This is a genomic window from Burkholderia sp. IT-111MI5, from assembly GCF_949752865.1.
GTDB lineage: Bacteria > Pseudomonadota > Gammaproteobacteria > Burkholderiales > Burkholderiaceae > Burkholderia > Burkholderia pyrrocinia_C.
This window is the reverse complement of record NZ_CATKIF010000066.1, coordinates 1-54973: the sequence shown is the minus strand read 5'-3', so window position 1 is coordinate 54973 and position 54973 is coordinate 1. Positions and strand designations below refer to the sequence as shown.

Below are 54973 nucleotides of genomic sequence, written 5' to 3'. Positions count from 1 at the left end.
TCGATCCGGCGCTCGCCGATCCGAAACGCAAGAACATCAGCCTCGCGCCGAACGGCGGCGCGCTCGCCGGCGTGCTCGGCGACAGCGTCACGCAGTCGGCCGTGCGCGCGCTCGTCGCGCGCTTCCAGCAGCAGGCCGGCACGCTCGTCGACGGCCTGTTCCCCGAATACCGCGGCAAGCTGCGCGTCGCGCCGACGAGCCTGCGGCTGATGCGGGTCGAGACGCGCCAGACGTCATGGCGCAAGGATGACAGCCGGTTGCACGTCGACGCGTTCCCGTCGCGGCCGAACTACGGCGAGCGCATCCTGCGCGTGTTCACGAACGTGAACCCGGCCGGCGCACCGCGCGTGTGGCGCGTGGGCGAGCCGTTCGAGGACGTCGCGAAGCGTTTCCTGCCGCGCATCAGGCCGCAGCTCCCCGGTTCCGCGTGGCTGCTGAACCTGCTGCACGTGACGAAGTCGCCGCGCAGCGCGTACGACCACCTGATGCTGAACCTGCACGACGGCATGAAGGCCGATCTCGACTACCAGAAGACGAGCCCGCAGCAGACGATGCCGTTCCCGCCGGGCAGCGTGTGGATATGTTTCTCGGACCAGACTTCGCACGCTGTGATGTCCGGCCAGTTCATGCTCGAGCAGACCTTCTTCCTGCCGGTCGATGCGATGGTCCGCCGCGAATGCGCGCCGCTCGGCATTCTCGAGCGCCTGACGGGCAGGGCGCTGGTTTGAGCGCGCACCTGCTTCGAAGCAATACGAGGGCCGCCGCATGCTGAGGGCGATCTATCGCGCGCTGTGGTGGATAGTCGCACCCGCCGCGGTCATCCGGCTCTATGTGCGCTCGCGCAAGGAGCGCGGCTATCGCGAGCACATCGGCGAACGCTTCGGCCGCGTGGCGGGCCGCTCGCGCGACGACCGTGCGCCGCTGATCTGGGTGCATGCGGTATCGGTCGGCGAGACGCGCGCCGCGCAGCCGCTGATCGACGCGCTGATGCACGCGCGCCCCGATGCGCGCATCCTGCTCACGCACATGACGCCGAGCGGCCGCGCGACCGGCGAACAGATCTTCGGCGATCGCGTGCTGCGCTGCTACCTGCCGTACGACATGCCGGGCCTGGTGCGGCGCTTCCTGCACGCATGGCGGCCGACGCTCGGCCTCGTGATGGAAACCGAGGTGTGGCCGACGCTGATCGACGAGTGCCGCCGCGCGGACGTGCCGCTCGTGCTGACCAATGCGCGGATGTCCGCGCGTTCGTTCCGGCGCGCGGCGAAGTTCGGCGCGGCGACGCGCGACGTGTTCGGCGGCTTCTCGCGCGTGCTCGCGCAGAGCCCGGCCGATGCGGAGCGGCTGACGTCGCTCGGCGCACGCAACGTGACCGTGCTCGGCAACCTGAAGTTCGACATGGCGACGCCGCCGGAACTCGCGGCGCGCGGCCATGCGTGGCGCGACGCGATCGGCGCGCGGCCCGTGTGGGTCGCCGCCAGCACGCGCGAGAACGAGGAGGCGCTGGTGCTGCAGGCGTTCGCCGCGATGCGCACGCCCGGCGCGCTGCTGGTGCTCGTGCCGCGCCACCCGCAGCGTTTCGCCGAGGTCGAGGCGCTCGTCGAGCGCAGCGGGCTCAAGTGCGTGCGACGCTCGGCATGGGCGGCCGACACGGCCGCGCTCGCGGCCGGCCACCCGGCTGCCGAACCGCTGCCGGGCGACGTGACGGTGCTGCTCGGCGATTCGATGGGCGAACTCGGCGCGTACTACGCGGCCGCCGACGTCGCGTTCATCGGCGGCAGCCTGCTGCCGCTCGGCGGACAGAACCTGATCGAAGCGTGCGCGGTCGGCGTGCCGGTGCTGATCGGCCCGCACGTGTTCAACTTCACGCAGGCAACCGCCGACGCGGTCGCGGCCGGCGCGGCGATGCAGGTCGAGGATCCGCTCGATCTCGCGCACGTGCTCGACGCGCTGTTCGCCGACAAGGCGCGGCGCATCGCGATGGGCGCGGCTGGCGCGGCCTTCGCGGCGCGTCACCGCGGCGCGACCGCGCGCACGGTCGACGTGCTCGCGGCGCTGCTGCCGCCCGCCGAACGCGGCGAGCGTGAGCAGCAGGACACTTCCGACAAATAGACGAAGGCGGCGCAATGCCGCCCCGGGCATGCGTGGCGGCGTCGTGTGCCGCCGCCGCGCCGCTCAGGCCGTCAGCAAGCCCTTCTTCTCGATGAACGCGATTACGTCCGCGACGCCGTCGAGCGCCTTCAGGTTCGTCATCACGTAAGGCCGCTCGCCGCGCATCTTCTTCGTGTCGGAGGCCATCACGTCGAGGTTCGCGCCGACCAGCGGCGCGAGATCAGTCTTGTTGATCACGAGCAGGTCGGACTTCGTGATGCCGGGGCCGCCCTTGCGCGGAATCTTCTCGCCGCCCGCGACGTCGATCACGTAGATCGTCAGGTCCGACAGCTCGGGGCTGAACGTCGCCGCGAGATTGTCGCCGCCCGATTCGATGAACACGATGTCGGCGTCGGGAAAGCGCGACAGCATCCGGTCGACGGCCTCTAGGTTGATCGATGCATCCTCGCGGATCGCCGTATGCGGGCAGCCGCCCGTCTCGACGCCCATGATGCGTTCCTCGGGCAGCGCGCCCGCAACCGTCAGCAGCCGCTGGTCTTCCTTCGTATAGATGTCGTTGGTGATCGCGACGAGGTCGTAGCGGTCGCGCATCGCCTTGCACAGCATTTCGAGCAGCGTGGTCTTGCCGGAGCCGACGGGGCCGCCGATGCCGACGCGCAGCGGCGGCAGTTTCTTCGTGCGGCGGGCGGAGGAGGGAGCAGGTGCGTTCATGGCGAATAGCGTCGTGTTCAGGAGCGGAACAACCGCGAGTACTGGGTTTCGTGCCGCGCGGACAGGATGCCGAGCTGCGGCGCGAACGTGTTGACGGCGTCGGGCGGCGTCGCGAGCGCGCGGCGCACGGCCGCGTCGATCGCGCCGCGCAGCGCGACGATGATGCGTTGCCCGGCGAGCTGGCCGAGCGGCACGGCCTTCAGCGCGGCGGACGTCTGGTTCTCGACCCAGCCGAATGCGTACGCGGCGAGCGTCGCGTCGGCGCCGGCATCGTGCGCGGCGGCCGCGTATGCGAATGCGGTCGGCAGTGCGATCGGCGACATCGATGCGAGCGTCGCGCGGTGCGCGGCATCGCCCCATTCGAGCGATGCGCAGAGCTGCGCGAGCGACCAGCCCATCTGCTCGGTCTCGCGGCGCAGTTCCGCCGATTCGCGGCTCGCGATGAACCACGCGTTTTCGGCGGCGAGCGCGTGCGCGTCATGCGCGTGCCAACGCGCGAGCTGGTGCGCGAGGAACGGCAGCTCGCCGTGCGCGAGCACGTCGGTCAGGCCGCTCGCGATCCAGTCGCGTGCCGAATCGGCGTCGTGGATCAGGTTCGCGTCGAGCGCGGCTTCGAGGCCCTGCGAATAGCTGTATGCGCCGATCGGCAGCGCCGGCGACGCGAGGTGCAGCAGTGCGACGAGTTCAGTGGTGGTCATGGCCGTGGCCGTGCGTGCATCCGGGACCATGCTGATGATCGTGATCGTGATCGTGATCGTGATCGTGATCGTGATCGTGCGAATGCGAATGCGAATGCCCGTGGTGCTCGCCGAACACCTGCTGCGCGAGCGCGTAGTCCTCGGCGAACGTCGCGTCGTGCCCGTGCTTGTGGCCGCCGCCGTACGCGCCGGCTTCCGGCTGGAACGGCGCGTTCGCTGCTTCGACCTGCGTGCCGAGCCGGCGCAGCATGTCCGCGAGCACCGGATCGGCTTCGAGCTTCAGGTAGCCGTCGCCGATCTCGACCGGCGTGTGACGGTTGCCGAGGTGGTACGCGGCGCGCATCAGCGTGAGCGGATCGGCCGCGCGCACGAGCAGCACGGCTTCGGGCGCCGCGGCGACGCGCACGAGCGCGCCGTCGTCGGCGACGAGCACGTCGCCGTCGCGCAGCACGGTGCCGCGCGGCAGCAGCACCGCGACGTCCTCGCCGGTGTCGAGCGTCGCCGCGAGGCGGCTCTTGCAGCGGGCGTCATACGCGAGCGTGAGCGTCGGTGCGCGCGCGACGAGCGACGCGGCGAGTTTCACGTTCGGGGCAATGCGTTTGTCGAGGGTGCGCATAAAACGAAAACCGGAAATCAGAACAGGAAATAGCGCTGCGCCATCGGCAGCACCGTCGCCGGCTCGCAGGTGAGCAACTGGCCGTCGGCGATCACGTCGTAGGTTTCGGGATCGACGCTGATCGACGGGCGCCACGCGTTGTGAATCATGTCGGCCTTCGTCACGTTGCGGCAGTTGCGTACCGGCACGATCCGCTTCGCGAGGCCGTAGCGTTCCGCGATGCCCGCATCGGCCGCCATCTGCGACACGAAGGTCAGCGACGTGCGCGCGAGTGCGCCGCCGCGCGTCGCGAACATCTCGCGATAGTGGACGGGCTGCGGCGTCGGGATCGACGCGTTCGGGTCGCCCATCTGCGCGACCGCGATCATCCCGCCCTTCAGGATCATCGACGGCTTGATCCCGAAGAACGCGGGCTCCCACAGCACGAGGTCGGCCCACTTGCCGGGCTCGATCGAACCGACTTCGTGCGCGATGCCGTGCGTAATCGCCGGGTTGATCGTGTACTTCGCGACGTAGCGCTTCGCGCGGAAGTTGTCGTTGCGCGCGCCGTCCCCGGGCAGTGCGCCGCGCTGCACCTTCATCTTGTGCGCGGTCTGCCACGTGCGGATGATCACTTCGCCGACGCGGCCCATCGCCTGCGAATCGGACGACAGCATCGACAGCGCGCCGAGATCGTGCAGGATGTCCTCGGCCGCGATCGTCTCGCGGCGAATCCGCGATTCGGCGAACGCGAGATCCTCGGCGATCGACGGATCGAGGTGATGGCACACCATCAGCATGTCGAGATGCTCGTCGAGCGTGTTGATCGTGTACGGGCGCGTCGGGTTGGTCGACGACGGCAGCACGTTCGCCTCGCCGCACACCTTCAGGATGTCGGGTGCGTGGCCGCCGCCCGCGCCTTCGGTGTGGTACGTGTGGATCGTGCGGCCCTTGAATGCGGCGACCGTCGATTCGACGAAGCCGGCTTCGTTCAGCGTGTCGGTGTGGATCGCGACCTGCGTGTCGGTGTCGTCCGCAACCGACAGGCAGTTGTCGATCGCGGCGGGCGTCGTGCCCCAGTCCTCGTGCAGCTTCAGCCCGATCGCGCCGGCCGCGATCTGCTCGACGAGCGGCTCGGGCAGGCTCGCATTGCCCTTGCCGAGAAAGCCGAGGTTGATCGGCCAGCCGTCGGCGGCCTGCAGCATCCGCTCCATGTGCCACGGGCCCGGCGTGCAGGTCGTCGCGTTGGTGCCGGTGGCCGGCCCCGTGCCGCCGCCGAGCATCGTCGTGACGCCCGATGCGAGCGCCTCGTCGATCTGCTGCGGGCTGATGAAGTGGATGTGCGTGTCGATGCCGCCGGCCGTCACGATCAGTCCTTCGCCGGCGATCACTTCGGTCGCGGCGCCGATCGCGATCGTCACGCCCGGCTGGATGTCCGGGTTGCCGGCCTTGCCGATCGCGGCGATGCGGCCGTGCTTGATCGCGATGTCGGCCTTCACGATGCCCCAGTGATCGAGGATCACCGCGTTCGTGATGACCGTGTCGGGCACATCGGCGGATACGCGCTGCGACTGGCCCATCCCGTCGCGGATCACTTTCCCGCCGCCGAATTTCACTTCCTCGCCGTAGGTCGTGAAGTCGCGTTCGATCTCGATCAGCAGTTCGGTATCGGCGAGCCGGACGCGGTCGCCCGTCGTCGGCCCGAACATTTCCGCGTACGCGCGGCGGCTCAAGCGTAGTGTCATCTCGTGATGTTCCTGAAGACCTGAAGAATGGGGCGCGCGCTCAGAGCGGCCCCATCACCTTGCCCTGAAAACCGTAGACGGCCCGATCGCCCGCGAGCGCGACGAGCTCGACGGTGCGCGTCTGGCCCGGCTCGAAGCGCACGGCCGTGCCGGCCGCGATGTTGAGCCGGAAGCCGCGCGCGGCCGCGCGGTCGAACGACAGTGCGTCGTTGACTTCGAAGAAGTGATAGTGCGAGCCGACCTGCACCGGGCGGTCGCCGGTGTTCGCGACGACGAGCGTCAGCGTTTCGCGGCCCGCGTTCAGTTCGTGCTCGCCGTCGTCGGTGAGGATTTCGCCGGGGATCATGCGTTGCCTCACGGAATCGGATGGTGGACGGTCACGAGCTTCGTACCGTCGGGGAAGGTCGCCTCGACCTGGATGTCGGGAATCATTTCCGGCACGCCATCCATCACGTCGTCGCGCGTGAGCAGCGTCGTGCCGTAGTGCATCACTTCGGCAACCGTCTTGCCGTCGCGCGCGGCTTCCATCAGCGCGGCGGTGATGAAGGCGACCGCCTCCGGATAGTTGAGCTTCAGGCCGCGCGCGCGACGGCGTTCGGCCAGCAGCGCCGCCGTGAAGATCAGCAGCTTGTCCTTTTCTCGGGGAGTCAGTTTCATGAAGGCAAACGTTCAGGAAAACGTAATTTTTATCGGTGCGCGCCCAACCGGGCGGACGTGCAGATCATCGTAGCACCGCGCCGTTTTGCGCGCGCCGTGTATCGGTTATGTAAGCAGCAAGGCGCGTGCCATGTGCATGGAACGCAGCGCGATGCGCGTTCGTGGTGCGCGGTGCATGGATAGCGTGCAGCGTCGGATGTGGGGATGCGCCGAAACGGTGCGCAGCGCGGGCGCGCTCAGGTTTGCCAGAGGCGCAGCGGCCGTGCGTCGACGCCGTGCACGATCGGCCGCAGATGCAGCCAGCAATCGGTGAAGTGGCGCTGCAGCGCTTCCATCGACGTCGACAGTGCGCGCACGAGCACGACGCCGGGCGTTACGCAGGTTGCGCCCGCGCGCAGCGTGTCGTCGAACGGCATCCGCGCAGCGAGCGATTCGGCCAGTGCGGCGTCGCACGCGGCGCCGGCGGCCCACAGCGTGCCGTATGCGGGAAAGCCGGCGAGGCCCTGCAGCGCGCCGCGCAGCGGATCGTGCGCGTCGAGCAGCGCGCGCTCGGTCCATAGCGGCCGGCCGTCGGCACCGACGAGCGCGGAGGTCGACGCGATACGGCCCGCCGACCAGGTTTCGCCGGCCGCCTGCCGGCCGAGCTGCGTCGCGTCCCAGCCGATCGCGCTCGCGCCTGCGCCGAGCGTCACGGTGAAGTCGAGCGCTGCGTGCGCTGAGTCGAAGAACAGGTTGTTCTGCGGCAGCCAGTCGAGCTTCGCGTGCTCACCGACAGCAATGCCGATGCGCTGCGTCGCGTCGAGGCCGTTCGACTTGTACCACTTGGTCGCGCCGGGCGTCGTCAGCACCGCGTGCGTGCCGGCGCCGAGCGCGATGCTGATGTCGAGCCGGTCGCCGCCCGCGACGCCGCCCGGCGGGTGGACGATCACCGCATGGCAGATCGCGTCGCCTTCCGGGTACAGCGGCCGCTGCACGCGCAGCGGGCCGTCGTGCAGCCGGTGCGCGAGCGTCGTGCGTGCGCCGTGCCGCTCGAAGCCGAGTTCGAGGCGGCCGCGCCACGACTTGGCGACGGCGGGGCGGGACAGCGGGGCGTGGGAATCGGGGGCGGACATCGGCGGCGAGCGGGTGCGGGGAACGTGGATGCTACAGGAACAATAATTCAGACGCTGACTTCACTGAAAGCGCGGTTTTCAACAAATGCTGAAACGCGTCCTTTCACTGAAATCCGGCGCCGCACCCGCAATTCGACGCGGGTCGCTGCACCGCAATCAACTCTCGCACCCATCTGTCTCCATATTCCTCGCCTCGCCGCCGGCAACGATTTCCCCGCGGCTCATCACCCAGTACCGATCCGCGATCGAGCGCGCGAAATCGTAATACTGTTTGACGAGCAGCACGGTCATGTTCGATTCGTCGACGAGCTGGCGCAGCGTGCGGCCGACGTCCTGGATGATCGACGACTGGATGCCCTCGGTCGGCTCGTCGAGGATCAGCAACTGCGGCTCGCTCATCAGCGCGCGGCCGATCGCGAGCTGCTGCTGGTCGCCGGACAGGTCGCCGCCGCGCCGCGCCGTGCGCATACAGCTGCAGCGCCGAGCGCCGTGCCGCGCCACGGTGCCGCTTTTCGCGGCGATGACACCCGTCAGGCAACGCAGCAGCGTGAGCTTGCCGTCGTCGGCGCTCAGGTTTTCCGATGCCTGCTCGGGTTAGTTGGATTTCCATAGTTTTTCCGCAAGTGCTGCATGGATGTATCAGCAGCGTCACACCCTGGCGACCTGTCGGGTAATCGGTGCGTGTTGAGCTGCCAATACTGGAGGCATGTCATCGAATTGACGCTGCGAAGATCGAGTTTTGATCTCTGGAATCAAAGGCGAATATGACTGGTTTATGGCGGATCCGAATACTGCCCTGAATCCCACTTCCGCTTTGCACAAGTGGGATGGCTCAGTGTGACAGTCTGAAGCACTTTGTGCTCGCAAGTCTGCATGAACTTGTATCGGTGCTCGATCTGCGCCCGTATCAAGTTTTCCAGGTGGTTCCAGGTATCTTGCAAGGCGACAGCTTGAGGGAGGAGGTATTGCTGCATAAATCATGGAAAAGTCGATTTCACGAATAAAATTGCGCATAATAAAAATTTACTCTAATTATGGTGGATTTTATTTGTATTCACGCAACTTATGATCTACTTCGCCGATTTATGTAACAACGCCGAATGCGGATGGAGCAATTTGAAATTAATCGGAATATTCTGTAATTATTACTTCGTATCTATTTGGCGTGCATCGTAGGCGACATCCGGGTCATTGATTCGTGGGGTTGGTGAAATGCTGATTAATCAGTGCATCGCAAAGTCCATTATGGTCTGCAATGTTGAGTTTGGTTGAAATATAACGCGACGTAAAAAATTAATGTAATACTAAAGATGTTCACGAGGGGTGCGTCATGCTTGATCGGTTTCAACTGGAAGCTTTTGCGACTGTAACGGAATACGGGAGTTTCGAGCAGGCGGCCAATGCGCTCAACATTACCCGAGGCGCTGTATCGCAGCGTATCAAGACGCTGGAGGAAGCGCTTTCCACCGTGCTGCTGGTGCGCGAGCGACCTCCAACGCCAACCGCTGCTGGCGAAGTCGTGCTGCGGTACGTGAAAGCCTTGCGCTTGCTTGAGCACGACGTGTACGTCGGCCTGAAGCTGCGCACGTCGCGGCACAAACGTACGCCCATCGCGATTGCCGTCAATTCGGATTCCCTCGCAACGTGGTTTGACAGGTGCTCGGAAGCGTTGCTCCAGCAACTGCCCGTGGCGCTGGAGATCAGCGTCGACGATCAGGGCCATACGCGGCACATGCTGACGCGTGGGGATGTCACGGGCTGCATTTCCACTGAATGCCAGTCTTCGCCGGGTTTCAACGCTATTCCGCTCGGTGCGATGACGTACCGGTGCGCTGCCGCGCCAGCGTTCGCACAGCACTATTTTCCGCGCGGGCTGACCCTGCATGACGCGAAATCGGTGCCGGCGGTGCTCTTCAATCGCAAAGACTCACTCCACGACACTTTCCTGAAATCGATGTTCGGCGTGGAGCTGAAACAGTTTCCACGTCACTACTTCCCATCGCCCGCCGCGCTGTTGAGCGCGATCCGAAGCGGCAACGGATACGGTCTCATTCCCGTGCAGCATGCAGAAGTACTGCTAAAGACCGGCCAGCTCGTCGATCTCGCGCCGGGGGGCGGACTCTCCATTCCGCTCTTCTGGCATCACTGGCAGCAGGAGCCGCCGCTGGGGCGGCAAGTCACTGGCTTCGTGGTGGAATTTGCACGCACGGCGCTTGATCAGGCCGGGCGGTAATACGCGGCTCCTGGCGAAGTAGAGGAAGCCAACGCACATCGATCTAGGGCAACGCTGATTAAGGCTGCGCGGATCTGCCGTTGAATGGGCCCGGCGCGGGGGGGCTTGCAGGTGCAATCTGTCGCAGCAGACCGGCAACAACAGAATCGGCTTGCGCCAGTAGATCGTTCGACCAGCGGCCGTTACGCGTATCCCTGTCCTGCGGGCATACGGCCAACTGCTCCACGATGGCCGGCACATGCAGTGAGCGCAGCACATGACGCATGGCCGCCAGGGTGGCCATGCCGCCCCGTGGACTACCTGAGGCCGCAACCAGCGCGGCGGGTTTGCCTGCGACGAGCGTGCTGTCGAGATGATCGAGGAGATTCTTCAGCCCTGCACTGAAACTGCCGTGATATTCCGGGCTCCCGATTACAAGCGCACAAGCGGAGTCGACTGCCTGACGCCAGACGCTCAGATCGGCAGACGCACCATTGTCCAGTCCATAAAAGGGCAGGTCGAGTGTGCCCACGCACACGCGTTGTGTCGAGTAACCGAATTGCTGCAATCGCTGTTCGAGTAGGCGCAGTGCTTGGCTGGTCTGCCCTTCGGAGCGCGGGCTGCCGCAAATGATGAGGATCATAATGCGAATCCAGCACGTCGCAGTCTGGAGGCCAGGTTGAATCTTTGCCCCCACACGCGCCGCTCCTGCACCTGCGGATCGCTCAGCCACGCTGAAGCCGCCGGACTTTCCAGCATGGCCCGCATATGATCTTCGCTTTGCACATCGAACAATTCGTTCATGTCCAGCACCAGGGTCGCGGCGGCAACAGATGCCACCGTGCCATGCCTGTCGTCGTCGAGCGCGCTGCGCAGTCGATGCGCCACGTGTGCGATCGTACTGGCGTCCGTTTCATCGGCACGAAGCGGGGCACTGATGTCCTGTCGGCATAGTGTCAGCAGGCCGCCGCACGCGTCCCGGGCGCGGGCTCGCGCGGACGGCTCGCCGGGCCAGACGCCCGCGTGCGGAAACTGTTCGTGCAGCGTCTCGATGATCGTCAGCAACTGGGCGAGGGTTTGCGTGCCCAGACGTACTTCCGGTGGCCGGTGCGTGATCGCGGCTGGGGCGGCGTGAGGTGCCGGGGCTTGCGCCGCCAGCAGTGCTGACATGCCAAGGCGATGGCAGATCAGCCAGAGCGGAAACGACCATAGCAGGCTGTCGTCGGGCCGCACATGGATGAGCAGCGCATTGCTGTCCGACGTGTGCGGGTTCGAGAATGCCTCGCTCAGCATCCGCAGTCATCCAGAACGGGAAGCACGACCACGGAATGCCCTGGGCCAGCGGCATCCTGGAGCTGGGGCAGCGTTCTGAGCAGCCGTTCCTCGGAGACCGGGTGAGTGATGACGACCAGGTCCGTCAACGCGCCCTGTGCGGCGTCCTGAAGCAGCGAATGCGCCGAGATGTTCGCAGTGGCCAGCACGCGGCTGACCTTGGCCAGCGTTCCCGCGCGGTCGTCGAGGCGAAGCCGGACGTAGAACGCTTCCACGAGGTTCGGCTTCCCGCAGGCCGGAGCCGCCGCAGGCGCGGCGTCGCGAAAGCCCATGTTGTAGGCGCCGCCGCCCACGTTGGGCCTGCTGCCGTTGGCCAGTTCCAGAAGATCGGCGAGCACGGCGCTGGAAGTCTGTTTGCCGCCGGCACCCGATCCATAGAGGAACGCCGACCCAAGCAGGTCGCCTTGCAACGCGATGCCATTCATCGAGCCGCCCACCAGGGCCAGCATCGAACGGTTCGGCACCAGGGTTGGCCGCACGCCGATCACCATGCCATCGTCCACGCGCTTCGCCTGCGCGATGAGCTTCACCTGATGCCCGAGTCGTTTCGCGAATTCGATGTCTTCGCGCTCGATCTCCGCGATGCCCTTGAAATCGACCTTCGCGAAGTCGATCGGCACGCCAAAGGCCAGCGACGCCAGCAGGGTGATCTTGTGAGCGGCATCCTCGCCGTTGATGTCCAGCGTGGGATCGGCTTCGGCATAGCCGCGGCGTTGCGCTTCGGCGAGCGCCGTGGCGAAGTCCGCGCCGTGCTCGCTCATTTGCGATAGCACGTAGTTGGACGTGCCGTTGAGGATGCCCACCACCGACGAAATCCGGTTTGCCGCCGCTGCCTCGCGTAGCGTCTTGATGATGGGTATCGACACTGCAACAGCGCCTTCGAACAGCATCCGGCGCCCGGCGTGCGCGGCGGCGGCCATGATCTCCGCGCCGTGGTGGGCTAGCAGTGCCTTGTTGGCGGTGATGACATGCTTGCCCTGCGCGAGGGCGCGCAGCACCAGTTCGCGTCCGATCGATACATTGCCGGTCAACTCGATCACCACGTCCACGTTCGGGTCTTCCACCAGGGCGCGCGGATCGTCGTCGATCTGGCAGCCGGTCGGCACGCGGCCGTGCGCTCGCGATGGAGTGCGTGTGGCGATTCGGACGAACTCAATCGGCGAGCGAGCCTTGGCGAGGATGAGGTCGTGGTTGGCCAGGAAGCTCTCGATGGTGGCGGCGGCCACGTTGCCGAAGCCGAGGATGCCTGCTTTCATGTACTTCCTCAAGGATGACTGATAGGGGTTATGCAAAGTTGTCCGGCGGCCAATTCAGGCTCCGGACGGATAAGGTGAGGGAGTTGTCGATCGAAGTCCAGGCCCAGGCTGAACCCGAGACCCGGCAGCGGACGGTCGAACCAGGGAGCGTAGCGACGGACGAAGTCGGGCGCTTCCAGCACGGTGCCGAGCGCGTGGTCCACCGCCTCGTGGAACGTGCGATCCCCAGGCCGCATCATGAAACCATAGTGCTCACCGCCGAAACGCTCCTCGGTGAGTGTGACGCCGCCCTGGCGAGAGTGGAGCATCAGCCCGGCCAGGATGACCTCATCCGCCACGATGCCGTCGATCTGGCCGTCTTCGAGAAAGGCGTCGAAGGCTTCGCCGATGCTTGGGCGGCCAACGAAGTGCGGGGCGCATCCGGGAGCGCTTTCGTCGAGCAGCGCCCGATGGCTGGTCGAACCGGTGATGCCCGTGACTCGGATCGCGCGTGTGCCCGAGAGCGAACGTTCGGCCTTCAACGCCACGCGATGCGCAGTATGAAAGATGGGGCGGCTGAAAGCGACATGGCGTTGGCGCTCTTCGGTAATCGTGGTCGAGCCGCACTCGATGTCGATCGCGCCGCTGATCAGCAGTTCGGTACGGGTCGTCGAGGTGACTTCGACGGGCTGGATGCGCAACGGCGTACCCAGACGTGCGGCTAGCGCGTCGGCCACCTCGGTCGCTAGTGCGACGGAATAGCCGATCGGCCATTGTTCCTGCGTCGTGTACGAAAACGGCGGGGTATGCCGCTGGAACCCCATGCGGATCTCGCCGCGCAGGCGCAAGTATTCAAGCGTCGGTGCGGAGCGCATGTCGGCATTCCTTGTCGAGAAGTCGGCGCAACAGTGCGAGTGCGGGCGCGGGCCGCGCGCAGAGTTCGAGATGCCCGCCTGGCAGCGTGTGAAGCGTGAATTGTCCAGTGATCAAGGCTTGCCAGTGCAGCATGTCCTGCGGGCGCACCAACTGGTCCGACTCCCAGCCGAGGCCGTGGACCGTCAGCGGCAGCGGTCCCGGAAGCGGGCGCTGGGATTCCCTTCGCATCCATGCGATGTCGGCGTCCAACGTTGCGCTCAGGATGGCCTGCATCTCGGGATCGTCCAGCACCGACGGCCAAGGTTCGCCGAGGCTGGCGTACCACGCAGGGAGATCGCCCGGACGCCACGGACTGACCCGGGGAGGCATGGTGGGCACCTGAGCGGAAATTACCAGCCGGCAATGCCGGCCGTGGCGTTGCCAGAGGGCGGCCGCTACCCACCACGCGAGGGTACCGCCCATGCTGTGTCCAAAGAGGACAAGGTTCCGGTGCCCGGTGCGATGCAGGGCGGCCGCAATCTCGTACGAGAGCGCTGGCAAGGTGTCATCGAGCCGTTCCGCATAGCGGTCTTCCCGGCCCTTCAACTGCACGAGGGCGAGATCTGCGTGGAGCTCGGTTTCGACGGGCCAGCCCGAGAAGCTCGATGCACCCGCTCCCGCGTGGTGAAAGCAGACGAGGAGGCGGGGCCGTCCGCTTTCGTGTGCATTCCCACTCACGCGAAGCAGCGATCGATCCCGCCTGCTGCTATGCAGACCCATCACCGGACACCACCTGCGCGCCGAGACTCCAGCCTGATCTCGTCAGGCCGCAAGGGATGCAGATCGCGGCGATAGGCCTCGGCCAGATCCTGATATTCCCTCGCGGTGTCCCGCAGCCCTTCGATGTCACTGACGCCAAGCGTCATCAGCACGCGAGCCGGATTCCCGGAGATTAGGCTGTTGTCGGCAAACCGGGGACCGGCACCCAACTGCGAACCGGCTGTGACGAGACTGCATGAGCCCACCTTCGACCCATTCAGCAGGATCGCGCCGATGCCAATGACGGAATGCGAGCCGACGTCGCAGCCGTGCAGCATCACGCCGTGTCCGATCGTCACGTTTTCTCCTAGTGTGAGCGGATATCCAGGGTCTGCGTGGAGCATCGCGTGCTCCTGGATATTACTGCCCGCGCCAATCAGAATGCGGGCCTTGTCGCCACGGATGGTGACCCCAGGCCAGATGCTGACACCCGGCCCTATCTCGACATCGCCGATGATGACGGCATCCTCGAAAACATAGGCATCGGGGTGAATTCGGGGGCGCAGCCCCTGAAATGCGAAGAGTTTCATTTCTGTCGATGTTCGATCAGTCGGGACAGCAGGCGCAGGCTGTCGAGCACGTGGGTCTTGTCGAGGCCGAAGTCCACGAGGCAGGCTACTTCGTCCACACCCATGCGGCAGAAAGCTTCGAGCCGCGTTTGCACTTCCCTGAGATCGCCAATTAGCGAACTCGTGTTGACGTAACGCGAGAAGACCATCTCGACGAAGTCGTCGCGATCGTCGCCCAGGCTTTGGAGCGTGCGCACCTTGTCGTTGGCGTCGGCTTGATTGGCGCTCTGATGCTGGGAAACGAACGACTTCAGGTACTCAGTCAACGCCGGGCGTACTCGCTCGATGGCGCAAGACGCATCCGTATCGACATAGGTGTGCAGCATCAGGGAAACGGTGCCCGTTTCCGGATCCCATCCGGCCGCTTTACGTGCCGCGCGGTAGATTCCGATGCGGCGCTCCAGGTCTTTGGGGCCGAAATTGATCAGCGCGCTCAGCACGTTGAAGCCGCTGCGGCCGGCGAACTCCCACGCTTCCTCTCGCTGCGACGTGGTGAGCCAGACCGGCAACTCCGGCTGCACCGGCCGTGGATAGGTCACGATCGCATGAGGCTCGCCGAAGGCGTCTGAGCGCTCGATGGGCTGACCTCGCCACGCCGCGCGCACCTGCTCGAGATAATCATTGAGGATGTCGAATTTGTTCTGGAAGTTTTCTGGTTTGAGCACGAAATCCCTCACGTGCCAGCCGGGCGCGATGGCGATGTCGACTCGGCCGTTCGACAGCTGATCGACGACAGCCCACTCCTCCGCCACGCGCAGCGGGTCATGCAGCGGCAGGTTGATGCTGCCGGCGCGCAGGCGTACGCGCTGCGTCACGGTGGTCAGTGCCGCCGCGAGCAGCGCGGGATTCGGATAGGCCCCGCCGACCTCGGTGAAATGCCGCTCCGGTGTCCAGATCGCGTGAAAGCCCGCTTCGTCCACGTATCGGGCGACATCTAGCAGCAGCTCGTAAGGCCCTAGCCCGGAGATGAGTCCAGAAAAGAAAATGATGCCGAGGTTGGGCAGGGCGGCGCACGAGGGGGCCGCCCTGCCCTCGACCTGGGCGGTTCCGAGGCGCTGGAGCCTGGCGGTCAGCCGCGCCAGCTGGTCGCGGGACAGCGCGGGGGACTCAGACACTGGCAGACTCCTGAAGCAGTTGACGGGCGATCTCACGTGAGATCGCGGCGATTGAGCTGTGCTCATAGAAGCTTCGCAACGGAATTTCCACCTCGAAAGTTTCCCGCAGTCGATTGACCAGTTGGATGGCCAGCAGGGAATTGCCGCCAAGCTCGAAGAAGCTGAGTTCGGTGCTGAGTTCCGTGCCACCGAGGAATGTTTGATAGATGCCGGCGACCGGGCCTTCCACGGGATTTGACTGGTCGGCATCGACTGTCTGATTCGCAGGCCGTACACCGTTCGCATCGGCGCCATCCGTTGCGGCGGAAGTTTCCCCGGAAAGCTCGGCGCAAGACGGACAGACCGGCTCCGGTTCGATCGACCTACCTTGGCGGCGCGGCTGGAAACCGATCACCGGCTGCACCCAGTGGGTGTCCCGTGCGAAGGGATACACGGGCAGCGAGATCTTCCGCCGACTGTCCACATGCGGCTCGATGTCGATGTCTGGCGACCGGGTCCAGCCTAGCGCGACCGCCTCTAGGAAATGCGCGTATTCATCATCGATGCTGGCCATCGCTGGCACGATAACCGCTTCGCGGGCAGCGCTCTCTCGCAGGTTGCCGCGAAGCAGATTGCCCATCGCATGGCCGTGTCCGATCTCGATGAAATGACGCACCCCGAGACCGACTAGCGTGTCCACCGACGCAGCGAACTGGACCGTGCGGACCAGATGGTCGGACCAATACACAGGGTTGCGGTACTCGTACTCGGTAAGCAGTCGGCCCGTGATGTTGGAGACGATGGGCGTGCGCGCAATGCCGAAGTTCACCTCGCGTAGATGGTCGAGGAACGTGCGAGCAGCAAGCGACATCATGGGCGAGTGAAAGGCATGCGAGGTTTTGAGCCGCTGATGTGCGAGACCGCGTGCTCGCGCCAGCGCCTCGGCTTCCTCGATGATCGCGAGCGACCCCGACAGCACATATTGCCGCGGCGAGTTGTGCGCTGCCAGTGCGAGCAGCCCAGCATCGAGCATCAACCGGAACGGCTCCAGATGTTCCACGCTGAGCATCGCTCCAGCTTCGCAGGCCGCCATGACGCGTGCCCGCGCTGCTACGAGGGCACCGGCCGTCTCCAGATCGAAGACGCCGCTGACCGAGGCCGCCACCACTTCGCCGAGACTGTGTCCCATGAGGTAGTCAGGCCGGAGGCCGCTATTGATCAAGGCTTGCGCGAGTGCGTACTCGACAGCAAAGATCAGCGGCTGGGCGATTTCTGTCGGAAGGAGCTCAGCCTCGGACGTGGCCTGCCACAGGCAGGCGTGCAGACGGGTTTCGCCAGTTGGATCCAGCGCATGGACCGCGTGCTCCAGATGTTCTTTGTACGCGGGCCATTCCGCAGCCAGGGCGCGGCCCATGCCCAGCCGCTGCGTACCCTGTCCGCCAAACACGAAGGCCAGTAGCGGCGGCCGGGCGTGACGACTGCGCGGGAAGTCGCGTGAGCGCAGCCGCGTGGCCGCCTCGGAGGCGTGCCGTGCGACCACGGCGCCGCGCACTGGCAACAGCGTGCGGGCCACCCGGGACGTGTAGGCTGCATCGGCAATTGAGGTTTCGAGCGCCGCCTCGAACTGGTCGGCAAGCAGCCCGGCCATCCGCTCGAGGGCCTCGTCGGATCGGGCCGAGAACGTGAACAACTGCGCACGGCTGGCGCTGGCTGGTGCAGCCTGCGACACTGGGGGCGCACTGCGCATCACGAGGTGGCAGTTGGTCCCTCCCATGCCGAAGGCGCTCACGGCCGCGTAGCGGGTCCGGCTCATGTCCAGTTGAAGCTGACGGTCTGCGACGAAGAAGCGCGACCCATCCAGTTCCAGTTGCGGATTCACGCGCTGCAGATGCAGGGTACTGGGTACGATACCGTTCCTGAGCACGAGGGCGGTCTTGATGAGGCCGATGATTCCCGCAGCGATGTTGAAATGGCCAAAGTGACCCTTCAGCGAGCCGATTGCGCAAGGCGTGCCCTCGGGCCCGTAAGCCTGGCGGATGGCCTCGATCTCGATGGGGTCGCCGAGCACGGTCCCGGTGCCATGCGCCTCGATGAACTGCATCTCGCCAGGCGATATGCCCGACACTGCCAGTGCATCGGCGAGCACGTCGATCTGGCCGCCCACGCTGGGCGCAGTGAATCCCACCTTCTTCGACCCGTCGTTGTTGATGGCCGACCCGGCGATCACGGCTACGATGTCGTCGCCGTCCTCAACGGCGTCGCGTAGCCGCTTCAACAAAACGAGGCCAAGACCATTGGTAAAGATGGTGCCGCGCGCGTCGGCGTCGAATGGACGGCACAAGCCATCGGGTGATAGCACGCCGTCGGCCTGGTACTTGTAGCCGGCATGTTGGGGCAGGCGGATGTAGACCGACCCCGCAATCGCCTGATCGCATTCGCCTAATAAGAGACTCTGCACCGCGCTATGGACTGCGACCAGACCGGTCGAGCAGGACGTCTGGACGTTGACGCTCGGGCCTTGCAGATTCAGCTTGTACGATACCCGGTTCGCCAGAAAATCCTTGTCGTTGCCATGGCGGACCAGCATTTCGCCTAGCGCATCGACCAACTCGACTTGCTCCAGCACGCCGAATAAGTATGAGCTGAAGCCCGAACCCGCAAAGACGCCAATGCGCTGCCCGACACGGGCGGGATCGACGTTACCACGGTTGAGCAGGGTCACGGCGGCTTCCAGCATCATCCGCTGCTGCACGTCGAGTACGTCGGCCTCGCGAGCGCTCATGTCGAAATAGGCGGCATCAAACTTGTCGACATCCTCCAGAACGGCGGCGCGCTTGACGTAGTCGGGATGCGATCGCAGCTCCGGCAATACACCGGCGTCAGCGAGCTGATCGTCGCTCAGATCCTGAATCGTGCAGTGGTTTTCCAGCAGGAGTTCCCAGAGCTTGTCGACGTTGTCGGCCCCGGGAATACGGCATTCCATCGCGACAATGGCGATGTCGTTTTCGTGATTTTCGCAGTCAGTGAATGTCATGGTTTAAGCCTGAGCGTCTGGGTTCTGACGCTCGCTCCGTTGGAATTCCAATTGTCGGGTGCGGCGATGGCGCGCACTCAGGGTGTGCGAACGCACGGTGTGCGGCGTCGCATGCGCTCGCGGCGTTGCGGCGGTGCCGGGATCCTCGTCGTTAGCCAGCATGGCGGCTTGCGAGGCGAGCGTGGCGTGCTCGAAGAGCCGCACGATCGGAAGCCGGATCTGGAACGTCTCTTCGATGCGGGCGTGCAGTTCCACGATCGTCAGCGACGTGCCGCCCGACTCGAAGAAGTTGCGATGCTGATCGACCGAGTCGGTTCGCAGCACCTCTCTCCATAGCGACTCAAGCCGTTCCGTGGCCGTCGTATCGGTCGAGCGAAGCAACGACGGCACGGGCGACGGCGGTGGGCTTGCCGCCGCCAGACGAGACAACTCTGTCCGGTTGAGCTTGCCATTGGGCAATCGGGGCAATGCGGGGAGCGTCAGGATGCGCGAGGGCACCATCGCGGCTGGCAGGAGTTGGCGAAGATGAGCCATCAGGCGAGCGGCGACCTCCTGCGCAGCCTCGAGGACGGCCGCGATTCCGAGCTGGTAGCCCGAACCCGTCGTGCAGACAAAGACGTCCCGAACGCCTGGAAACGAGACGATCGCGGACTTCACTTCCAGCAGTTCGACGCGCACGCCATTGATTTTGACCTGGTCGTCGAGACGGCCGCGGATTTCGATCTCGCCATCGGCCTTGCGCAGGCCGAGATCACCAGTGCGATAGACGCTGCGGGCAGGCCCGCCGGAATGCCGAAAATCCACGAACGGCGCGAGCAGGCCTGCTTCATGCACGTAGCCGTGCGAACGCCAGGGTGTCTCGATGCAGATTTCGCCCACGACTCCCTCAGCGCAGGGACGTAATTGCTCGTCGAGAATATGCGTTGCCGATCCGGGAATCGGATGGCCAACAGGCTGAACGCCATCGCGCGGTTGCGAAGGCACGCGCTTGAAATGCTTCGCGAGCGTGGTTTCGGTCGGACCGTACAGGTTGACGATTTCGCACGCTGGAAAGCGCGCGTGCCATCGCCGCACGAGCACGCCTTCCAGCGGCTCGCCAGCGAAGAAGGCCAGCCGCATCGAGGCGATTGCTGGACGCGTGGGCGCGCTGTTGATCCAGTGGTTGGCGACCGAGGGAACGACGTGCACGGCGGTGATGGCATGCGCTTCAAGAAAATCGAAGAGGTCGCGCGCGCCTAGGTGGCGATCACCGGGAATGCACAAGGTTGCACCGTTGACAAGTGGCGTGAAGGCGTCCCGCAACCAGACGTCGAACGACATGTTGGTCAGATGTGCGAAGCGATCATCCGGTCCAATACAGAACTCATGGCCCTGCCACTGCACGAAGTGAGACAGACCCTGGTGGCTGCCCAGGATAGCCTTGGGGCGCCCAGTTGATCCCGAGGTGAACGCGATGTAGGCGTGGTCGGTGTCGATGGCCGCGAAGCGGGCCGGTGACGCTTGGGCCAGTTCGAATTGCGTCGTCGCGCCGCAGCGTATCGTCACGGCAGGCGGGACGCTGCCGAACATCAGGTGTTGGCGCTCTTCCGGCAGCCCGTCGTCGATGTTCATCAGGACGCAGCCGTGCGAGCAGACGGCCAAAGCTGCCACGATGGTCTCGAGGCTACGATGGCCCACGACGGCGACGACGCTGCCGGGCGCGACGGCCTGCGCCAAGCGAGATCGCATCGCGTCAACCCGTTGCGCCAGCACGTCGTAACGGACGGCCTGCCCGGGCTCCTCGATGGCGACCCGACCGGCGTATCGTTCGCAGCTCTGGCGCACCAGTTCATGCACCGCATGCAACACGGATGGTTCATGCATATGCGGATCGGGATGATGGTTCATGGATAGGCTCATGGCTCAGTGGGCCACGCGCTGGAAGGTCGCTAGCACGACGGCTGCCAGCATGAACAGCGAACCAAAGGTCTTGTTCAGCATCGAGACGTGCCGCTCGGTTTTCAGGTAGATGAGTGCCTTCGAGGCAAGCCCCGTATAGCCAGCCATCACCACCAGGTCGGTGAAGGCGAAGGTGAGCGCGATAGCGAGGTACTGAGATGTCAGCGGGGCGTTCGAGTCGATGAACTGCGGAATGACTGCCAGCATGAAGAGGTAACCTTTCGGGTTCACCGAGTTCAGCGCAATGCCTTTTCCAACGAGCTTGAGGATGCCGATCTTCGGCGCATCCGAGCGCGAAACATGGATCGGCGAGCCCTTGGTGCGCCACTGACCGAATCCAAGGTAAAAGAGGTAAGCCACGCCAGCCCATTTGATGATATTGAACGTTATGGGCGAAGCCTGAATCACTGCGCCAAGCCCCACCACAACCGCGAAAAATACCGCCCAGAGGCCGAGCACCAGTCCAACGACACCCAAATACCCACGCTTGAATCCATAGTTCAGCCCGTTGGTCATGGAAAATACGGAACCCGAACCAGGCGATAGCGAGAAGATCCAGGAGGCGAGAAAACAGGTAATCCAGGTGTCGATTTTCATGGCGGCAGTTTTCTAAAAATAGGTGAAGCGATTGGGCCATCGAACGCGATATAGCCTGCCGGACCGTCAGGATGGAGTCCGGGGGCGTTTCAACGTTTCTGGAGGCAGTGTTTTACTGAGGCCGGCTTCTGTCCGGGCCGTGAGGGGCGGTTTGCGGACATATCCGCGTGGTCCGGCAACTCAGGCAACAATCCTATCAATGCCGTGATGCGGCAAAGCGAGAGTCAAACACTTTAGTTAGCGGTGAATTTTTCTAAACATGCCACGGCGGTACGCGGCGCCATGCGGCATGGCAAGCTTATAGAGTCGAACGGTCGCAAGATGGCCGTGCCGGTCTCGCCAAGTTGCACGAAAACTCTGGTCAGCTAGGCGCATCAGGCCGACGCATCGCTGCCTTGCCGACAGGGCGGCAGCGCAAGCGGAAAGGGTGTTGACGCGATCTCGGCCATGCTTGTAACCCTTCGTATCATTGACAAAAGGTTTTCTATTCTGGGCGCTTGTTCTTTTTTCAAGCGACGGAAGGTAAGTGAGGATGAGATGACGGCAAATGTGATTTCGATCGAGAGGCAGCGCGAATTGCGGAATCGGCAGCATAGGGTACGAGACGTATGGAACGCCTACCCGACGCTTCGTAGCTCGATGCAAAATCTTTTGCATAGCGAAACGATGTTGTCAATGGCCCGGCGTTCGCACGATGCTGTGAGCATCGATATCGGATGGGCGGCTAGAGCATTCTCGAGTTGCTGAATGCTCAGTTGGCACTTGCAGGAGCGAAGTGGCAGAGGATCCACGCACTGGCAGATTGGCGATCGGCGCGGCTTCAGTTGGCGGCGAAGCTGGGCAAGATCGGAATGTGGCGCTTGGGCAGCAGCGATGCTGCGGCAGCAATTTGATCAAGTCTTGTCAAAGTAGATCGCTGCCGATAGGTCGGCAGATATCCCTATCGGCAAGGGGGCCGTCGGGAGCGCGCCGACGGCGTGCTTTCCGCGCTCCCCGGACGCTACACCGCAATCAACTCCCGCACCCCATCCGTCTCCATGTCCCGCGCATCGCCGCCCGCGACGATCTCGCCGCGGCTCATCACCCAGTAGCGATCCGCGATCGAGCGCGCGAAATCGTAATACTGTTCGACGAGCAGCACCGTCATGTTCGATTCGTCGACGAGCTGGCGCAGCGTGCGGCCGATGTCCTGGATGATCGACGGCTGGATGCCCTCGGTCGGCTCGTCGAGGATCAGCAACTGCGGCTCGCTCATCAGCGCGCGGCCGATCGCAAGCTGCTGCTGCTGGCCGCCCGACAGGTCGCCGCCGCGCCGCGCGCGCATGTCCTTCAGCACCGGGAACAGGTCGTAGATGCGGTCTGGCACCTTCGACGGCGCCTTGCGGCTCGCCGCGCCGACCAGCAGGTTTTCCTCGACGGTCAGCCGCGGAAAGATGTCGCGGCCCTGCGGCACGTATGCGAGCCCGGCCGCGACGCGCGCATACGGCGGCAGCGCGCCGAGCGCGGTGCCGCGCCACGACACGGTGCCGCTCTTCGCGGTGACCACACCCATCAGGCAGCGCAGCAGCGTGCTCTTGCCGACGCCGTTGCGGCCGAGCAGCACGGTGAGCTTGCCGTCGTCGGCGGCGAGGTTCACGTTGCGCAGGATATGGCTGCCGCCGTAGTACTGGTTCAGACCTTCGATCTTCAGCATCGCATCATCGTCCGAGGTAAGACTCGATCACCGCGTCGTCGCGCTTGACCTGGTCGAGCGTGCCTTGCGCAAGCACCGCGCCTTCGGCCATCACCGTCACGCGGCCGGTGTCGCCGGCGAGCGCCGCGACGAATTCCATGTCGTGCTCGACGACCATCATCGAGCAGGTGCCGCGCAGCGTGTTCAGCAGTTCGGCGAGTTCCATCGTCTCGTGGTCGGTCATCCCGGCGGCCGGTTCGTCGAGCAGCAGCAGCGCGGGGCGCTGCATCAGCAGCATGCCGATCTCGAGCCGCTGCTTCTGACCGTGCGACAGCTCGCCGGCTGCACGAAACGCATGGCTTTCGAGGCCGATCAGCGCGAGCGTCTCCTCGATCTTCGCCTGCGCGGTGCGGTCGAGCCGCGCGCGCAGCGACGCGAGCCAGCCCTTGTCGGTCTGCATCGCGAGTTCGAGGTTTTCCCACACCGGATGCTGCTCGAACACGGTCGGCTTCTGGAACTTGCGGCCGATACCCGCGCGCGCGATCTCCGGCTCGCTCATCCGCGCGAGGTCGAGCGTCTGGCCGAGGAACACATTGCCGGCGTCGGGGCGCGTCTTGCCGGTGATCACGTCCATCATCGTCGTCTTGCCCGCGCCGTTCGGGCCGATCACGCAGCGCAGCTCGCCCGCGTCGATCGCGAGCGACAGTTTCTTCAGCGCGCGGAAGCCGTCGAAGCTCACCTCGATATCCTCGAGGTACAGGATCGTGCCGTGCGACGTGTCGATGCCGGGCGGCACGACGCGACCCATCGATGCGGTGCCGCTGACGGCCAGCAGTTCGTCTTCCGGCGGCGGCGTGAATTGGTAGAGGGCCGTTCCGTTCATGCGCGTTTCCCCTTCGCGAGCACGGTTTCGACGAGGCCCATGATCCCGCGCGGCAGCAGCAGCGGCACGAGCACGAAGATCAGGCCGAGGAAGAACAGCCAGTATTCGGCGAAGTACGCGGTAAACAGGCTCTTCGCGCCGTTCACCGCGAACGCGCCGACGATCGGCCCGATCAGCGTGCCGCGCCCGCCCACCGCGACCCAGATCGCCATCTCGATCGAGTTGCCGGGCGACATCTCGCCGGGATTGATGATGCCGACCTGCGGCACGTACAACGCGCCCGCGATGCCGCACAGCACGGCCGACACGGTCCACACGAACAGCTTGTACGCGAGCGGGCTGTAGCCGAGGAACATCAGCCGCGTCTCGCCGTCGCGCACCGCGGTGACGACGCGCCCGAGCTTGCTCGTGACGATCGCGCGCGCGGCGATGAACGCGAGCACCAGCGTCGCGAACGTCAGCAGCAACAGCACCGTGCGCGTGCCGGGCGACGTGATCGCGAAACCCGCGATGCGCTTGAAGTCGGTGAAGCCGTTGTTGCCGCCGAAGCCGGTTTCGTTGCGATAGAACAGCAGCATCGCGGCGAACGTCAGCGCCTGCGTGATGATCGACAGGTACACGCCTTTCACGCGCGAACGGAACGTGAAGAAGCCGAACACCCACGCGAGCACGGCCGGCACGAGCACGACGAGCGCGAGCGCCCACGCGAGATGCTGCGTGCCGCTCCAGTACCACGGCAGCTGGTGCCAGTCGAGGAACACCATGAAGTCGGGCAGGTCGCTGCCGTACTTGCCGTCGCGGCCGATCTCGCGCATCAGGTACATGCCGATCGCGTAGCCGCCGAGCGCGAAGAACAGCCCGTGGCCGAGGCTCAGGATCCCGCAATAGCCCCAGACGAGATCGAGCGCGAGCGCGGCGATCGCGTAGCACATCAGCTTGCCGGCGAGCGTCATCGCGTAGGCGGACAGATGGAATGCGCTCGCTTCGGGCGCGACGAGCGCGGCGAGCGGCACGCCGACGCCGATCGCGATGCACAGCGCGACGAGCGCGAGCCACGCGCGGCGCGACAGCAGCGCAGGGCGCGGCGGCAGGCCGAGCGCGAAGCCGTCTGCCGCGCGTGCGGCTGAAGCGGGCTTCGGTGTGCCGGCGACCGGGTTCGACATCGAATCGGTTACGAAAGTCACGTCAAGCCTCCGCGCTGCGGCCCTTCGGGGCGAACATGCCCTGAGGGCGTTTCTGGATGAACAGCACGATCATCACGAGCACCGCGATCTTCGCGAGCACGGCGCCCCAGAACGGCTCGATCGCCTTGCTCGCGAGGCCGAGCCCGAAGCCGCCGAGCACGGTGCCGGCGATCTGCCCGACGCCGCCGAGCACGACCGCCATGAACGAATCGATGATGTAGTTCTGGCCGAGGTCGGGCCCCACGTTGCCGATCTGCGACAGCGCGCAGCCGCCGAGGCCGGCGATGCCCGCACCGAACGCGAACGCATACGCGTCGACGCGCGCGGTCTTCACGCCGACGCACGCGGCCATCCGGCGGTTCTGCGTGACCGCGCGCACGAACAGGCCGAGCCGCGTCTTCGTCAGCACGGCCCACGCGACGAACACCACCGCAAGCGCGAATGCGAGGATCGCGAGCCGGTTGTACGGCAGGATCAGGTTCTGCATCACGGTCACGCCGCCGCTCATCCACGACGGGTTCACGACCTGCACGTTCTGCGCGCCGAACAGCATGCGCGTCGCCTGGATCAGGATCAGGCTCACGCCGAAGGTCGCGAGCAATGTCTCGAGCGGGCGGCCGTACAGGTGCCGCAGCACGAGCCGTTCGAGCACGATGCCGACGAGCGCGGCCGTCGCGAACGACACGGGCACGGCGACGAGCGGATACCAGTCGAATGCGCCGGGCGCATAGCGCTGGATCAGCGTCTGCACGACATAGGTTGCGTACGCACCGATCATCAGGAATTCGCCGTGCGCCATGTTGATCACGCCGATCAGCCCGTACGTGATCGCGAGGCCGAGCGCGGCGAGCAGCAGCACGCTGCCGAGCGACAGGCCCGCGAACAGCGTGCCGACGATCTCGCCGCGGCGCTGCAGCGAATGCAATGCGTCGAGCCCTTGCTGCGCGGCATCGCGCACGCGCGCGTCGGGCTCCGCGTAGCTGCCGTCCGCGTTCTTCGCGACGAGCGGGCGCAGTTGTTCGATCATGTCGAGGTCGCGGCGCGCGGCCACCACCTGGACGGCTTCGAGGCGCTTCGCCGGATCGGCATCGTGCAGCGCGGCGATCGCCCACAGTGCGTCGAGCCGGCGCTTCAGCGCGGGATCGGTTTCCTTCGCACGGGCGCGGTCGATCATCGGCTTGAGCGCCGGGTCGGGCGATTTCAGCAGCGCATCGATCGCGTCGCGTCGCGCGGCGACGTCGGGCGATGCGAGCGCGAGGCCCGACAGCGCACCCGCGATCTTCGTGCGCAGCAGGTTGTTCAGCATCACGGGCTGCGCGTCGCCGGCCGGCGACGCGGCCTGCGTGAGCGCGTCGTGCGCGGTGTCGCCGCTCTGGATCAGCAGGCGGCCGTCGCCGGTCGCGAGCGCGTCGCCGGTCGACAGCGCGTTGAGCACGGCAACGGCGCGCGGATCGGCATCGGCGGCGAGCCGGTCGATCGCGGACGTCTTCGCGTCGAAGTCGTCGCCGGCAAGCGCGGCGGTATCGGCGGCCGTCAGCGCGAACGCGGCACGCGGCAGTGCACCCGCGAGGGCGGCGCACGCGACGATCGCGACGGCGGCTCGGCGAAAGCGGATAGGCATCGGGAGATCCTGTCGGGCGTGGGAAAGCGGATTCATGCGGCGAGGCGCCGGCGCTTGCGGTTCTTCACGACAAGCACGGCCGGCGCGTCGGCACCGGCATGCGAGCGGCACGTCACGCCGGTGCGCGACGCGCCGCACCGCGTCAGGCCAGCGCCGCGCGCTGCCGGCGCAGGAACGCGGGGATCGACGAGACGATGTCCGGCTTGCCCTGGTTGCCCGCGATGAACGGGCTCCACGGCTGCGCGCGCACCGCGGTCTTCGTCTTCCATACGACGTTGAACTGCCCGTCGCCGCGGATCTCGCCGATCATCACCGGCTTGTGCAGGTGATGGTTGCCATCCATCGCGAGCGTGAAGCCCGACGGCGCGGCGACGGTCTGGCCGATCATCGCGACGCGCACCTTGTCGACGTCGGTGCTCTTCGCCTTCTCGACGGCCTGCTTCCACATGTGGATGCCCACGTAGGTCGCTTCCATCGGGTCGTTGGTCACGCGCTTCGCGCCGCCCGGCAGGTTGTTCGCCTTCACCCAGGCGGCGAACTGGTCCTTGAACTTGGTGTTGGTCGGGTTCTTCACCGACATGAAGTAGTTCCACGCGGCGAGATGGCCGACGAGCGGCTTCGTGTCGATCCCGCGCAGTTCCTCCTCGCCGACCGAGAACGCGACGACCGGCACGTCGGTCGCCTTGATGCCCTGGTTGCCGAGCTCCTTGTAGAACGGCACGTTCGAGTCGCCGTTGATCGTCGAGATCACGGTCGTCTTGCCGCCCTGCGAGAAGGTCTTGATGTTCGCGACGATGGTCTGGTAATCGCTGTGGCCGAACGGCGTGTAGACCTCCTGAATGTCGGCATCCTTCACGCCCTTCGATTTCAGGAACGCGCGCAGGATCTTGTTGGTCGTGCGCGGATACACGTAGTCGGTGCCGAGCAGGAAGAAGCGCTTCGCGCCGCCGCCTTCCGCGCTCATCAGGTACTCGACGGCCGGAATCGCCTGCTGGTTCGGCGCGGCGCCCGTGTAGAACACGTTGCGCGACATTTCCTCGCCTTCGTACTGCACCGGGTAGTAGAGCAGCCCGTTCAGTTCCTCGAACACCGGCAGCACGGACTTGCGCGACACCGAGGTCCAGCAGCCGAACACGCACGCGACCTTGTCCTGCGTGAGCAACTGCCGCGCCTTCTCGGCGAACAGCGGCCAGTTCGACGCGGGATCGACCACCACGGGCTCGAGCTTGCGACCCATCACGCCGCCGCTCTTGTTGATGTCGGCGATCGTCATCAGCGCGGTGTCCTTCAGCGACGTCTCCGAGATCGCCATCGTGCCCGACAGCGAGTGCAGGATGCCGACCTTGATCGGGCCGGTGCCCGCATCGGCCGCGTGCGCGAACGGGCTCTTGCCCGCCAGCGCGAGCGCGCCGGCCATCGAACCGAACTTCAACAGACTGCGACGTTTCATCGGGTTCCCCTTGACGTGTTGGATGTGCGTGCGCCGTGGCGGCGCCGGCCATCAGGTAACGCAAGGCATGTGCCAGTCCGCATGCATGCACGCCGGACGTGCCGGTGCGGGCGAACGCGCGGTGCGCGTGACGCTTCGTGCGGCATCAATGGTCCGTTGCGGTGCAGGTTCGCGGGCGCAAATGGTGCACGGACGCGCTTCACCGTTCCGGTGCCTGCACGCGCTACCGGAACGGTGCGATTGAGCGCTATACGGACGATACGGGCGACATCCCCGCATTCTCGCCGCCGCTCGTCATCGACGACGCGCAGATTGCCGGGCTGTTAGCGATCGTCGCCGATGCGCTGAAGGAAACGGAGTGGGGCGGGAAAGCGAAACGGGCGCGCAGCGCGCGCCCGTTCGGCGGATCGTGTGGCCGGCGCGACGCCGGTCACCGTATGGCGGCGCGCGATGCGCCGCCGGAGAGATCAGTAACGCGGCACGGACGGATCGACGTCGCGCGACCACGCGTCGATCCCGCCTTGCAGGTTGTACAGCTTCGTGAAGCCGCGCGATTCGAGGAACATCGCGACCTGCGCGCTGCGCATCCCGTGATGGCACACGCAGACGATTTCCGCTTCGTCGTCGAGCTCTTCGCTGCGCGCGGGAATCTGCTGCATCGGGATCGACATGCTGCCGGCGATCTGCGCGGTCGCGATTTCCCAAGGCTCGCGCACGTCGAGCACGATCGGCGCGGGGCGCGCCGTATCGCCGAGCCATTCCGCGAGCATTGCGGGCGTCAGGATCTGCATGGAGGCTCCGCCGCTCAGAACTTGAAGCGCGACGGCTCGATCGCGTTGACGAGGTGGTCGATGTAGGTTTCGAACACGTCGGCGACGCGGTACTGCTTGTCGTCGATGCGCGTGATGATCTGCGCCTTCATCACCGGACGGCCGCCGACGAACGCCGACAGGCGGCCGCCGACCTTCAGCTGTTCGAGCATTTCCTGCGGCACGACGGGCAGGCCGCCCGCGACGCAGATCACGTCGTACGGCGCCTTGCCGGCCCAGCCGCGCGAACCGTCGCCGAGCACGACTTCCGCGTTGGTCACGCCGTCGTTGCGAAGGTTGTCTTCCGCGAACTTCGCGATCGCCGGATCGATCTCGACGGCCGTCACGTGCTGCGCGCGATGCGCGAACAGCGCGGCCAGGTAGCCCGAGCCCGCGCCGATCAGCAGCACGTTCTCGTGCTTCTTGACCGTCAGCTCCTGCAGCACACGCGCTTCGACGCGCGGGAACAGCATCTTGCTGGTGCCGCCGGGCAGCGGCAGTTCGAGATCGGCGAACGCGAGATCGCGGTATTCGGGTTGAACGTAGTTTTCACGCTTGACGATCGACAGCAGGCCCAGGACGTCCAGATCCAGCACGTCCCACGGACGGATCTGCTGTTCGATCATGTTGAAACGCGCGTTTTCGATATTCATGGTGTGGTCACGCAGCCTGGTCGGCCATCAGCGGGGGTAGATAAACTACGCGATTGTACCAAACAGGGCGGCGGTCAAGCCTTCAGGCAGCCTGCAACAGACCTTTACCCTTTGCTCTTCTTGATCTGCGCCTCGAATGCGAGGTCGAGCTTGCTCGCCTTGCGCGGCTTTTTGGGGCCGAATTCGTCGACGAACTTGACGAACTCGTCGAGCGGCAGCGGCTCGCAGCGCTTCTCTGCGGTGCCGCCGGAGCGGTCGACGAGATAGAACAGGCCGCCCGCCATCGCGACGGCCGCGAATTGCGGGTTGCCGGAGCGGGTCTTCAGGCGTTCGACCGCGTAGGTCGCTTTGGTGGTGCGCATCGTGCGGGTTCTGGCGGAGCGGAAGCCTCACACTGTAGCAAACCGGCGGCACGCCCGCGTGCGGCCGCCGGTTTGGCGCTGGCGCTAGACCGTGCGCGAGTAGCGCTGTTGAGACGTCTGCCCGAGATACGCGTCGAACGCCATCGCGATGTTGCGCACGACCATTCGGCCGGCCGGATGGATCGTCAGGCGGTCGCGCGCGATCGTCAGCAGCCCGTCGCGCTCGAACGGGCGCAGCGCGTCGAGCTCGCGCGCGAAATGATCGGCGAAGCGGATGCCGTGCGCGGCCTCGACATGCGAGAACGGCAGGTCGAGGTTGCACATCAGTTGCGTGATCACGTCGCGGCGCAGCCGGTCGTCGGGCGTGAGCCGCACGCCGCGCACGATCGGCAGCCGGCCCGCGTCGAGCGCGGCGCCGTACGCGGGCAGGTCCTTCGCGTTCTGCGCGTAGACGTCGCCGACCTTGCCGATCGACGACACGCCGAAACCGACGAGGTCGGTATCCGCGCGCGTGCTGTAGCCCTGGAAATTGCGCTGCAGCGTGCCGTTCTGTTGTGCTCGCACGAGTTCGTCGGACGGCCGAGCGAAGTGGTCCATCCCGATGTACACGTAGCCGGCCGACGTCAGCATGTCGATCGCGAGGCCGAGCAGCGCGATGCGCGTTTCGGGCGGCGCCAGCGTCGCATCGTCGATCTGCCGCTGCATCTTGAACAGGTGCGGCATGTGCGCGTAGCCGAACACCGACAGCCGGTCGGGCGCGAGTTCGATGATCGTCTCGAGCGTGCGCGCGAACACGGCGACCGTCTGGTGCGGCAGCCCGTAGATCAGGTCGACGCTGACCGAATGGAAGCCCGTCGCGCGCGCGGCAGCGAGCAGGTCGGCCGTCATCGCGAGCGGCTGGATGCGGTTGATCGCCTGCTGCACGACCGGATCGAAATCCTGCACGCCGAGGCTCAGCCGGTTGAAGCCGATCGTGCGCAGGTGCACGAGCGTCGCGGGCGTGACCGTGCGCGGGTCGATCTCGATCGAGAACTCGGCGTCGGCGTCCGGCGCGAGCGCGAAGTACTCGCGGGTGGCCGCCATCAGCTCGGCCGTTTCGTCGTCGGAAAGAAAGGTCGGCGTGCCGCCGCCCCAGTGCAGCTGCGTGACCGGGCGGGCCGGGTCGAACAGCGCGGCCTGCAGCGCCATCTCGCGCTTGAGCTGGTCGAGATACGGGCGCGCGCGGCGGCGGTTGTTGGTCGCAATCTTGTTGCAGCCGCAGTAGAAGCACGCGGTGTTGCAGAACGGGATGTGGAAATACAGCGACAGCTCGCTCGACGACGCGCCGGGGTCGCCGGCCGCGCGCACGTAGTCGGCCGGGTCGAAATCGTCGCGGAACTGCAGCGCGGTGGGGTACGACGTATAGCGCGGCCCGTTCGCGCCGTATTTCGTGAGCAAATCGGGACGGAACATTATGTCGGCAGAACCGGAGCTCATGATGGTCTCGCGCTTTTCACTTTTCAGATGCTTTCGAGTATATAAACGCCCGATTCGGCTGCATTGCGTAATAACGTCGCAGCCGGCGATGGCACAATGCGGGGTGGGCTGCCGGACGCCGCGTCCGGTTGCCGCACCGTTTTTTGTTGTTCGTTCGAGAGAGCCGAGTGTCCGTCGAAATGCCTGTCCGCCCGGCACCCGCCGATGTCCCGCCGCCGCACGCGTGCCGCGAGGGCTGCGGCGCGTGCTGCATCGCGCCGTCGATTTCCAGCCCGATTCCGGGCATGCCCGACGGCAAGCCGGCCGGCGTGCGCTGTGTGCAGCTCGGCGACGACCTGCGCTGCCGGATCTTCGGCCGGCCCGAGCGCCCCGCGTGCTGTTCGGGGCTGCAGCCGTCCGCCGACATGTGCGGCGCATCGCGCGGCGACGCGCTCGCGTGGCTCACGCGCCTCGAGGCCGCGACGCAGCCGTCGCCGCGTGGCGGCATCGGGCGGTAGCGGATTGCCGGCCGCGTTCGACGCGAATACGACGCATGGAACCCGCGGCGCGGGTTGAAGCACTAACTCCGGTCGATTGCCCGGCATGGGCGCAGCGCCGATCGCCCGATCGCCGCTGCGCCGGATACAGGAGATTGTTCAAGCATGACCGCACCTCGCGCGCCCGGCCGGCGCCGTTTTCTCGCCGCAACCGTCGGCGCCATCGGCGTGACGCTGTCGCTCGCCGCGTGCGCGTCGACGTTCCCGTTCATCCCCGATCACTACACGTTCTCGCGCGGCGACGTGCAGAAAGCCGTCGCGCGCAAGTTCCCGTACCAGAAGACGGTCGCGCAGGTCGTCGACGTGTCGCTCGCGAACCCGGCCGTCAACCTGCTGCCCGACCAGAACCGCGTCGCCGTGCAGCTCGACGCGAATTTCGCGAGCCCGTTCCTGCGCGCGCCCGTCAGCGGCAAGTTCACCGTGTCGGGCCAGCTCGCGTACGACGCGCCGAGCCGCTCGGTCGTGCTGAAGGCGCCGTCCGTCGACAGCCTCGTGCTCGACGGCGACGCGCAGATGTACGGGCAACAGGTCGGCGCTGCCGCCGGCCTGCTCGCGACGCAGTTGCTGACCAACTATCCGATCTACACGTTCAAGCCTGAACAGCTGCAATTTGCCGGGGTGAACTACGAACCCGGTACAATTACGATTCTTACAAACGGCATACGCGTGGCGATCGTCGAAAAATGACGTCGAACCGCGCGGCCGAGCGGGCCGCGCGGCAACCTGGCCCTTCCTTTCGACCATTTCGGAGTTGGGCCACGGATGGACTGGATCCTGATCTGCAAGGCATTGATCCTCGGCGTCGTCGAGGGGCTGACGGAATTCCTGCCGGTGTCGAGCACCGGTCACCTGATCGTCGCGGGCAGCTTCCTGAATTTCAACGATTCGCACGCGAAAACCTTCGACGTCGTGATCCAGTTCGGCGCGATCCTCGCGGTTTGCTGGGAGTACCGGCAACGGATCGCATCGATCGTGTCCGGGCTGCCGAGCCGGCCCGACGCGCGGCGCTTCACGCTGAACGTCGTGATCGCGACGATTCCCGCGATCGCCCTCGGCCTCCTGTTCGAGAAGAAGATCAAGGCCGTGCTGTTCTCGCCGGTGCCCGTCGCGTTCGCGCTCGTCGTGGGCGGCGCGATCATCCTGTGGGCCGAGGCGCGGCAGCGCGAGCGCGGCGAGCCGCCGCGCGTGATGTCGGTCGATGCACTGACGCCGCTCGATGCGCTGAAGGTCGGTATCGCGCAGTGCTTCGCGTTGATTCCCGGCATGTCGCGGTCGGGCTCGACGATCATCGGCGGGATGCTGTTCGGCCTCGACCGGCGCGTCGCCACCGAATTCTCGTTCTTCCTCGCGATTCCGATCATCTTCGGCGCGACGCTCTACGAAACCGTCAAGGACTGGCAGGCGTTCACCGTCGATTCGCTCGGCCTGTTCGCACTCGGGCTCGTCGCCGCGTTCGTCAGCGCGTTCGTGTGCGTGCGCTGGCTGCTGCGCTACGTCGCGACGCACGATTTCACGGTGTTCGCGTGGTACCGGATTGCGTTCGGGTTGTTCGTGCTGCTGGTGGGGTACAGCGGCTGGTTGAACTGGGCGTGATGCAGATACGGAGGCGAGCGCGCTTCCGAAAAAAAACGGCCCGATCGGCAGATGCCGGTCGGGCCGTTTTGTCGTCCGGGGCAGCGCAACGTGCTCCGCCTCAGCGCGGAATTGCTTAGTTTGCGCGCTTGCGGAACACCAGATCCCACACGCCGTGGCCGAGCCGCAGCCCGCGCCGTTCGAACTTCGTCACCGGGCGATAGTCGGGGCGCGGCGCGTAGTCGGTAGCCGTGTTTTCGAGCGTCGGTTCCGCGCCGAGCACTTCCAGCATCTGTTCCGCGTAGTTCTGCCAGTCGGTCGCACAGTGAATGTACGCACCGGGCTTCAGGCGCGACGCGAGATGCGCGACGAGCGGCGGCTGGATCAGCCGGCGCTTGTGGTGGCGCGCCTTGTGCCACGGATCGGGGAAGAAGATATGCACGCCGTCGAGGCTTTCCGGCGCGAGCATGTGCTCGAGCACTTCGACCGCGTCGTGCTGGATGATGCGGATGTTCGACAGGTTCTGCTCGCCGATCAGCTTCAGCAGCGCGCCGACGCCCGGCTCGTGCACTTCGACGCCGAGGAAGTCGTCGCCGGGGCGGTTCGCGGCGATTTCCGCGGTCGATGCGCCCATCCCGAAGCCGATCTCGAGGATGCGCGGCGCGCTGCGGCCGAACACCGCATTCCAGTCGGGCATCTCCGGCGCATACGGGACGACGAAGCGCGGGCCGAGCTCGTCGAGCGCGCGGCGCTGGCCGGTCGACACGCGGCCGGCGCGCGTGACGAAGCTGCGAATGCGGCGGTGGTGCAGCGGATTGACTCCGTCGGCGCCGTCGGCGGCTTCGTCGGGAATGGCGTCGTCGTGCGGCGGCAGGCCGGCTTCGTTCGGATCGTCGTGCATCATCGGTACAGAGAAAGGCGTTGTTGCGGGCGAGGGCCCGTTGCGCGCAGCAGTGTGTCGGGTGAACCGGCACATGGTACAAAAAAGCCGCCTTCGACGAGGCGGCTTTTGCGCAGGCTGCCGTGCAGCCGGAAAGTGGAGCGGGCGATGGGAATCGAACCCACGTCATCAGCTTGGGAAGCTGAGGTAATGGCCATTATACGACGCCCGCAGAACGCGCAATTCTACAGGGTTTGACGTGGGGATGGCAAGCGGGCGGTTTGGGGTGATGGCAGCGAAACTGGCATGGCTGGATCGTGGGGCGGTGGCGTCGCCGAGAATGGTCGTCAAAGATCGGCCAAAAACGGTCCGTCGACGCGATTTGCTCGAATGGTTGAATCCGCAAATCTGGGGCCATTCCGCCCGAGCCAGGGGGCAGCGCGCTTACACCCGAGCCGGTGTCGAAAATAGACGAGTCGGTGTCGGAAGCATACAAGCCCCGGTAGCGCTTCCGAACTAACGTGACGGATCACTTACCCGATCGTTTGGAGCTGACATGTCCGATTTCATCACCGTTTTGCGCGAAACCTGCCCGACTCCGGTCCTTGACGCGACCAAGTGGAAGCGCATCGGCGGCGATCCGCACACCGTGAACCTCAACGCTTACGTCTCCAAGGACGGCAGCAAGATCATGGGCACCTGGATCTGCACCCCGGGCAAGTTCGAGGTGAACTACGAGAAATGGGAGTACTGCCACTTCCTCGACGGTTACTGCATCATCACGCCGGAAGGCGAGGAGTCGGTGCACCTGAAAGCCGGCGATGTGTTCGTGATTGAACCCGGCATGAAAGGAACCTGGGAAGTGGTGGAGACGGTGCGCAAGTACTTCGTCTTCGCCTGAGCGGGCTTGTAGATTCGTCCACGCATATCGTCGTCGCCCGGATACCTTCCCGGTTCGCGGCCTCTGTCATCGCGGCCCTTGCATGTTGCAAGGGCCCATGCACATTAAGAACAAGATGACGCTCGCAGAACGCGTATGCCGGGCGGTTGCGGGGCGTATCCGGGCCTACACCGTTGTTTCGTCCACAGGATTGCCGGGATAGCGATTCGGGCCGGTCGAACGGCTGTCGCGCCCGTGGTATCGGTCCGCGGCATCTTCGCCGTGATCAAGGCCGACTTCCCTGCGACCGTACAGCCGTGGCGGCGAGATGGCCGACACCGGTAACGAACGCCTGCGCCCGGCCGCGCCAGCGCCTATGATGCAGCGGTCTGCTTATCGTTCCGGCCGCACCGCTTGAACCATCGCATGCGCCGGACGCCCCACCGGAACCCGACCATGCGCATCACTGCCATCCATGAGCAAGCGATCCCCGTCTCCCGTTACGCCGACCCGTCCATTCCATCCGGCGGGCTGACGACAAGTGTCGTCGCGGTCGTCACCGACGTCGTGCGCGACGGCCGCCCGGTGACAGGATACGGCTACGCATCGGTCGGCCGTTTCGCGCAGGGCGGCCTGATCCGCGAACGGTTCGCGCCGCGCCTGCTGGCCGCCGCCGACACGCTTGCCGACGAAGCCGGCACCAACCTCGACCCGTTCCACGCTTGGCGCGCGATGATGGCCGGCGAAAAACCCGGCGGGCACGGCGAACGATGCGTCGCAGTCGGCACGCTCGACATGGCGATCTGGGATGCCGCCGCGAAGATCGCCAACCTGCCGCTTCATCGCTTTCTCGCCGACCGGCTTGAACGCGTCGCGGCATCACGCGTACGCGTGTACGCGGGCGGCGGGTACCGCTATCCGCATGACGATCTCGCACGCCTGTCGGACGAGATGCGCCGCATCGCCGATCTCGGCTACACGCATGCGAAGATCAAGATCGGCGGCGCGGAACTCGATCAGGACCGACGACGCATCGAAGCCGCCGCTGCCCAACTCGCCGGCAGCTCGCATCTCGCGGTCGACGCGATGAACACGTACGACGCAGCGACCGTGCAAGCGGCCGCGACGATGCTCGCGCCGTTCGGCCTCTGGTGGTTCGAGGACATCTGCGACCCGCACGATCTGCCGCTCCAGGCAGACCTCGCCGCGCGATACTCACCGCCGATCGCAGCAGGCGAAGCACTGTTCTCGCTCGCGGAAGCGAAGCTGCTCGACCGCTACGGCGGCCTGCGCAGCGATCGCGACGTGCTGGTGTTCGATCCGGTGCATTGCTACGGGCTGCCGGGCTATCTGCAGATCGTCGACCACTTCGTGTCGCGCGGCTGGCGGCGCGGCGCGTTCTGGCCGCATGGCGGCCATCTGTTCTCGCTGCACGTCGTTGCCGCGCTCGGGCTCGGCGGCGCGGAAGTCAATCCGTTTGCGTTCCATCCGTTCAGCGGACTCGCCGATGGCGAAACCGTCGACGCAGGCTACGCACGCGTGCCGCAGGCACCGGGCATCGGCTTCGAACTGCATGCCGACGCGCACGACGCGTTTCGCAAGCTGTCGGGCCGCTGACGCGTGAAGCGCGCCGAGCGCGATCAGCAGCGCGTCGCTGCCTGCGCAGACGAGGGCGATGGAGAGCAGATAGGAGCTCGAGATCGAGCGCTTGATGACGAAGGCGTCCTCGGGGCCGACCGACGTGAACAGGCCCGCGCCAAGCAGCAGGTCTTAGAGGAAGGCAGGGGTGTCGAGCGCGAGCGGGCCGACAACCTCTCAAGCTGAACCGGTGATGGTTACGATGGGAGCAACGTCAAGGGGCGCCGGGGAGCGTTGTCAATGCTCCCGCGCCGCGCCGGTCACGCGCGGCCGGCATCGCCGGCCGCCCATTCCGGCCGCTGCCCGAGCGTGTCGAACAGCCGCACGATCTCGGCCTTCACCTTCTGCACCGCATTGCTGACGAGCGCCGTATCGTGCCAACACAGCGACAGGTCGCGCGCGAACAGCCGGTGCGCGACCGTCGACAGCTTGAGCTTGCGTTCCTCGATCTCGACGTGCGCGGCCGTCCACGGCAGGATCGTCACGCCGAGCTGCGCCATCACGGCCGCGAACAGCAGCCCGGTCGAGCTCGCCTCGAAGCTGATCTCGTACGACAGCCCGGCCTCGCGCATCGCCCAGTCGACGCGGTTGCGGATCGTGTTCGGCGCGCTTGGCAGCACGAGCGGCATCCGCGCGATCGTATCGAGCGGCACGGGATCGTCCGGCACCGGAAACCCGGGCCACGTGATCAGGTACAGCGTTTCCGTCAGCAGCCGGTGGATCGCGATGCCGCGCGCGTCGACCGCGTCGACGACGATCGCGAGATCGAGCCGCGCGCGTTCGAGCAGCGTGTCGAGATCGGCGCTCGGCGCCTCGATCAGCTCCAGCATGATGCCCGGATAGCGGTCGCGCACCGCGCGTGCGAGTGGAATCGCCAGCACGCGCGCGGTGCTCGACGGCATGCCGACCGTCACGCGGCCCTGCGGCGTATCGGCGTCGCGGCGCAGCAGCTCGCGCGTGCCGTCGGCCTGGCGCAGCAGTTCGAGCGCATGCTGGTAAAGCGTGCGGCCGGCGGCGGTCGGCGCGACGCCGCGCACGCTCCGTTCGAGCAGCTGCATCCCGAGATCCCGTTCGAGATTGCGCATCTGCTGGCTCACCGCGGGCTGCGCGACATGCAGCGCCTCGCTCGCATGCGTGACGTTGCCGCATTCGACGACCTTCACGAAATAGCGCAACTGTCTCAAGTCCATCGCCGCCGTCTCCCGATTCAAGCCATAAGCCAATCCGATCGATCGAGATGAATATCATATTTTTCGGCGATCGAAGGTATTTCTATACTCGTCTCACAAAAGAGCCAGCCCGCCGGCCATCCCGGACCGAACGCGGCAACAGCGCCGGCCCCGCCGGCAAGGAGACGAAGATGTTCAAGGCGATCGACGCGCCGGCGGCCGGCGCGAAGCCGCGGCGCACGCCGCTCACGCGCGAGCAGGTCAAGGGCTTCTGGGCCGTGTACGCGGGCTGGGTGCTCGACGGCGTGGATTCGGTGATCTACGCGCTCGTGCTGATTCCCGCACTGACCGAACTGCTGCCGGCATCCGGCATCGCGGCGACGCCCGCGAATCTCGGCATGTACGGCTCGATCCTGTTCGCGCTGTTCCTGATCGGCTGGGGGCTGTCGTTCGTCTGGGGGCCGCTCGCCGACCGCTTCGGCCGCGTGCGTACGCTCGCCGCGAGCATCCTGATCTATTCGGTGTTCACCGGCGCGGCCGCGTTCGTGCACGACGTGTGGGCGCTGGCCGCGTGCCGGCTGATCGCCGGGATCGGCGTCGGCGGCGAATGGGCGCTCGCGGGCACCTACGTCGCCGAGAGCTGGCCGGAGGACCGCCGCAAGATGGGCGCCGGCTACCTGCAGACGGGCTACTACTTCGGCTTCTTCATCGCGGCCTGCCTGAACTACACGATCGGTGCGACCTACGGCTGGCGCGCGATGTTCCTGTGCGGGCTCGCTCCCGCGCTGCTCGCGGTGTTCACCGTGATGCGCGTGAAGGAACCGGGGCAGTGGCGCCGGCACGACGCGCGCGACGGCGACGCGGCCGACGCGCGGCGCGCGCATCCGCTGCGCGAGATTTTCGCGCCGGCGTTCCTGCGCCGCACGCTGACGAGCGCGAGCCTCGTCGGCGTTGCGATCGTCGGGCTGTGGGCCGGCTCGGTCTACGAGGCGAGCGCGGTCAGTACGCTGGCGGCGCGCGCGGGCATCGATCACATCGGCGCGATGCGGCTTGCATCGGTCGGCGCGGGGATCCTGTCGTGCGCGACGATCGCCGGCTGCCTGGTCGCGCCGTGGCTGTCGGAACGGCTCGGCCGGCGCGCAGCGCTCGGCGTGTATTTCGCGGGCATGGCCGGTGCGATCGTGTTCGCGTTCGGCTGGGCGTTCTACCAGCCGAACGGGCTCACGGCGTTCATGGTGTCGCTCGCGTTCCTCGGTTTCTTCGGCGGCAACTTCGCGATCTTCTCGCTGTGGCTGCCCGAGCAGTATCCGACGCGCGTACGGGCCACCGCGTTCGCGTTCAACGCGTCGGTCGGCCGCTTCATCGGCGCGGGCGTGAACTTCCTGCTCGGCGCCGCGATTCACGGCTACGGTTCGCTCGGCGTGCCGGTCGCATGGACCGCAGCCGTGTTCGTGCTCGGCATCCTGATCCTGCCGTTCGCGGTCGAAACGCGCCATCAGACGCTGCCCGAATGAGCGGCGCGCCGCGATCGTTCGGAAACACACAACATCCCGTCATCAATATCAGGAGTCCGGAATGCAGGCATTACAAGGAATCAGGGTCGTCGATCTGAGTCGCGCGCTGTCGGGGCCGTTCTGCTCGATGGTGCTCGCCGATCTCGGCGCCGACGTGATCAAGGTCGAGTCGGGGCCGAGCGGCGACATGAGCCGCGCGTGGGGGCCGTTCGATCGCGGCGTGAGCACGTACTACCTGTCCTGCAACCGCAACAAGCGCGGCGTCTGCGTGGATTTCCGGCAGCCGGCCGGCCTCGACGTCGTGCGGCGGCTGATCGCGCAGGCCGACGTCGTGATCGAGAATTTCAAGGCCGGCACGATGGACGCGATGGGGCTCGGCTACGCCGCGCTGAGCGCGCGCGATCCGCGGCTCGTGATGGGCAGCGTCACCGCGTTCGGCCCGCGCGGCCCGTTGCGCGACTGGCCGGGCTTCGACCAGATCGCGCAGGGTTATGCGGGGCTGATGAGTCTCACCGGCTTTCCGGACGGCGAGCCGACCCGCACGGGCACCGCGATCGGCGATCTCAGCTCGGGGATGTGGGTCGCGACCGGCGTGATGGCCGCGTTGTTCGAGCGCGAGCGCACGGGGCGCGGGCAGCATGTCGGCACGTCGCTGCTCGAAAGCCTCGTCGCGCTGCTGAGCGTGCACGGGCAACGCTACCTGAGCCTTGGCGACGTGCCGCGCCGCACCGGCAATGCGCATGCGGTGATCGCGCCGTATGGCGTGTTCGAGACGGCCGACGGGCCGCTCAACCTCGCGCCGATCACGACCGACATGTGGCTGCGGCTGTGCCGGTTGCTGGACCTGCCCGAGCTGCCGAGCGATCCGCGCTTCGCGACCAACGATGCGCGCGTCGAGCACCGCGACGCGCTGAAAGCGCTGCTCGAAAGCCGGCTGCGCACGCGCGGCAAGCGCGAATGGACGCAGCGTTTCGTCGAGGCCGGGTTGCCGGCCGGGCCGATCAATACGCTCGACGAAGTGTTCGACGATCCGCAGCTCGCGCACTGCGGGCTGGTCGAACCGGTCGCGCATCCGACGCTCGGAACGCTGCGCCAGGTCGTCACGCCGCTCGGCGGGATGGGCGACGATGTGCCGGCGCCGCGCACGCGCCATGCGCCGCCGCTGCTCGGCGAGCATACGGTCGACGTGCTGCGCGAAGCGGGCTACGGCGACGATGCGATCGACGCGCTGCTGGCGGAGCGTGCGATCTTCCAGGCGGAAGCGGTGGCGGAGGCCCTGCAATGACCGACACGACGAAACACGAAAGCGCATCGCGCGTGACGGTCGACATGATCGGCGAGCGGATCGCGCGCGTGCGGTTCGCGAATCCGGCTCGGCGGCATGCGCTCGACGCACCGTTGCTCGACGCGCTCGTCGCGCGCCTAGATGCGCTCGCAGCCTTCCGTCCGCCGCCCGTCGTGATCCTGTCGAACGACGGCAGCGGCGACGTGTGGAGCGCGGGACACGACCTGCGCGAACTGGCCGACGACCGCGATCCGCTCGCATACGGCAAGCCGCTCGAACGGGCGCTGCGGCGCGTGCGGACCTATCCGGGCGCGGTGATCGCGGCGGTGGCGGGATCGGCGTGGGGCGGGGCGGTCGATCTCGTGATGAGCTGCGACCTCGTCGTCGCGGCACGCGACGCGCGCTTCGCGATGACGCCCGCGAACATCGGCCTGCCGTATTCGACGAGCGGCCTGCTGCGCTTCTACGACAACCTGCCGATCCACGTGTTGAAGGAGATGTTCTTCTGCGCGCAGCCGCTCGATGCGGAGCGCGCCGCGCATCACGGGCTCGTGAACCGGCTGGCCGACGCGGGCGGCGTCGACGATGCGGCGCTCGACGTCGCGCGCACGATTGCCGCGAAGGCGCCGCTCGCGGTTCATGCCGTGAAGGAGCAGTTGCGTGTGCTGCAGGACGCACGGCCGTTGCCGGTCGATGCGTTCGAGCGGATTGCCGAACTGCGCCGGCAAGCGTGCGAAGGCGCGGATTTCGACGAAGGGCTGCGTGCGTTTGCGGAGCGGCGCGCGCCGGTGTTTCGCGGCGTATAGGTGTTGAGGTGCCAGGGCGGCGCCGCGGCGCGACGGCGGTGTGAGTTACACGCCGCCGATCGCGTGCACGCCGACGAGCAGCAGCGCGCCCACCGCGATCAGCAGCAGCGCGTGAATGCGCGAGACCATCACGCACAGCGTCGACGCGACCGCGATCACGCGTGCGGGCCAGCCGCCGTCGAGCGCCTGCAGCAGCACCCACACCGACGCGAGAATCATGCCGGCCGCGACCGGGCGCAGGCCGGCTTCGAGCGCGATCTGCCAGCGCGCGCCCTGGTGCCGCCGCCACAGGTGCGCGACGCCGTAGATCAGGAACGCGGTCGGGCCGAACAGCGCGAGCGTCGCGATCACCGCGCCCCAGAAGCCGGCCACCTGCCAGCCGATCAGCGTCGCAAGCAACGAGCCGGGGCCCGGCGCCATCCGCGCAATTGCGAAGTCGTTCACGAACTGCGTGGCGGTCATCCAGTGATGCACGTCGACAACCTGCCGCTGGAGGTCGGCGATGATCGCCTGCCCGCCGCCGATCGTCGCGATCGACAGCGGCGCGAACACGCCGAACAGCGCGGCGTAGCGTTGCGACGCGGTCATGGCTTGTCGCTCCCGGCGGGCGTGGTGGCCGCGCGTCGGTATTCGAGCGCGACGCTCAGCGTGCCGCCGATCAGCACGGTCCATACGAGCGGCCAGTGCAGCACCGCAACCGACACGAAGGTGAGTGTCGTCACCGCGAACGGCAACGCGCGGCGCGGCAGCCGGCGCACCGCCGTGATCGCCATCGAGATCGACAGCCCGATCGCGGCGGCGGCCGCGCCGGCGAGTGCGACATGCGTGAGCGGGAAGCGCGTGAGGGTCGAGAACGCGACGCCGAACAGCACGATCAGCACGGCCGGCGGCGCGATGATGCCGGCGAAGCCGGCCACCGCGCCGCGCCATCCGGCGAGCCGGTAGCCGATCCAGATCGCGAGGTTCTTCACGTTGACGCCCGGCAGCGCCTGCGACAGCGCGAGGCCGTTGAGGAACGCCTCTTCGTCGAGCCAGCGCCGCTCGTGCACGAAGTCGCGCATCATCCGCCCGCTGAGCCCGCCGCCGAAGCTGGTCAGGCCGATCTGCGCGAACGCGACGAACAGCGCGAGGACGCCGGGCGGCGGCGCATCGCCGGTGGGCGGCGCCGGCGGGGTGGTGGCGGAGGGCGAGGGCATCGTGCGTGCGGCGCGTAGCGATTGGGCGGGCGCCCATGTTAGCAAGCGGTGCCTGTCAGCACGCTGACATCGGTGCGGCGTTGGCGTGATGAAAACCGCAGTCGAGATCCGGCGCAACCGCACGGATTCGAACCGCTGCCGCTATGCGCGCACGACCGTCACGCCCGCGGCCTCGATCGGCTTCGTCAGCGCGGCTTCGGTTTCCTTCTCGACCACGACGGTCTGCGCGAGCGTGATGTCGCCGATCACGAACTGCGACGCCGCGCGCAGTTTCGACTGCGACGCGAGCACGACCGTCTCGGCCGCGCGTTCGGCCAGCGCGCGCTTGATCGCCGCTTCCTCGAAATCGCCGGTACTGAGCCCCGCGACCGGATGCACGCCCGTGACGCCCATGAAGTACAGGTCCGCATGGATGCGCGCGATGCCTTCCATCGCCGCGGCGCCGACAGCCACGATCGAATGCTTGTAGAGCCGCCCGCCGATCAGGATCACGTCGATCGACGGATGCGCGGCCAGCGCGACCGCGACGCTCGGGCTGTGCGTGACGATCGTCGCGCGCAGGTCGGCCGGCAGCTGGCTGACGAGCAGCGCCGACGTCGTGCCGCCGTCGACGATCGCCACTTGCCCCGGCGCGATCATCTGCGCGGCCCGCCTTGCGATGCGCCGCTTTTCCGCCGTTTCGAGCACCTCGCGCTGCGCGAACGGCGCGACGGCCGGCGACGCCGGCAGCGCGCCGCCATGCACGCGCTGCAGCAGGCCTTCGGCCGCGAGTTCGCGCAGGTCGCGGCGGATCGTGTCTTCGGACACGCCGAATTGCGCGCTCAGTTCGACCGCCAGCACCTGGCCGTCGCGTGCGAGCGCATCGAGGATCGCTTTCTTGCGTTGCGTCGTCAGCATCGTGTTTGCACGAAATTTCTTGAGGTTGCACGAATATGCACGTTACCATGGGCGCCGTCTTTTGTCGAATGGGAGGCTGCAATGGCTGCAACGCGGGAGCGCGTGCGCATCGTCGATACGACGGTGCTGTCCGATGACTGGTATGTGCTGAAGAAGGTGACGTTCGATTTCCTGCGCCGCGACGGAACGTGGCAGCGCCTGAGCCGCGAGACCTACGATCGCGGCAACGGCGCGACCATCCTGCTGCGCAATGCGGGCACGGGCGACGTGCTGCTGACGCGGCAATTCCGGATGCCGGCGTTCGTCAGCGGGCACGACGGGATGCTGCTCGAGGCCGCTGCCGGCCTGCTCGACGACGCGACGCCTGAAGCACGCATCCGCGCGGAGGCCGAGGAGGAGACCGGCTATCGCGTGCGCGGCGTGCGCAAGGTGTTCGAGGCGTTCATGAGCCCGGGGTCCGTGACGGAGAAGCTGCATTTCTTCGTCGGCGAATACGATGCGTCGCTGCGCACCGGCGACGGCGGCGGCGTCGCGGAAGAGGGCGAGGATCTCGAGGTCGTCGAGATGCCGCTGCACGCCGCGCTGGACGCGATAGAGCGCGGCGAGATCGTCGACGCGAAGACGATCATGCTGCTGCAATACGTCGCGCTGCGGGAAACCGCCGGCGCGCGCGCGGCATGACGCCGCTGCTCGTGCTGGTCGCCGGCCCCTATCGCAGCGGCACGGACGGCGACCCCGCGCGCATCGCCGCGAACCTGCACCGGCTGGAAGCGGCCGCGCTCGCCGTGTATCGCCGCGGGCATGTGCCGATGATCGGCGAGTGGGTGTCGCTGCCGCTCGCGGTCGCGGCCGGGTCGCGGCAGGTCGGCGACGAGATCAGCGAGGCGTTCCTGTATCCGGCCGCGCACCGGCTGCTGCGGCGCTGCGATGCGGTATGGCGGATCGACGGCGCGTCGCGTGGCGCGGACGCGGACGTCAGCCTCGCGCGGCAGCTCGGCAAGCCGGTCTATTTCGCGGTCGACGAGATTCCGGTCGCGCAAGACGATTCGGATAGCTGAGCAGGTGGGGAGGTGCCGGGTCGCGGCATCGCCGGGGCCTCCCTGCGTCGGCTGCCGCGGGAAAAGCCCGGCGCCATGCCGGATCGCAACGTTGCGATCGCGTCATGCCGCTGCATCGCGCATGCGGCGCGGCACCCGAACCGGCGTATGATCGCGACGCGACCCGCGACCCGCGACCCGCGACCCGCGACCCGCGACCTGCGACCCGCGACCCGCGACCCGTTCGACGTTACCGCCGCCCATCATGCCGTTCCCCGATCCCGACGATTCCACCGCTGCCGCCGCACAGCTTCCCGCCGATCTCGTCGCTGCCGCGGTTGACGTGCTCGCGCGCGCCGACGCGTTGCTCGTGACGGCCGGCGCAGGCATCGGCGTCGATTCCGGGCTGCCCGATTTCCGCGGTACGGACGGTTTCTGGCGCGCGTATCCGGCGCTGCGCCACGAGCGTTTCGAATTCCACGAGATCGCATCGCCGCACGCGTTCCGTGCGCGCGCGCAGCTCGCGTGGGGGTTCTACGGACACCGTCTCGCGCTTTACCGCGCGACGGTGCCGCATGCGGGTTTCGCGATCCTGCGTCGCTGGATCGACGCGATGCCGAACGGCGGCTTCGTGCTGACGAGCAACGTCGACGGCCAGTTCCAGAAAGCCGGCTTCGATCCGGCGCGGATCGTCGAGATCCACGGCTCGATTCACGCGATGCAGTGCCTGCGGCCCTGTTCGGACGACACGTGGGACGCGGCGCCGTTCGTGCCGGACGTCGACGAAGCGACCTGCCGGCTGGTCGGCGAAGCGCCGCGCTGCCCGCACTGCGGCGGCCTCGCGCGACCGAACATCCTGATGTTCGGCGACACCGGCTGGCTCGGTGCGCGCTACGACGCGCAGGAACGTGCGCTGGAAGACTGGATCGCGCGGGCCGGGCGCGTCGCCGTGGTCGAGATCGGCGCGGGCACCGCGATTCCGACCGTGCGCCTGCTGAGCGAACGGCTGGGTGCCGACGTGATTCGCATCAACGCGCGAGAGGCACATGCGCGCCGTGCGGACGTGATCGGGTTGAAGGGCGGTGCGCTGGCGACGCTGACTGCGCTCGACCGCGCATGGCGTGGCGGCTGAACGCCACGCCACGGGCTGACCGGCGACGCCCGCGCGGTTACGGCTGGGCGACGAGCGCCTGCACGAGCGCAGGTGCTTGCGGCGAACCGAGACCCGTCACGTAGTCGTAGCCGCCCGCTGCGTTGCAGACGCTGCCGCAATTGCCGTTGGACCCGGTCGTCACGTCGTGAAAGTCGCTGCCGTACGCGGTTTTCCCGACCGTATAGAGCGAATCGTAGGTGCCGCTCAACCGGCTCTTGCCGGCCGCCGCGCGCAGCGAATTCGCGATCGCGACGAGCGCCGACCATTGCGGCGCGCCCGCGCTCGTGCCGCCGACCTGGAACCAGCCCGCCTGCCCCTGGTAGGCGACCGAGTCGTACACCGCGAAACCGCTGGACGGATTCGCGTCGTAGCTGACGTCGGGCACGCCGCGCTTGCCGGCGACCGGAACCGGCCACGCGGTCTGGCCGGCCGGCTCGGCCTCGACGGTGCTCACGCCGCCGCCGCTGCCGCTCCACGCCGCCTCGCCGACGTAGTTGCCGTACGCATCGATGGACAACGTCGTGCCGCCCACCGCCACCACGTACGGCGACGCCGCCGGGTAATCGGTCCCGGCGCCGCTGTCGCCGGACGACGCGACGAACGTGACGCCCGCGACGTTGAAGTGGCTGTCGAAGCCGGCCTCGCTGCCGAACTCGCTGCCCCCGAAACTCATCGACACGACCGACGCGCCGCGCTTGACCGCGACGTCGACCGCGGCCAGCAGGTCGCTGAAGCTGGCCGACGCGGCCTCGACGAGCACGATCTTCGCCTTCGGCGCGATCGCATGCACCCATTCGACGTCGAGCGACGTCTCGAGCGCCCAGCCCGAATCGGTCCTGGGCCGTGTGCCGCGCGCGTACACCTTGGTGAAGCAGCCGTTCGACGACGTGCAGGCCGGCAGCGAGAACGCGTTGCTGAACACGCCGAGATCGGCCTCGATCTTCGGGTCGTCGTACGCATCGACGATCGCGACGACCATCCCGTCGCCCTGGTTGGCGATCGTGTCGAACCCGTACGCGTGTCGGGTGAGCGCGGGCGTGAGGCCGGATATCGAAGCCGTGCTCGCGCGCGGCTTGGTATGGAACGGCGGGCGCGCGTATCCTTTCGGCGCGCGGTTGCCTTCGACGTAGGACGGCGGTCCGTTGCCGTCGGCGAGCGCGACGCTCGATGCGAGCAGCGACGCGCACAGCGCCGGAATCAACATGGATGACAGGCGGATATTGTTCATTTTTCGAGTCTCCATGTCGATGGAGTGGGTTGGCGGAACAAGTCTACAAAATCGGCGAAGTTAATTGCATGGAATATCGGCCGGATACGGGAATGTCTGATAAGGGAAACTACGCGGAAGCCCCGTGAAATATGGGGTTTTAAAGGTGGGCGTGCAGCGGATGAAGTTGCTTTGCCGATTTTTGAAAGGCTGGTAGATAATCAATTGATTTTTAATTGATTTGTAATGTCCTGCGTAATGCGTCGGAAAATATCGAGTGCGGCGGATTCGCGGGAATAATGAAATGCATCGCGCCGGTGCGACACGATCCGGCGCACGACGGCCCGCTCCGCCGGCGTTGCGGCCGCGGCGCGATTCCGCATACAGTTCAGCGTAGGCCGCATCCGCCACGCGGCGTCGTCAGCGAGGAGTGCCCTTGTTCTATTCGATCGTCGCGATCTTCGTCGGCGCCGGGCTCGGCGCGTTGCTGCGCTGGTTCCTGAGCCTCGCGCTCAACGAATTCTTTCCCGAGGTGCCGCTCGGCACGCTCGCCGCGAACCTGATCGGCGGCTACGTGATCGGCATCGCCGCCGTCGTGTTCACGACCCGCGTCGGGCTGCCGCCCGAGTGGCGGCTGTTCGTGATCACGGGCTTCCTCGGCGGCCTCACGACGTTCTCGACCTATTCGGTCGAAGTGATGACGCATGCGTTGCAGGGCGAATTCGGATGGGCGTTTGCGGTGGCTGCCCTACACTTGACTGGATCGTTCGCGCTGACGGCGCTCGGCATGTGGACCGCGCGCGCGTGGCTCGCGGCGGCCTGAGCGTGCCGCCATCGGAGGGAGCGATGGACAGGGTCTTCTTGCGTTTCTATGTGCACGAGCAGCACCGGCTGCACTGGAAACCGCTGTGGGAATGGCTGCTGGAGGAGGCGAACCGGATGGGCGTCGCGGGCGGTTCCGCGTTTCGCGCGATGGCCGGCTTCGGCCAGCATCGCGTGCTGCACGAGGACCGCTTCTTCGAGCTGCAGGGTTCGCTCGCGATCGAGGTCGAATTCATCGTCACCGAGGACGAGGCGCAGCGTTTGCTCGAACGGTTGTCGCGCGAGAAAGTGCGCGTATGCTACGCGATGATTCCGGCGCGCTTCGGCGTGATCGACACGCTCGGCGCGCCGCCGGCGCAGGGGCCGGCGGCGTAGGGGGCAGCGTCGGTCAGATGCCGAAGATCGTCAGCGACACGGCGGCGCGCGTGACGATCATCAGCAGCACCTGCACGATCACGAACAGCAGGATCGGCGACAGGTCGATGCCGCCGAGGTTCGGGATGATGCGGCGCAGCGGGTTCAGGAACGGCGCGGTGAGCTGGAACAGGATCGGCATCGCCGGCGAGCGCGGGTTGAGCCACGACAGCAGCGCCATCAGGATCGTCATCCAGATCACGAGGTTGAGTGCCCACTTCACGACGGTGAGCAGCGCGACCACGACGAGCGTCGGGATCACCGCGGCCGGATCGAAGCCGGCCATCACGACCATCAGCACGACGTAGACGAGCGCGGTCAGCAGCGCGGCGACGACGCTGGCCCAGTCGATGCCGCGTACGCCCGCGATCACGCGGCGCAGCGGCAGCACGAGCCAGTTGGTCGCCTGCAGCACGGCCTGCGTGACGGGGTTGTACGGCGGCACGCGGACGGCCTGCATCCAGACGCGCAGGATCAGCGCGGCGCCGAACAGCGTGAAGACGGTATTGAGCAGAAAACGGGCGATCTCGCCGAACATCGTTGGCATCCTTTTTATACAGTCGAGTAGCGTGCGGCCGCCAACGCCGGATGGCGGCGCATCGGCCGACACCTTATCACGCCTCGTCTCGCGACGGGGAGGGGTGCGCGGCCGTGCGCGCGAGCGACGTTTCGACGGCTTCGGCGAGCGCCGGCAGCGACGCCGGCGGCGCGGCGCGCTTCGCCGCGAGCGCGATCGCGCGGCGCGTCATCAGCGCGTACAGCGTCGCGTGATCGCCGCCGCGTGCTTCGAGCAGCGCCAGCTGGCGTTCGACGATGCCCGTATCGCCGCGCGACACCGGGCCGGCGAGCGCGTTCGCGAGCCCCTTGTCGCGCGCGGTTTCGATCGTGCCGGCGAGCATCGGCAGCAGTGCGCGCAGCGCGGCTTCCTCGTCGAAACCGAGGCCGCGCCACAGCTCGACCGCTTCCGACAGCCCGCACAGCGCGAAGCTCGCCGCGTAGTGCGCGGCCGCGTGATAGAGCATCCGGCCGCCGGCCGGAATCGACAGCGGATGGCAGCCGAGTGCGGCAGCAAGTCGCATCAGCGTCGCGTGCAGCGCGCCGTCGGCTTCGATCGTGACCGAGCAGCCGTCGATGCGCGCGAGGTCGGCGTCGGTGCCGCCGAACAGGTAGAGCGGATGGAAGCCGCCGGTGGCCGCACCTTGCCGTTTCGCCGGATCGAGCAGCGCGACCGCCGACGCACCGCTGCAGTGGACGACTGCCTGACTGGCGGCGCGCGACGCGTCGAAGCGGAGCGCCGCGGCGGTCGACGCGAGATGGTCGTCGGGGACCGTCAGGAAGATCAGGTCGGCGGCGTCGGCGACCTGCTGCGGCGTGTCGACGGCCCGGCAGCCGTCGATGCGCGCGGCGAGCGCCGCGGCCGATTCGGGCGTGCGGCTCGCGATCGCGACGACGGGAAAGCCGGCCTGCGCGAAGCGCTGCGCAACGCAGCGCGCGAGGCGGCCGGCGCCGATGAAGCCGAGACGGGGTGTGTCGGGAAGAGACATGGCGGCGGGGACGTAAGCGAAAACGAAGCAGCCGCCAGTATCGCAGGAATGAAGGCGCGGTCGCGTAAGGTCGATTTCCGCGCGGACGCATGTAGTCATTACCGGTATGCGGTGCGATCACACGCGTATTTGCGTCCTGCATCACGGTCGAATTCCGTTCAGTGAACCCGACCCTGAAACAGGCTGCGCGCACGTTCCTGTTGAATCGTCGGCGTCCTGTTTCAAATTTGTAATCGTTCATTACGTGCGCGTGTCCGCCGCGCGTGCCGCATCCGGTAAGACTGACCGATCGTCGCGTCGCGCCCCGACTCGTCGGACGGAATCGCGCGACCTGCAAGGCTCGCCGCAGGCTCTGGAAGCCACGCCGCACGGCGGCTCCGGCCGCCTGCAATTGCAATTTGCAACAAATGCGAAACACGCGAGAGGCGGGTTTTCGCTACATTGCTTCCATGCAACGTGCATGCCCGCCGTTGCCGACAGGGGCGCAGAAAATACCGCTCCAGCAGGAGAATCGAAGTGAAAAAGCTCATTCCGTTCATCGCCGCCGCCGCGCTGGGTCTGGGTGCCGCAAGCGCCGCGCAGGCTCACGTGTCGATCGGGGTCGGCATCGGTATCCCGGTCGCGCCCGCGTATCCCGTTTATGCACCGCCGCCGCCCGTGTACTACGCGCCGCCGCCTCCGCCCGTGTACTACGCACCGGCACCGGCCTACTATGCGCCGCCGCCCGCGGTGGTCGTCGGCGGCTACGGCGGTTACTACGGTCGTCCGTACTGGCGTCATGGCTACGGCGGCTGGGGCCATCACGGCTACTGGCGTCGCTGATTCGTCCCGCGCGGCCTGACCGCGCGTGGCAAAACGGCGCAACGTCCCGCGAGGGGCGCTGCGCCGTTTTTTTATTGGTGCCGCGGCTCGACGCGCGGCCCGTGCAGGCCGGCTTCGCTTACGCCGCGTGCGCGATCAGGTCGCGGTAGCCGCCGACGATCACGCTGTACGAGAAATAGGCGAACAGCAGCGCCGACGCGACGTGGCACGCGCGCATCAGCCCGGCGCCCGCGCGCTTGCGGCCCTGGCTCGCGAGCGTGCACATGAAGAGCGTCCACGCGAGGCCGCCGAGGAAGAAGCCCGACAGGAACACCGACGCGGTGGCCGGCGTGGTCGCGCCGGCTTTCGCGATCAGTGCGCCGCCGACCGCCGCGAACCACAGGATCGCGCTCGGCGACGACATCGCGAGCAGCATCCCGCGCAGGAAACTGCGCCGCGCGCTTGCGCGCGGCGGCGGTGCCTCGTCCGCGTCGTCGTCGGCCGCCCTGGCCGGCGCAAGCGCTTCGCGCGCCATCTTCCACGTGAGGAACAGCAGCACGGCACCGCCGCCGATCCAGACGATCCAGCGCACGGCCTCGAACTGCAGCAGCACGGCCATCCCCGCGAGCGCGAGCGCCGCGTAGAGGAGATCGCCGACGCACGAGCCGACGCCGAGCCAGAAGCCCGGCCGGAAGCCGTGCGACAGCGTCAGCGACAGCATCGCGACGTTCACGAGGCCGATGTCGAGACACAGCGACAGCGACAGGAAGAAACCGTCGGACAGCATCGAGGCGGGAGGAAAGCTCATCTTCGTCGTTCTGGTGGTAGGTGCGATGCCACGGGCCGGCGGGCGCCGGCTACGGCCTCAGAGTCCGATCTCCTGCCAGAGCCGGTCGACGCGTGCCTTCACGGCCGCGTCCATCTCGATCGGACGGCCCCATTCCCGGTTCGTCTCGCCGGGCCACTTGTTGGTCGCGTCGAGCCCCATCTTCGAGCCAAGGCCGGCAACCGGCGACGCGAAATCGAGATAGTCGATCGGCGTGCTGTCGACCATCACCGTGTCGCGCACGGGGTCGACGCGCGTCGTGATCGCCCAGATCACTTCCTTCCAGTCGCGGATGTTCACGTCCTCGTCGACGACCACGATGAACTTCGTATACATGAACTGCCGCAGGAAGCTCCACACGCCGAACATCACGCGCTTCGCGTGGCCCGCGTAGCTCTTCCTCATCTGGACGATGGCCATCCGGTAGCTGCAGCCTTCGGGCGGCAGGTAGAAGTCGGTGATCTCCGTGAACTGCTTCTGCAGCAGCGGCACGAATACCTCGTTGAGCGCGACGCCGAGCACCGCGGGCTCGTCGGGCGGTTTGCCCGTGTAGGTCGAGTGGTAGATCGCGTCGCGGCGCATCGTGATGCGTTCGACGGTGAACACCGGAAACCACTCCTGCTCGTTGTAATAGCCGGTGTGGTCGCCGTACGGCCCTTCGAGCGCGTGCTCGTACGCGGCGGACGCGTTGCCGGCCGGCCGCGGCGGCGCGCCGGCCGGAGCGGGGGCAGGGGTGCCGTCCTGCGGATGGATGAAGCCTTCGAGCACGATCTCCGCGCGCGCGGGCACCTGCAGCGTGTCGACGCCGGGCGTCAGGCACTTGGCGAGCTCGGTGCGGCTGCCGCGCAGCAGGCCGGCGAACTGATATTCGGACAGCGAATCGGGCACGGGCGTCACCGCGCCGAGCGTCGTGGCCGGATCGGCGCCGAGCACGACCGCGACCGGATACGGCTTGCCGGGGTTCTGCAGCGCGAATTCGCGGAAGTCGAGCGCGCCGCCGCGATGCGCGAGCCAGCGCATGATCAGCTTGTTGCGGCCGATCAGCTGCTGGCGGTAGATGCCGAGGTTCTGGCGCGACTTGTTCGGACCGCGCGTGACCGTCAGGCCCCACGTGACGAGCGGCCCCGCGTCGCCGGGCCAGCAGGTCTGGATCGGCAGCTTGTGCAGGTCGACGTCGGCGCCTTCCCAGACGATCTCCTGGCACGGCGGCGACGACACCGACTTCGGCGCCATGTCCCACACGGCCTTCGCGAGCGACAGCAGCTTGCCGGCGTCCTTCAGGCTCTTCGGCGGGTCGGGCTCCTTCAGCGCGGACAGCAGGCGCCCGAGATCGCGCAGCGAGCCGAGCGCGGCGTCGTCGCCCGCATCGACGCCCATCCCGAGTGCGACGCGGCGCGGCGTGCCGAACAGGTTGCCGAGCACGGGAAACGCATAACCGGGCGGCGCGTTGAACAGCAGCGCAGGGCCGCCGGCGCGCAGCACGCGGTCGCACAGCTCGGTCATTTCGAGCACGGGCGACACGGGTTGCGTGACGCGCCGCAGTTCGCCGAGCGCCTCGAGGCGCTGGATGAAATCGCGTAAGTCTTTGTATTTCATGAAGAAGGTCCGGGCCGCCCGCATGGCGGGCGACGGTGGGCGGGCGCAGCGGCCGGCTGCGTCCCCGAATCGACCGACGATTTTACCCGGCCTGCCGCATGGACGCCCGGCCGCGAAAAAAGTCGATCGCGCGCAAACCCCCTACGGCACGGGGCTCCCGATCTGAAGGGCGGCTTTAAATTACTTTTTGTTATGATTTTGAGATTTTATAGTGTTGACGATCTATAAAACCCTGCTAGAATCCGCTCACATTGGTTGCAGGGTAAAAGGCTTCGAGCCGCCAATCACCGATCTTTGACGCAGCGCGTCACCGTCCGCCGAACCCTGCACGGCGTATTCGACGGCCTTAGTCGTAGTCCCAGCCAGCGCTACCAGACGCTGGTTTTTTGCGTGGGTGCCACCGCGTATGCCCGTCTCGCCCAGTGTGCGAAGGCGTCGGCCTTCTTACACCGTGGCCTCGAACGGTACTTATACCGTTTCCCCGATGCTTGCACGTCCCAACCAAGGCGTGCGGCGTCGTGATTCCGCGGCGCGTTTCTGTCTCGCCTTCGAGCTGAGCGAGCCGCACGAGTCATGTTCATGGGAGATGATCTGAATGAACGCTTGGTTATCGTGGCGTCCCACTGAGCAGCATGCGCAAATCGTGCGCAACATGCTGCGTCGCGGGACGCGTGTCAGTCACCATCTATTCAGCGTTGTCGGCTGTCTCGCTGTCGCGGTTGCGCTTGCACTGTGGCTGCTGCCGACCGTACGCGGCACGCTTGCCGCGAAGCTGATGCCGGTCGTATCCGCGGCCGTGCAGGCCGGGCCTGCCCGTTTGCTGTCCGGCCATCCGCTGCCGAACTTCGCGCCTGCCGGCGCGCAGCCGCAGCAGGAAGAGAGTCCCGAAACGGACGCACTTGCGGTCGGCCTCGATGTCGCACCGGAAGCCGCCGCGCAGGGCGATGCGTCCGATCCGGCCCGCAACGGCCCGTCGCCCGTCGCGCTCGCGAAACTGATCCCGACCCAGCGGGTGCCGGCCGACGCGCGCGACGATCGTGCGCTCGCGTCGAACCGCGAACAGGCGCTCGTCGCGACCTATCTGTCGCGCCGTTACCGCATCGCTCAGGAGCCGCTCGGCCAGCTCGTCAAGGCCGCGTTCCAGACCGGCCGTGACGTCGGCCTCGATCCGCTCCTGCTGCTGTCCGTGATGGCGATCGAGTCGGGCTTCAACCCTTACGCCGAAAGCGGCGTCGGCGCGAAGGGCCTGATGCAGGTCATGTCGAAGGTCCATTCCGACAAGTTCGAGTATTTCGGCGGCACCGATACCGCACTGCAGCCGCTCGCGAACCTCCAGGTCGGCGCGCTCGTGCTGAAGGACTGCATCGCCCGCGGCGGCTCGCTCGCGAACGGCCTGCGGCTGTACAACGGCTCGACGAACCCCGACGACAACGCATACGGCGCGAAGGTGATGGCCGAGCGCGGCCGGCTGCGCGACGTGTCGCATGGCCGCAGCGTGCCGGTCAATGCACCGCAGGCGCCGGCGAAGCCGATCGTCACGGCCGCTGCCGTAACGGCATCGGCAGGCGGCGCGAAGCGCGTGCATGCGACGCTCGAAGCCGCGACGTCGGCGAAGACGACGGCGTCGAAGGAAGCGTCGCCGCAGAACGACGCGAGCGTCGATACCGTGAAGCAGTCGCACGGCGACCATTCGGAACTCGGCGCGTAACCTGACGCGTACCGCGCGGTTCCGGCCGGCTGGAAATGAGAAAGGCACCCGATCGGGTGCCTTTTCC

At 66.7% G+C, this 54973-nt stretch carries 54 protein-coding genes, 1 tRNA gene and 2 pseudogenes (1 of these 57 cut by a window edge); 19 read left to right on the top strand and 38 right to left on the bottom strand.

Translation table 11 applies throughout. The features are described 5' to 3' along the window. Together ACM6JT_RS29670 and waaA are read left to right on the top strand one after the other, a co-directional pair. Positions 1-728: the 3' portion of a Kdo hydroxylase family protein gene (locus ACM6JT_RS29670; RefSeq protein WP_034182904.1), read on the top strand. It extends 157 nt beyond the left edge of the window; the window shows 728 of its 885 coding nt (coding positions 158-885); its start codon lies off the left edge, out of view; it ends in the stop codon at positions 726-728. Between the two features lie 37 nt (positions 729-765). After that, positions 766-2112 (top strand): lipid IV(A) 3-deoxy-D-manno-octulosonic acid transferase, encoded by a 1347-nt coding sequence (gene waaA / locus ACM6JT_RS29665; RefSeq protein ID WP_414857800.1) that lies wholly within the window; start codon positions 766-768, stop codon positions 2110-2112. A gap of 63 nt (positions 2113-2175) precedes the next feature. On the opposite strand, the gene ureG is transcribed toward waaA, so the two are convergent. The 8 genes and pseudogenes from ureG to ACM6JT_RS29625 all read right to left on the bottom strand — a co-directional run. Next, positions 2176-2823, bottom strand: coding sequence for an urease accessory protein UreG (ureG, locus tag ACM6JT_RS29660; RefSeq protein ID WP_131947829.1), 648 nt, complete (start codon positions 2821-2823; stop codon positions 2176-2178). Positions 2824-2840: 17 nt separating this feature from the next. Then, entirely contained in the window at positions 2841-3521 is a 681-nt protein-coding gene (locus ACM6JT_RS29655) for an urease accessory protein UreF (RefSeq protein WP_243565263.1), read from the bottom strand. Beyond that, positions 3508-4137 carry an urease accessory protein UreE gene (ureE, locus tag ACM6JT_RS29650; RefSeq protein WP_407971234.1) on the bottom strand — a complete coding sequence of 210 codons (630 nt, stop codon included), beginning with the start codon at positions 4135-4137 and terminating at the stop codon, positions 3508-3510. Before ureE ends, ACM6JT_RS29655 begins: the two co-directional genes overlap by 14 nt. A gap of 17 nt (positions 4138-4154) precedes the next feature. Next, positions 4155-5861, bottom strand: coding sequence for an urease subunit alpha (gene ureC, locus ACM6JT_RS29645; protein ID WP_034182909.1), 1707 nt, complete (start codon positions 5859-5861; stop codon positions 4155-4157). Positions 5862-5901: 40 nt separating this feature from the next. Next, positions 5902-6207 carry an urease subunit beta gene (locus ACM6JT_RS29640; RefSeq protein ID WP_034182910.1) on the bottom strand — a complete coding sequence of 102 codons (306 nt, stop codon included), beginning with the start codon at positions 6205-6207 and terminating at the stop codon, positions 5902-5904. An 8-nt stretch (positions 6208-6215) separates the two neighbouring features. Beyond that, positions 6216-6518: an urease subunit gamma gene (gene ureA, locus ACM6JT_RS29635; protein ID WP_006406310.1), complete on the bottom strand. Its 303-nt coding sequence runs from the start codon at positions 6516-6518 to the stop codon at positions 6216-6218. A gap of 236 nt (positions 6519-6754) precedes the next feature. Next, positions 6755-7630, bottom strand: a complete 876-nt coding sequence (locus ACM6JT_RS29630) for an urease accessory protein UreD (protein WP_414857799.1) — start codon at positions 7628-7630, stop codon at positions 6755-6757. Positions 7631-7733: 103 nt separating this feature from the next. Then, positions 7734-8188, bottom strand: a pseudogene (locus tag ACM6JT_RS29625) (ATP-binding cassette domain-containing protein); the annotation flags it as partial. A gap of 772 nt (positions 8189-8960) precedes the next feature. Here ACM6JT_RS29625 and argP point away from each other — a divergent pair. Beyond that, positions 8961-9863, top strand: a complete 903-nt coding sequence (gene argP, locus ACM6JT_RS29620) for an HTH-type transcriptional regulator ArgP (RefSeq protein WP_414857798.1) — start codon at positions 8961-8963, stop codon at positions 9861-9863. Between the two features lie 58 nt (positions 9864-9921). Here the strand turns inward: argP and ACM6JT_RS29615 are convergent, their stop codons facing one another. The 15 genes from ACM6JT_RS29615 to urtA all read right to left on the bottom strand — a co-directional run bounded on the left by ACM6JT_RS29615 (position 9922) and on the right by urtA (position 28125). Further along, positions 9922-10485 (bottom strand): NADPH-dependent FMN reductase, encoded by a 564-nt coding sequence (locus ACM6JT_RS29615; protein WP_414857797.1) that lies wholly within the window; start codon positions 10483-10485, stop codon positions 9922-9924. Beyond that, positions 10482-11135, bottom strand: a complete 654-nt coding sequence (locus tag ACM6JT_RS29610) for a hypothetical protein (RefSeq protein ID WP_414857796.1) — start codon at positions 11133-11135, stop codon at positions 10482-10484. Before ACM6JT_RS29610 ends, ACM6JT_RS29615 begins: the two co-directional genes overlap by 4 nt. Beyond that, the gene (locus ACM6JT_RS29605) at positions 11129-12430 is read right to left on the bottom strand and encodes a homoserine dehydrogenase (RefSeq protein WP_414857795.1); all 1302 of its coding nucleotides are present in this window, start codon (positions 12428-12430) and stop codon (positions 11129-11131) included. The genes ACM6JT_RS29610 and ACM6JT_RS29605 overlap by 7 nt, the downstream gene beginning before the upstream one ends. Before the next feature lie 8 nt (positions 12431-12438). Beyond that, positions 12439-13284: a transporter substrate-binding domain-containing protein gene (locus ACM6JT_RS29600; RefSeq protein ID WP_414857794.1), complete on the bottom strand. Its 846-nt coding sequence runs from the start codon at positions 13282-13284 to the stop codon at positions 12439-12441. Then, the gene (locus ACM6JT_RS29595) at positions 13262-14044 is read right to left on the bottom strand and encodes a thioesterase II family protein (RefSeq protein WP_414857793.1); all 783 of its coding nucleotides are present in this window, start codon (positions 14042-14044) and stop codon (positions 13262-13264) included. Before ACM6JT_RS29595 ends, ACM6JT_RS29600 begins: the two co-directional genes overlap by 23 nt. After that, positions 14044-14613: a gamma carbonic anhydrase family protein gene (locus ACM6JT_RS29590; protein WP_414857792.1), complete on the bottom strand. Its 570-nt coding sequence runs from the start codon at positions 14611-14613 to the stop codon at positions 14044-14046. Before ACM6JT_RS29590 ends, ACM6JT_RS29595 begins: the two co-directional genes overlap by 1 nt. Beyond that, positions 14610-15767, bottom strand: a complete 1158-nt coding sequence (locus ACM6JT_RS29585) for a MupA/Atu3671 family FMN-dependent luciferase-like monooxygenase (protein WP_414857791.1) — start codon at positions 15765-15767, stop codon at positions 14610-14612. Before ACM6JT_RS29585 ends, ACM6JT_RS29590 begins: the two co-directional genes overlap by 4 nt. Next, the gene (locus ACM6JT_RS29580) at positions 15760-18780 is read right to left on the bottom strand and encodes a beta-ketoacyl synthase N-terminal-like domain-containing protein (protein ID WP_414857790.1); all 3021 of its coding nucleotides are present in this window, start codon (positions 18778-18780) and stop codon (positions 15760-15762) included. The genes ACM6JT_RS29585 and ACM6JT_RS29580 overlap by 8 nt, the downstream gene beginning before the upstream one ends. Positions 18781-18783: 3 nt before the next feature. After that, on the bottom strand, positions 18784-20667 hold the full coding sequence (locus ACM6JT_RS29575) for a non-ribosomal peptide synthetase (protein WP_414857789.1): 1884 nt from the start codon (positions 20665-20667) through the stop codon (positions 18784-18786). A gap of 15 nt (positions 20668-20682) precedes the next feature. After that, on the bottom strand, positions 20683-21315 hold the full coding sequence (locus ACM6JT_RS29570) for a LysE family transporter (RefSeq protein WP_414857788.1): 633 nt from the start codon (positions 21313-21315) through the stop codon (positions 20683-20685). 1000 nt (positions 21316-22315) lie between these two features. Further along, a complete protein-coding gene (gene urtE, locus ACM6JT_RS29565) occupies positions 22316-23008 on the bottom strand; it encodes an urea ABC transporter ATP-binding subunit UrtE (protein ID WP_414857787.1) in 693 nt (230 codons plus the stop codon). A gap of 4 nt (positions 23009-23012) precedes the next feature. Continuing rightward, positions 23013-23870 carry an urea ABC transporter ATP-binding protein UrtD gene (gene urtD / locus ACM6JT_RS29560; RefSeq protein WP_034182914.1) on the bottom strand — a complete coding sequence of 286 codons (858 nt, stop codon included), beginning with the start codon at positions 23868-23870 and terminating at the stop codon, positions 23013-23015. Then, a complete protein-coding gene (gene urtC / locus ACM6JT_RS29555) occupies positions 23867-25054 on the bottom strand; it encodes an urea ABC transporter permease subunit UrtC (RefSeq protein WP_105393049.1) in 1188 nt (395 codons plus the stop codon). Before urtC ends, urtD begins: the two co-directional genes overlap by 4 nt. A gap of 1 nt (position 25055) precedes the next feature. After that, on the bottom strand, positions 25056-26675 hold the full coding sequence (gene urtB, locus ACM6JT_RS29550; RefSeq protein WP_414857786.1) for an urea ABC transporter permease subunit UrtB: 1620 nt from the start codon (positions 26673-26675) through the stop codon (positions 25056-25058). 142 nt (positions 26676-26817) lie between these two features. After that, entirely contained in the window at positions 26818-28125 is a 1308-nt protein-coding gene (gene urtA / locus ACM6JT_RS29545) for an urea ABC transporter substrate-binding protein (protein ID WP_034182917.1), read from the bottom strand. A 224-nt stretch (positions 28126-28349) separates the two neighbouring features. On the opposite strand from urtA, the pseudogene ACM6JT_RS29540 reads away from it, so the two are divergent. Then, positions 28350-28484, top strand: a pseudogene (locus ACM6JT_RS29540) (beta 1,6 glucan synthase); the annotation flags it as partial. A 108-nt stretch (positions 28485-28592) separates the two neighbouring features. On the opposite strand, the gene ACM6JT_RS29535 reads toward ACM6JT_RS29540, so the two are convergent. The 4 genes from ACM6JT_RS29535 to hemN form a co-directional block, all read right to left on the bottom strand. After that, the gene (locus ACM6JT_RS29535) at positions 28593-28916 is read right to left on the bottom strand and encodes a rhodanese-like domain-containing protein (protein ID WP_034182919.1); all 324 of its coding nucleotides are present in this window, start codon (positions 28914-28916) and stop codon (positions 28593-28595) included. Between the two features lie 14 nt (positions 28917-28930). Next, positions 28931-29587, bottom strand: a complete 657-nt coding sequence (locus ACM6JT_RS29530) for a protein-L-isoaspartate O-methyltransferase family protein (RefSeq protein ID WP_034182920.1) — start codon at positions 29585-29587, stop codon at positions 28931-28933. Positions 29588-29691: 104 nt separating this feature from the next. Further along, on the bottom strand, positions 29692-29949 hold the full coding sequence (locus ACM6JT_RS29525) for a hypothetical protein (protein WP_034182921.1): 258 nt from the start codon (positions 29947-29949) through the stop codon (positions 29692-29694). 84 nt (positions 29950-30033) lie between these two features. Beyond that, entirely contained in the window at positions 30034-31425 is a 1392-nt protein-coding gene (gene hemN / locus ACM6JT_RS29520) for an oxygen-independent coproporphyrinogen III oxidase (RefSeq protein ID WP_034182922.1), read from the bottom strand. Positions 31426-31604: 179 nt separating this feature from the next. Here hemN and ACM6JT_RS29515 point away from each other — a divergent pair, with 179 nt between their 5' ends. The 3 genes from ACM6JT_RS29515 (at position 31605) to ACM6JT_RS29505 (ending at position 33554) form a co-directional block, all read left to right on the top strand. Further along, the gene (locus tag ACM6JT_RS29515) at positions 31605-31922 is read left to right on the top strand and encodes a YkgJ family cysteine cluster protein (RefSeq protein ID WP_034183429.1); all 318 of its coding nucleotides are present in this window, start codon (positions 31605-31607) and stop codon (positions 31920-31922) included. Between the two features lie 144 nt (positions 31923-32066). Further along, positions 32067-32648, top strand: coding sequence for a DUF1439 domain-containing protein (locus ACM6JT_RS29510; protein WP_175748776.1), 582 nt, complete (start codon positions 32067-32069; stop codon positions 32646-32648). Between the two features lie 75 nt (positions 32649-32723). Continuing rightward, on the top strand, positions 32724-33554 hold the full coding sequence (locus ACM6JT_RS29505) for an undecaprenyl-diphosphate phosphatase (protein WP_034182924.1): 831 nt from the start codon (positions 32724-32726) through the stop codon (positions 33552-33554). A gap of 115 nt (positions 33555-33669) precedes the next feature. On the opposite strand, the gene trmB is transcribed toward ACM6JT_RS29505, so the two are convergent. After that, the gene (gene trmB, locus ACM6JT_RS29500) at positions 33670-34437 is read right to left on the bottom strand and encodes a tRNA (guanosine(46)-N7)-methyltransferase TrmB (protein ID WP_175748777.1); all 768 of its coding nucleotides are present in this window, start codon (positions 34435-34437) and stop codon (positions 33670-33672) included. Between the two features lie 133 nt (positions 34438-34570). Then, a tRNA-Gly gene (locus ACM6JT_RS29495) sits at positions 34571-34645 on the bottom strand. A gap of 324 nt (positions 34646-34969) precedes the next feature. Here ACM6JT_RS29495 and ACM6JT_RS29490 point away from each other — a divergent pair. Then, on the top strand, positions 34970-35314 hold the full coding sequence (locus ACM6JT_RS29490) for a cupin domain-containing protein (RefSeq protein WP_152864713.1): 345 nt from the start codon (positions 34970-34972) through the stop codon (positions 35312-35314). 435 nt (positions 35315-35749) lie between these two features. Continuing rightward, positions 35750-36910 carry an enolase C-terminal domain-like protein gene (locus ACM6JT_RS29485; RefSeq protein ID WP_414857785.1) on the top strand — a complete coding sequence of 387 codons (1161 nt, stop codon included), beginning with the start codon at positions 35750-35752 and terminating at the stop codon, positions 36908-36910. Positions 36911-37191: 281 nt separating this feature from the next. Here the strand turns inward: ACM6JT_RS29485 and ACM6JT_RS29480 are convergent, their stop codons facing one another. Then, entirely contained in the window at positions 37192-38121 is a 930-nt protein-coding gene (locus ACM6JT_RS29480) for a LysR substrate-binding domain-containing protein (RefSeq protein WP_414857784.1), read from the bottom strand. A gap of 170 nt (positions 38122-38291) precedes the next feature. Here ACM6JT_RS29480 and ACM6JT_RS29475 point away from each other — a divergent pair, with 170 nt between their 5' ends. From ACM6JT_RS29475 to scpB, 3 genes are all read left to right on the top strand, one after another. Next, entirely contained in the window at positions 38292-39614 is a 1323-nt protein-coding gene (locus ACM6JT_RS29475) for an MFS transporter (protein ID WP_414857783.1), read from the top strand. A gap of 61 nt (positions 39615-39675) precedes the next feature. Further along, a complete protein-coding gene (locus tag ACM6JT_RS29470) occupies positions 39676-40899 on the top strand; it encodes a CaiB/BaiF CoA transferase family protein (protein WP_131947171.1) in 1224 nt (407 codons plus the stop codon). Next, positions 40896-41705 carry a methylmalonyl-CoA decarboxylase gene (scpB, locus tag ACM6JT_RS29465; RefSeq protein ID WP_243565273.1) on the top strand — a complete coding sequence of 270 codons (810 nt, stop codon included), beginning with the start codon at positions 40896-40898 and terminating at the stop codon, positions 41703-41705. Before ACM6JT_RS29470 ends, scpB begins: the two co-directional genes overlap by 4 nt. A 45-nt stretch (positions 41706-41750) precedes the next feature. Here scpB and ACM6JT_RS29460 read toward each other — a convergent pair whose 3' ends face one another. From ACM6JT_RS29460 to ACM6JT_RS29450, 3 genes are all read right to left on the bottom strand, one after another. Beyond that, positions 41751-42293, bottom strand: a complete 543-nt coding sequence (locus tag ACM6JT_RS29460; RefSeq protein WP_034182933.1) for a chromate transporter — start codon at positions 42291-42293, stop codon at positions 41751-41753. Continuing rightward, positions 42290-42901, bottom strand: coding sequence for a chromate transporter (locus tag ACM6JT_RS29455; RefSeq protein WP_414857782.1), 612 nt, complete (start codon positions 42899-42901; stop codon positions 42290-42292). The genes ACM6JT_RS29460 and ACM6JT_RS29455 overlap by 4 nt, the downstream gene beginning before the upstream one ends. Before the next feature lie 141 nt (positions 42902-43042). Further along, positions 43043-43798, bottom strand: coding sequence for a DeoR/GlpR family DNA-binding transcription regulator (locus tag ACM6JT_RS29450; protein WP_034182935.1), 756 nt, complete (start codon positions 43796-43798; stop codon positions 43043-43045). Between the two features lie 81 nt (positions 43799-43879). Between ACM6JT_RS29450 and ACM6JT_RS29445 the strand changes: the two genes are divergently transcribed. From ACM6JT_RS29445 to ACM6JT_RS29435, 3 genes are all read left to right on the top strand, one after another. Beyond that, positions 43880-44479, top strand: a complete 600-nt coding sequence (locus ACM6JT_RS29445) for an NUDIX domain-containing protein (RefSeq protein WP_034182936.1) — start codon at positions 43880-43882, stop codon at positions 44477-44479. After that, complete coding sequence (locus ACM6JT_RS29440) at positions 44476-44856, top strand: DUF4406 domain-containing protein (protein WP_414857781.1); 381 nt, start codon at positions 44476-44478, stop codon at positions 44854-44856. The genes ACM6JT_RS29445 and ACM6JT_RS29440 overlap by 4 nt, the downstream gene beginning before the upstream one ends. Before the next feature lie 244 nt (positions 44857-45100). Next, complete coding sequence (locus tag ACM6JT_RS29435) at positions 45101-45967, top strand: SIR2 family NAD-dependent protein deacylase (protein ID WP_414857780.1); 867 nt, start codon at positions 45101-45103, stop codon at positions 45965-45967. Positions 45968-46004: 37 nt separating this feature from the next. Here the strand turns inward: ACM6JT_RS29435 and ACM6JT_RS29430 are convergent, their stop codons facing one another. Further along, the gene (locus ACM6JT_RS29430; RefSeq protein ID WP_175748784.1) at positions 46005-47216 is read right to left on the bottom strand and encodes a S53 family peptidase; all 1212 of its coding nucleotides are present in this window, start codon (positions 47214-47216) and stop codon (positions 46005-46007) included. A gap of 415 nt (positions 47217-47631) precedes the next feature. Between ACM6JT_RS29430 and crcB the strand changes: the two genes are divergently transcribed. Together crcB and ACM6JT_RS29420 are read left to right on the top strand one after the other, a co-directional pair. After that, the gene (gene crcB / locus ACM6JT_RS29425) at positions 47632-48018 is read left to right on the top strand and encodes a fluoride efflux transporter CrcB (protein WP_034182940.1); all 387 of its coding nucleotides are present in this window, start codon (positions 47632-47634) and stop codon (positions 48016-48018) included. Between the two features lie 23 nt (positions 48019-48041). Further along, positions 48042-48392, top strand: a complete 351-nt coding sequence (locus tag ACM6JT_RS29420) for a DUF190 domain-containing protein (protein ID WP_034183430.1) — start codon at positions 48042-48044, stop codon at positions 48390-48392. A gap of 13 nt (positions 48393-48405) precedes the next feature. On the opposite strand, the gene ACM6JT_RS29415 is transcribed toward ACM6JT_RS29420, so the two are convergent. Together ACM6JT_RS29415 and ACM6JT_RS29410 are read right to left on the bottom strand one after the other, a co-directional pair. After that, a complete protein-coding gene (locus tag ACM6JT_RS29415; RefSeq protein ID WP_034182941.1) occupies positions 48406-48969 on the bottom strand; it encodes a YggT family protein in 564 nt (187 codons plus the stop codon). A 76-nt stretch (positions 48970-49045) separates the two neighbouring features. Beyond that, positions 49046-49975 (bottom strand): Rossmann-like and DUF2520 domain-containing protein, encoded by a 930-nt coding sequence (locus ACM6JT_RS29410; protein WP_414857779.1) that lies wholly within the window; start codon positions 49973-49975, stop codon positions 49046-49048. Between the two features lie 516 nt (positions 49976-50491). Here ACM6JT_RS29410 and ACM6JT_RS29405 point away from each other — a divergent pair. Next, positions 50492-50797, top strand: coding sequence for a hypothetical protein (locus ACM6JT_RS29405; RefSeq protein WP_027783774.1), 306 nt, complete (start codon positions 50492-50494; stop codon positions 50795-50797). 118 nt (positions 50798-50915) lie between these two features. On the opposite strand, the gene ACM6JT_RS29400 is transcribed toward ACM6JT_RS29405, so the two are convergent. Next, complete coding sequence (locus ACM6JT_RS29400; RefSeq protein ID WP_131947160.1) at positions 50916-51584, bottom strand: LysE family translocator; 669 nt, start codon at positions 51582-51584, stop codon at positions 50916-50918. Positions 51585-51641: 57 nt separating this feature from the next. Further along, positions 51642-53198 (bottom strand): UbiD family decarboxylase, encoded by a 1557-nt coding sequence (locus ACM6JT_RS29395; RefSeq protein ID WP_034182944.1) that lies wholly within the window; start codon positions 53196-53198, stop codon positions 51642-51644. Positions 53199-53793: 595 nt separating this feature from the next. Here ACM6JT_RS29395 and ACM6JT_RS29390 point away from each other — a divergent pair. Beyond that, on the top strand, positions 53794-54906 hold the full coding sequence (locus ACM6JT_RS29390) for a lytic transglycosylase domain-containing protein (protein ID WP_131947158.1): 1113 nt from the start codon (positions 53794-53796) through the stop codon (positions 54904-54906). The last annotated feature ends 67 nt before the right edge of the window (positions 54907-54973 follow it).

Bases quoted from the DNA above. Each gene is read 5' to 3' on its own strand.
- ACM6JT_RS29490 (WP_152864713.1), top strand. From the start codon at position 34,970: ATGTCCGATTTCATCACCGTTTTGCGCGAAACCTGCCCGACTCCGGTC.
- ACM6JT_RS29575 (WP_414857789.1), bottom strand. From the start codon at position 20,667: ATGAACCATCATCCCGATCCGCATATGCATGAACCATCCGTGTTGCAT.
- ACM6JT_RS29400 (WP_131947160.1), bottom strand. From the start codon at position 51,584: ATGAGCTTTCCTCCCGCCTCGATGCTGTCCGACGGTTTCTTCCTGTCG.
- ACM6JT_RS29580 (WP_414857790.1), bottom strand. From the start codon at position 18,780: ATGACATTCACTGACTGCGAAAATCACGAAAACGACATCGCCATTGTC.
- ACM6JT_RS29590 (WP_414857792.1), bottom strand. From the start codon at position 14,613: ATGAAACTCTTCGCATTTCAGGGGCTGCGCCCCCGAATTCACCCCGAT.
- ACM6JT_RS29655 (WP_243565263.1), bottom strand. From the start codon at position 3,521: ATGACCACCACTGAACTCGTCGCACTGCTGCACCTCGCGTCGCCGGCG.
- urtB (WP_414857786.1), bottom strand. From the start codon at position 26,675: ATGCCTATCCGCTTTCGCCGAGCCGCCGTCGCGATCGTCGCGTGCGCC.
- ACM6JT_RS29600 (WP_414857794.1), bottom strand. From the start codon at position 13,284: ATGCGCTCCGCACCGACGCTTGAATACTTGCGCCTGCGCGGCGAGATC.
- ACM6JT_RS29510 (WP_175748776.1), top strand. From the start codon at position 32,067: ATGACCGCACCTCGCGCGCCCGGCCGGCGCCGTTTTCTCGCCGCAACC.
- ACM6JT_RS29530 (WP_034182920.1), bottom strand. From the start codon at position 29,587: ATGAATATCGAAAACGCGCGTTTCAACATGATCGAACAGCAGATCCGT.
- ACM6JT_RS29535 (WP_034182919.1), bottom strand. From the start codon at position 28,916: ATGCAGATCCTGACGCCCGCAATGCTCGCGGAATGGCTCGGCGATACG.
- ACM6JT_RS29515 (WP_034183429.1), top strand. From the start codon at position 31,605: ATGCCTGTCCGCCCGGCACCCGCCGATGTCCCGCCGCCGCACGCGTGC.
- ureG (WP_131947829.1), bottom strand. From the start codon at position 2,823: ATGAACGCACCTGCTCCCTCCTCCGCCCGCCGCACGAAGAAACTGCCG.
- ureE (WP_407971234.1), bottom strand. From the start codon at position 4,137: ATGCGCACCCTCGACAAACGCATTGCCCCGAACGTGAAACTCGCCGCG.
- ACM6JT_RS29615 (WP_414857797.1), bottom strand. From the start codon at position 10,485: ATGATCCTCATCATTTGCGGCAGCCCGCGCTCCGAAGGGCAGACCAGC.
- ACM6JT_RS29570 (WP_414857788.1), bottom strand. From the start codon at position 21,315: ATGAAAATCGACACCTGGATTACCTGTTTTCTCGCCTCCTGGATCTTC.
- urtD (WP_034182914.1), bottom strand. From the start codon at position 23,870: ATGAACGGAACGGCCCTCTACCAATTCACGCCGCCGCCGGAAGACGAA.
- ACM6JT_RS29410 (WP_414857779.1), bottom strand. From the start codon at position 49,975: ATGTCTCTTCCCGACACACCCCGTCTCGGCTTCATCGGCGCCGGCCGC.
- urtE (WP_414857787.1), bottom strand. From the start codon at position 23,008: ATGCTGAAGATCGAAGGTCTGAACCAGTACTACGGCGGCAGCCATATC.
- ACM6JT_RS29480 (WP_414857784.1), bottom strand. From the start codon at position 38,121: ATGGACTTGAGACAGTTGCGCTATTTCGTGAAGGTCGTCGAATGCGGC.
- ACM6JT_RS29595 (WP_414857793.1), bottom strand. From the start codon at position 14,044: ATGGGTCTGCATAGCAGCAGGCGGGATCGATCGCTGCTTCGCGTGAGT.
- ACM6JT_RS29450 (WP_034182935.1), bottom strand. From the start codon at position 43,798: ATGCTGACGACGCAACGCAAGAAAGCGATCCTCGATGCGCTCGCACGC.
- ureA (WP_006406310.1), bottom strand. From the start codon at position 6,518: ATGAAACTGACTCCCCGAGAAAAGGACAAGCTGCTGATCTTCACGGCG.
- ACM6JT_RS29475 (WP_414857783.1), top strand. From the start codon at position 38,292: ATGTTCAAGGCGATCGACGCGCCGGCGGCCGGCGCGAAGCCGCGGCGC.
- ACM6JT_RS29605 (WP_414857795.1), bottom strand. From the start codon at position 12,430: ATGAAAGCAGGCATCCTCGGCTTCGGCAACGTGGCCGCCGCCACCATC.
- ACM6JT_RS29630 (WP_414857799.1), bottom strand. From the start codon at position 7,630: ATGTCCGCCCCCGATTCCCACGCCCCGCTGTCCCGCCCCGCCGTCGCC.
- ACM6JT_RS29470 (WP_131947171.1), top strand. From the start codon at position 39,676: ATGCAGGCATTACAAGGAATCAGGGTCGTCGATCTGAGTCGCGCGCTG.
- ACM6JT_RS29415 (WP_034182941.1), bottom strand. From the start codon at position 48,969: ATGTTCGGCGAGATCGCCCGTTTTCTGCTCAATACCGTCTTCACGCTG.
- ACM6JT_RS29640 (WP_034182910.1), bottom strand. From the start codon at position 6,207: ATGATCCCCGGCGAAATCCTCACCGACGACGGCGAGCACGAACTGAAC.
- argP (WP_414857798.1), top strand. From the start codon at position 8,961: ATGCTTGATCGGTTTCAACTGGAAGCTTTTGCGACTGTAACGGAATAC.
- ACM6JT_RS29435 (WP_414857780.1), top strand. From the start codon at position 45,101: ATGCCGTTCCCCGATCCCGACGATTCCACCGCTGCCGCCGCACAGCTT.
- ACM6JT_RS29390 (WP_131947158.1), top strand. From the start codon at position 53,794: ATGAACGCTTGGTTATCGTGGCGTCCCACTGAGCAGCATGCGCAAATC.
- ACM6JT_RS29455 (WP_414857782.1), bottom strand. From the start codon at position 42,901: ATGCCCTCGCCCTCCGCCACCACCCCGCCGGCGCCGCCCACCGGCGAT.
- ACM6JT_RS29440 (WP_414857781.1), top strand. From the start codon at position 44,476: ATGACGCCGCTGCTCGTGCTGGTCGCCGGCCCCTATCGCAGCGGCACG.
- ACM6JT_RS29445 (WP_034182936.1), top strand. From the start codon at position 43,880: ATGGCTGCAACGCGGGAGCGCGTGCGCATCGTCGATACGACGGTGCTG.
- ACM6JT_RS29525 (WP_034182921.1), bottom strand. From the start codon at position 29,949: ATGCGCACCACCAAAGCGACCTACGCGGTCGAACGCCTGAAGACCCGC.
- urtA (WP_034182917.1), bottom strand. From the start codon at position 28,125: ATGAAACGTCGCAGTCTGTTGAAGTTCGGTTCGATGGCCGGCGCGCTC.
- waaA (WP_414857800.1), top strand. From the start codon at position 766: ATGCTGAGGGCGATCTATCGCGCGCTGTGGTGGATAGTCGCACCCGCC.
- ACM6JT_RS29395 (WP_034182944.1), bottom strand. From the start codon at position 53,198: ATGAAATACAAAGACTTACGCGATTTCATCCAGCGCCTCGAGGCGCTC.
- trmB (WP_175748777.1), bottom strand. From the start codon at position 34,437: ATGATGCACGACGATCCGAACGAAGCCGGCCTGCCGCCGCACGACGAC.
- ACM6JT_RS29610 (WP_414857796.1), bottom strand. From the start codon at position 11,135: ATGCTGAGCGAGGCATTCTCGAACCCGCACACGTCGGACAGCAATGCG.
- ACM6JT_RS29420 (WP_034183430.1), top strand. From the start codon at position 48,042: ATGGACAGGGTCTTCTTGCGTTTCTATGTGCACGAGCAGCACCGGCTG.
- scpB (WP_243565273.1), top strand. From the start codon at position 40,896: ATGACCGACACGACGAAACACGAAAGCGCATCGCGCGTGACGGTCGAC.
- ACM6JT_RS29505 (WP_034182924.1), top strand. From the start codon at position 32,724: ATGGACTGGATCCTGATCTGCAAGGCATTGATCCTCGGCGTCGTCGAG.
- ACM6JT_RS29485 (WP_414857785.1), top strand. From the start codon at position 35,750: ATGCGCATCACTGCCATCCATGAGCAAGCGATCCCCGTCTCCCGTTAC.
- ACM6JT_RS29430 (WP_175748784.1), bottom strand. From the start codon at position 47,216: ATGAACAATATCCGCCTGTCATCCATGTTGATTCCGGCGCTGTGCGCG.
- hemN (WP_034182922.1), bottom strand. From the start codon at position 31,425: ATGAGCTCCGGTTCTGCCGACATAATGTTCCGTCCCGATTTGCTCACG.
- ureC (WP_034182909.1), bottom strand. From the start codon at position 5,861: ATGACACTACGCTTGAGCCGCCGCGCGTACGCGGAAATGTTCGGGCCG.
- ACM6JT_RS29460 (WP_034182933.1), bottom strand. From the start codon at position 42,293: ATGACCGCGTCGCAACGCTACGCCGCGCTGTTCGGCGTGTTCGCGCCG.